The sequence below is a fragment of the Variovorax cryoconiti genome, assembly GCF_051216395.1.
GTDB lineage: Bacteria > Pseudomonadota > Gammaproteobacteria > Burkholderiales > Burkholderiaceae_C > Variovorax.
Map to the genome: position 1 here is coordinate 1 of NZ_JBPJZI010000002.1, position 55,818 is coordinate 55,818.

A 55,818-nucleotide genomic window follows, 5' to 3' on the forward strand; every position below is an offset into this window, starting at 1 on the left:
GCGCGCTCAGGCGTCGTGGGCAGCCGCACATCGACGGCGCGCTCCTGCTGCTCGCGCAGGGCGCGTTCGCGGTCCTGCTGGCGCAGTTCTTCGATGAAGGGCTGGGGGGCCGAGGGGTTGGCCTGCGCCCAGGCGCCAGTGGCTGCGCACAGCCCCATCGCGCCAACAATGCACGGGCGCAAAGCCCCGAATCGCCCAGGCACCCCTCCACGAACACCGCGCCCCGCAGCCTTCTTGATCGACATCGTCCGCCCTGTATCTACTTGTAAGGCGCGGATTCTGGTGGCGGGTCAGTGCCTCAAATGTCAATGAATGTGGAGTAAGCGTGAGGCGGGGAAATTCACCCTGGTTGTGTGATCGAAATCGCAGGTTTAGTGCGCGCGAAAAAAACGGACTAGAACTTCTCGTGCGGCAGCAGGTAGCGCCACTCTCCCGGCGCCAGCCCCGCGAGCGGCACGCGGCCGACGCGCAGGCGCTTCATCGCGAGGATGCTCAGATCGACGCTGTCGCACATCTGCGCGATCTGCCCCGGCCAGGCACCCTTCATCGCGAAGCGCAGGCCGGTCACGCCCTCGTTCTGGCGGTTGACGCTGACCTTGGCCGGCAGCATGGCGCGGCCGTCGACCACGGGCGACTGGTTCAGGCGGTGCAGCGCCTGCGGGCTCACCTCGCCGTGCACGTCGACCATCACCTCGTACTCCATCAACCCGGCGTCTTCGACCAGCTTGCGTTCGATGCGCGGGTCCTGCGTGAAGACGATGAGCCCGCTCGCACCCTTTTCCAGCGGCGTGAAGCAATGCTGGTTGGCAAAGTGCCGTTGCAGCGTGGGCCGCTGCGAGTCGTCGGCCTCGCTGCGCTGCCCTGGCACCAGCAGCTTCGGGATCGGCGCGTCGAAGGCCAGGCCGGCAGGCTTGTTCAGCAGGATCGTCACGACCTGCACCGGCTCGGGCCTGGCGCTCTTGTCGACCGTCACGGCCTGCTGTGGCAGGACGCGCGCCTGCGGCACCTCGACCACCGCGCCGTCGACGCGCACCGCGCCGTTCTCGATCAGCAGTTCGGCCTCGCGGCGCGAGCAGTTCATGTCGGCCGCGACGCGCTTGGCGAGGCGGATGCCCTCGTCCCGGGTCTGGAGGATGTTCATGCGAGGGATCTTTCACGGATGCGTGCGACATGCGCCGCCAGCGAGCGTGCGGCCATCGGCCACATGCGCTGCGGCACGTCGGCGTAGGCGATCGGCAGCCAGTCTTCGGGCGTGCCGTCGGGGTGTTCGCGCATGGCTTCGAGGATGCGTGCCTCGCGCCGGAAACGGTGCATCTTGAGCGCGGCGATGGCATCGCGCGCCGAGGCGATCACGTAGCCGTGCGCGGGCAGGATGAAGTCGACGCCGCCGACGCGGCAGATGTCGTCGAGCAGGTCGAGCGAGTCGAGGTAGGCGGTCATGTTGCCGTCCGGCGGGTCGACCACGGTGGTGCTGCCGTTGAGGATGTGGTCGCCCGAAAACAGCAGGCCGTCTTCCTGCAGCACCAGGCAGACGTGGTTGGCGGCATGGCCGGGCGTGTGCACCACGCGCAGCGTGTGGGTGGCCTCGGGCGTGGGCCCTTCGAGCATCAGGCGTTCACCGTCGACCAGGGCGCGGTCGGGCGTGAAGCGCGCGTTCGGCCTGGCGGTGGCGGCCGAGGGCAGGCCGAGGATCGGCGGGCGCGGCTCGCACAGCGCCTGCAGCGGCCGTGCGGCGGGCGAGTGGTCGGCGTGCGAATGGGTGCAGACGATCATGCGGATGTCGCCGGCCGTCGCGTCGTGCAACCGCCGGATGTGGCCGGGGTCCAGCGGGCCCGGGTCGATCACGATGTAGCCCGTGGTTTCGTCGCCGACGAGGTAGCTGTTGGTGCCGGGCCCGGTCATGGCGCCGGCGTTGGGGGCGGTCAGGCGGCGCAGGTTGCGCAGCAGGGCGACCGGCGCGTCGCTTCGCCAGTCGAGCGCATGCACGATCTGGCCGTCGGGGCAGACCAGGGCGAGCTCGCCGTAGGGCGGCTCGTGCTCCATATAGCGTGCCTCCTGGCCGTCGAGCAGGCCGGCGCGCGGGCAGCTGGTGAAGAGCGGCTGTTCTTCGTCGCAGTCCTCCAGGATCGCGTCGACCGAGGCGTAGGCGGCCAGGCGCTCGAGCGTGCGCACCGTCGGGAACATCATCCGGAAGCGCTGCGCCTTGTGGCGCTCCAGCGCCTCGGCGGGGCGCACCCAGACCGGCTCGAACTGCTCGGTCTCGTCGGCCACCGGCACCTGGCCGTCGGGCATGCGCGCCACCAGGAAGGGCACGTCGAAACGCTTGGGCAGGTCGCGGTCGGTCACCCAGTGCGCGAAGGTGAAGACCTGGTCCGTGGCCAGCAGCAGGCCACGCCTGGCGCACTGCGCGGCAAAGGGCGTCGTGCCGTCCGCCGTGCCGCGGTCCATGGCCGCCACGGCCGCGGCCTGCACCGGGCGCCCGTCGTCGGCGTGGTGGGCCAGCAGCACGCCCAGTTCCTCGAAGGTCTCGCGCAGCGCCGCGATGGCCTGCGTGAGCTGCACGTCGCTCTGGGTGACGCGGCGCTTGGCGATGGCGTGGGCCTGGGCGTCGCTGTCGTCGATGCGTCCGCCCGGGAACACGTAGGCACCCGCGCCGAAGCTGGCCTTGTCGGACCGGCGGGTCATCAGCAGCTCCGGCCCTGCCGGCGTGTCGCGCAGCAGGAGGAGAGTGGCGGCCGGTCGCACGGACGCAGGCGCGCGTTGCGGGTGGATGAGCTGGGTGGGGCGGACCATCCGACCATTATCGGCAGGCACGTGGGCCGCGTCGGCGCCGTGCTTAAGCAAAAACAAATCTTGCGCACCGATCATCGCGGCACACTGCACCGATGCATGCCACCTTGTCCTCTGCTGTCTGGAGACCGACGATGACCCCCGACACCGGCCCTGCGGCCGCTGCGTTCAGCCCGAGAAACGCCCGGTGAGAGGCGCCGCCCGACGCCACATCGAGCGCCATCGCACCTCGCGCATCGGCTGGCTGCGTGCCGCGGTGCTCGGTGCCAACGACGGCATCGTCTCCACCGCCAGCCTGATCGTCGGCGTGGCGGCGGCCCACGCCAGCCACGGCAGCATCGTCATGACCGGTGTGGCCGGCCTGGCCGCCGGTGCCATGTCGATGGCCGCCGGCGAGTACGTGTCGGTGCATTCGCAGGCCGACACCGAGAAGGCCGACCTGGCGCGCGAACGCACCGAGCTCGACGAAGACCTCGCGGCGGAGGTGCGCGAGCTGACGGCCATCTACGTGGGCCGCGGCCTGCCGTACCCCTTGGCCAGCCAGGTTGCGCAGGCGCTGATGGCGCACGACGCCCTCGGTGCCCATGCGCGCGACGAGCTGGGCATTTCGGAGGTCCTCAGTGCGCGACCCCTGCAGGCCGCGATGGCCTCGGCGGCCAGCTTCACGGTCGGTGCGGCGTTGCCGCTCGCCGTGGCCTGGCTCGTGGACGGGCCGCAGCTGGTCACCTGGGTCGCTGCGCTGTCGATCGTCTTCCTGGCCGCGCTCGGCGCGCTGGCCGCCCGCGTCGGCGGCGCGAAGGTCCTGCCATCGGCCTGGCGCGTCACGCTGTGGGGCGCGCTTGCGATGGGCGTCACGGCGGCCGCGGGCTCGCTGTTCTCCGGCGTCGCGTGAGCGGTCGTCCACAATGCGTCGAACGCGCGATCGAACCGCGCGGAGAGACCGGCCATGCGTTTGCTGATCGTTGAAGACGACGTCCTGCTGGGCGATGCGCTGGCCACGGGCCTGCGCCAGCGGGGGCACGCGGTCGACTGGTTCGGCGACGGTGCGAAGGCCGACGCGGCGCTCGCGGGCGCTGCGTTCGACGCCGTCGTGCTCGACCTCGGCCTGCCGCGCGGCGATGGCATGGTGTGGCTGCGGCGCTGGCGCGAACGCGGGCTCAAGCTGCCGTTGCTGATCCTCACCGCACGCGACGGCATCGAGCAGCGCATCGAAGGGCTGGACGCCGGCGCCGACGACTACCTGGTCAAGCCCATCACCATCGACGAACTCGCGGCGCGGCTGCGCGCCCTGGTCCGCCGATCGGCCGGCCAGGCGCAGGCCTCCTGGCAGCATGGCGCGCTGGAATACGACCCGGCTACCAAAGTGGTGCGATGGAAGGGGGCGCAGGTCGACCTCACCGGTCGCGAGCTGGCGCTGCTCGAAGCCCTGCTGACCCAGTCGCAGCGGGTGCTCTCGAAGGCGCACCTGCTCGAAAAGCTCTACGACTGGAGCGGTGCCGAGCCCGAGAGCAACGCGCTCGAAGTGCACATCCATCACCTGCGTCGCAAGATCGACCCGAACATCGTGCGCACCGTGCGTGGCGTGGGCTATGCGCTGGGCTCCGGCGAGGCGGCACCGTGAGCCTGCAGCGCCGGCTTCTGCTGTACCTGCTCATCTGCGCGCCACTGGTCTGGGGCGTGGCGCTGTACTTTTCCCTCAGCCGCGCGCGGATCGAGGTCAACGAGCTCTTCGATGCGGAGCTGATCCGGCTGGCGCGCCAGGTGCAGGCCACGCTCGGCCGCGGCCTGCCGGCCGAGGCGGCACCGCTGCCGCCCGCGCCACCCGTGCCGCACGAGGGCGCCGTCGAGACCGGCGATGCCGACGTGCGCGACCTGGCGGTGGCCGTGTGGGACCGCAGCGGTCAGCTGATGATTTCGGACCGCGAAGGCGTCCAGCTGCCCTACCGCCCCGAGCGCGGCGGCTTCGTCGACGAGCAGCTGGGCGGCCGCGCCTGGCGCGTGTACTACCTGCAGTCCTTCGACGGGCGCTGGCTGGTGGCTTCGGGCCAGCGCATCTACGAACGGGACGAACTGGTCTACGGCCTGACGGTCAGCCAGGTCGTGCCCTGGCTGCTGGTGCTGCCCATCCTGCTGGGGGTGATGGCCTGGGCCGTGCGCCGTGCGCTGTCGCCCATGGTCAAGCTGACGCGCCAATTGCAGCGCCGTCCGGCCGACGACCTGCAACCGCTGGCCGAGAGCCGCGCGCCCGCCGAGCTCAAACCCTTGATCGGCGCCATGAACGGGCTCTTCGCGCGCATCGAGCAGATGCTGGTGCGCGAGCGCCGCTTCACCGCCGATGCCGCGCACGAACTGCGCACGCCGCTGGCCGTGCTGCGCGCGCAGTGGGACGTGGTGCAGCGCGCCGGCAGCCCGGCCGAGCGCGCGGCGGCCGAGACCAAGCTCGGCATCGGCCTCGACCGGATGGACCGGCTGGTCACGCAGATGCTGGCGTTGTCGCGGGTCGAATCCGGCACCGTACCGGTCTTCGACGACGTGCGGTGGACGCCTGTCGTCGAGCAGGCCATGAGCGACTGCCTGGTCCTGGCCGAGCGCCGCGGCATCGAGCTGGCCTGCGACTGGCCGCCGGCCGGCCGGCACCCGATGCCGTTGCTGGGCGATGAGCACCTCCTGGCCGTGCTGCTGCGCAACCTGCTGGACAACGCGGTGCGCTATGCGCCGGCCGGCAGCGCCGTGACGCTGCGCATCGGGCAGGACTGCATCGAGGTCGAGAACGCGGGCGAGCCGCTGTCACCCGAGCAGATGGCCCGCCTGGGCGAGCGCTTCTACCGGCCCGACGGTCAGCAGGAGGTCGGCAGCGGCCTGGGCGTGTCGATCGTGCGCCGCATCGCGGAACTGCATGGGCTGGGGCTGGTGTTCGGGGCACGCCCCGACGGCACCGGGGTGCGGGTGCTGCTGCAATTCGACAGCGCACACCGCTGACACGCCCCTACCGGGCGGCCTTGGCCTTGTCGAGCAGCGCGCGGGCCTCTTCGCGGCGGCCGGTGTCGGCCACCTGGCGGCCGGGTCGCGGCGGCGCCTGCAGCGCGCGTTCCAGGTAGGCGATGGCTTCCTGCGCCTGCTTGGTCTCGACCAGGTATTCGCCGTAGAAGAAGTTCGGGTCGATGCCCTTGGGGTTGAGCGTGAGCGCCTTGGTCAGCAGCTCCTTCGCCTTGGCCTTGTCGCCGAAGCCGACCGGCCAGCCCGGCACCTTGTAATAGAGAACGCCCAGGCTGTTGTAGGCCGAGCCTTCGAGCACGCTGCCGTCGATGGCGATGGCGGATTCGTACAGCGCCTTGGCCTGCTTGACCAGGCCGAGCGCGCCGAGCCCGCCCTTCTCGCCGGCCCACGAGCTCACGACGATGCCCTCCCACACCAGCGGCTCGGCGCGGCCGGGGAAGGCCTCGCTGACCTGGTGCGCCTTGGCCGCGAGCGCCTCGAAGCCCTTCTCGCGTTCGGTCGCGGGGCTCTGGTAGCGGATCGCCTCCCAGTCGTGCTGCAACTCGCTGACCGCCTCGGTGACGGTGGCGGCGCGGGCGGGCAGTGCGGGCAGCAGCGCCAGCGTGGCGAGGCTGGCGACGAGGCAGCCGGTCAGCCATCGGCGGGTGCGGGACGAGGCGGTTCGGAAATCGGTCATGGTGTCTTTCGGGTGGAGGTTCAGTGGGCGGCGCGCATCAGCGAATGGCTGTCGGCTTCGGCCGGGGTGTCGGTCGGCAGCGTGCAGTCCAGGTCCGCCGCTGGGGGCGTCGTCATGGGCGGCAGGTTCTCGCGATGCTTGCGGAACGATCCGTCGAGCAGCCCCGGTGCGATGCCGTTGAGGCGCACCGCGAGGCTTTCCGGAAAGCCGACGAAGCGCTCGGCCGCGCCGCTCTCGATCAGTTGCAGCAGCGCCTGCGCGGCGACCTCCGGCGCGTCCATGGCGGTGCCGGTGGCCTTGTTGTAGCCGTCGACGGCATCGCTGTTGAAGGCCGTGCGCGTGCTGCGCGGGCCGAGGTACTGCACGCCGACCGGGCCGTCGCCCAGCTCGCGTCGCAAGGACTCCGCGAAGCCGCGCAGGCCGAACTTGCTGGCGCTGTAGACGCTGAAGCCCGGCAGGCCGAGGCGGCCCAGCACCGAGCCGACGAAGACGACGCGCGCCTCGGGGCGCGTGCGCAGGTGCGGCAGCAGCGCCTGGGTCAGCAGCATCGGCGCGAACAGGTTGAGGTGCAGCACCTGCGCCATCTCGGTCGCGCCGAAGGCCTCGATGCGGCCGAAGGCGGGCACGCCGGCGTTGTGGACGAGCACGTTGCAGCCCCAGCCGGCCGCGACATCGCTGATGCCGCCGAGGCTCGAGGTGCGCATGAGGTCGGCGGCATACCACTCGATGCTGGGCGGCGTCGTGCCGGTGCGCGCCAGCGCCCGCGCCTGGGCGGCCAGCCGCGCCGGCGAGCGGCCGAGCAGCATGACGGAAGCCCCCGCGCCGACCAGCGCGGACGCAGCCGCCTGGCCGATCCCACCGGTGGCGCCGGTCAGCAGCACCCGTGCGTCCTTCGCCTTCATGCCGCAACCGCCTGGGCTGGTGTCGAGGCCGACGCAGGCACGGGCATCGGCAGGCTGCGGAACACGTCGCCGTAGAGCCGGTAGAACGCCCGTGCCGCATGCACGATGTCGGCCTGGTCCGCCGGGGACTCGACCCGGTCCATCAGCAGCTCGAAATGCGCCGTGTGCTCCAAATCGAGCGTGCCGTGCGAACGCAGGTAGCTGAAGGCCGCATCGGGCAGGCCGAGCGGCTGCTGGATCTGGTCGGCGGCCATCAGCGCCAGCGAGACGCTGGTGCCCTCCAGCACATGCACCATGCCGAAGAAGCCGAGCGGGTTGCGCCGCGCGATGGTGTCGTAGGCATAGGCCACCATCACCTCGGTCGCGTGGCCGGGCGGGCCGTCGCGCACGGCGTCGGCATCGGCGCCGCACGCGCGGATGTCGTCGAGGATCCACAGGTCGTGGCCCTCTTCTTCTTCGATGTATTCGTCCAGCGGGCCGCGCAGCCACTGGTTGGCGGGCGGCAGTGCGGCCTGGCAGGCGTGCAGCAGCGGCACCGTGTGGCGCACGTGGTGGGAGGCCTCGCGCAGGAAGGCGACGTAGCTGGGCAGCGAAACCTCGCCGCGCAGGCAGCCCTGGATGATGGGCGTGCCCAGCAGGCCCATGCGGGCGTCGGCGGTCTCTGCGACCAGGCGTGCGTAGAAAGTCATGAAGGCTCCAGGTTCAAAGGGTGGGGCGCGGTGCCGTCTCGAGGGCGTCCGCGTGCAGTTGAAGGATGGCCACGCGCTGCGGGCGGCCGTTGGCAGTGGCCAGCCCGGACGCGGCACTGAAGTCGGCCCGGCCGCGCACCCAGCGCTCGATGCGGGCGTAGTCGGGCAGGGTGTCGTTGGCCGCATCGACCGCGGCCTGCAGGGCGGCGTCGGGCAGGTCGGGCCGCGTCGGCCACAGGACTGCGCTCAGGGACGGTTCGCCATCGCCGAACACGACCGCCTGCGCGATGGCGTGCTCGCCGCGCAGGGCGGTCTCGACCCACTCGGGCGACACGTTGCGACCGAAGGCGGTGATGAGCACATGCTTCTTGCGGCCCTGGATGTGCAGGAAGCCGTCGGCGTCGATCGTGCCCAGGTCGCCGGTGGGCCACCAGGCCGGTGGCGCCTCCGTGCTGCCGAGGTAGCCGTTGAAGAGGCTGCCGGCGACTTCCACTTCACCGTCCGCGGCGATGCGCAGCCGTGCATGCGGCAGCGCGCGCCCGGCACTGCCGGCACGCGCCGCCCCGGGCAGGTTCAGCGTCTGCACCGAGGCGCCCTCGGACAGCCCGTAGCCCTCGTGTGCCGGAATGCCGACGGCTTGCGCCGCCTGCAGCAGCTTGGCGCCCACGGCCGCACCGCCGACCGCCACCATGCGCAGCGATGCAGGCGCGCGTTGGCCGCTCTGCATCAGGTGGCCGACCCAGGCGCGCAGCATCTGCGGCAGCAGGATGAGGCTGTGCGGCTGCTGGGCCGTCACCACGTCCTGGAAGCGTGTGGCATCGAAACTCGACGACCCGCGCAGGCCCAGTTGGCCGAGCGGCAGCACCACGCAGGTGGCGCCGCGCATCAGCGGCGCCATCAGACCCGCGATGTTCTCCAGCAGCACCGCGAAGGGCAGGGCACACAGGTGGCGCCGGATGTCGAGCGAGGCCATGGCCGCGACCAGCCCCTGGGCCACCTGATGCATCGCTTCGCCCGACAGGCACACGCCCTTCGGGGCGCCGGTGGTGCCTGAGGTGAAAGTGATCTTGGCGGTGCCCGCGGGCATCGGCACGGGGGTGCCGGGCAGACGCAGCAACGCCAGGGGCTGCGCCGCGACGGTGATGTCCACCGTCGGCGCGCCGGCCCAGCGGGCGGCCAGCGCGGGCAGGGTCAGCAGCGTGTCGACGCCCGCGGCCTGCAGGGCATGGCCGATCTGCTCGGGCGTGAAGAACACCGGCAGCGGCACGTGCACGATGCCGGCCGCAGCGGCTGCGAGGTCTGCCACGACCCAGGCGGCACCGTTGTCCATCAGCGTCGCCAGCACCCGCGTGCGCTGGGCCACGAGCCGATCGCGCAGCGCACCGATCTCGGCCTGCAGCGCGTCACGCTGCCAGGTGCGCTCGCCGTCGTCCAGCGCCGCGTCGGCGCCCAGGGGCAGCGCCGTCATCGCGTGCCCTTGGCCGCGCCGGCCCGGCGCGCCATGTGGTGCAGGGCCTGGCCGAGGTGGCCCGCCAGCACGACGGGCCGGTGGTCGTAGTAGCTGCCCCAATGCGCCGCCTCCGCGCCGAGGGCGGCCGGGTCTGCGGTGCCCAGCGCCAGCGGCGTGACGCCGATGCGCACGAAGAGCTGGCGCAGCTCGGTCGTGAGGGTGCTCACCACCCACTGGAAGCCTTGTGCGGCCAGGTGCGGACCGAGCAGTGCGATCAGGCGTCGCCCCTCGCCGGCGCGCGACGCGGCCAGGTGTCCGACCTCCACCACGCTGCGGCGCGCTGGCTGCGTCGCAGCCTGAGTCGCCAGCAGCGTCTCGATCGGTGATGACAGGTAGCGCTCGAGGAACAGCGGCGCATCGGCGGCGCAGCGATAGCCGGCGGCCGCGACGATCTCGCCGTGGTCCTGCAGGCTCACCAGCACCGGCGCGAACTGCTGCACCTGGGCGCCGTAGCGCTGCGCGAAGATGCCGAGAACGAAAGCTTCGACCTCGGCGCGCCGCAGGTCGTCGCGCCCGTGCACGACGAGGGCGGGCCGCTCCGACGCGACGCCGGCCGGTGGCGACGGATCGCCATCGTGGGGGGACACAGCCATGAACATTCACTCTCCTTCGGGTCCCGTGCCGAAGGTGGCTCAGGTAGATGAAGCGGATGCTCGCGCCTGCCGATTAAGCGGACATTAAGCGGCGGTGCGTGCCGTGACGTGCCCATGGCGCCGTGGCAAGATGGCTGCTTCATCGCCACACGCCCGCCGCATGCTGATCAATTGCGTTGTCTACGAGAACGGCACCAAGCTGGCCGACATTCCGGTCGGCCGCATCAACGAGTACATCGCCCTGCCCAACTGCTTCGTCTGGGTGGCGCTGCACGACCCGACGCCCGAGGAGATGGACGAGGTGCAGCAGGCCTTCGACCTGCATCCGCTGGCCGTGGAAGACGCGCAGAACGGCCACCAGCGCCCGAAGGTCGAGGAGTACGGCGATTCGCTCTTCGTGGTGATGCACCTGATCGATGCCGACACGGCCGAAGCGCGCCACAGCATGGAAGTGGGCGAGGTCGACGTGTTCGTCGGCCGTAACTACGTGGTGTCGGTGCGCAACCGCAGCACGCACGGTTTCGTCGAAGTGCGGGAGCGCTGCCAGCGTGAGCCCGAGCTGCTGAAGAACGGCTCCGGCTTCGTGCTGTATGCCTTGATGGACGCGGTCGTCGACCGCTACTTTCCCGCCATCGACGCCTTCGACGTCGAGCTCGAAGCCATCGAGGAACGCATCTTCACCCTGGGCGGCGCGCGCGAGAACATCCAGCGGCTCTACGGACTGAAGCAACGGCTGACGGTGTTGAAGCACGCCGTGGCACCGCTGCTGGAGGGCACCAACCGGCTGCACGGCGGGCGGGTGCCGCAGGTCTGCATGGGCACGCAGGAGTATTTCCGCGACGTGCTCGACCACTTGAGCCGCATCAACGGCACCATCGACTCGATGCGCGACACCATCGGCACCGCCATCCAGGCCAACCTGTCGATGGTGACCATCAGCGACGGCGAGGTCACCAAGCGGCTGGCGGCCTGGGCCGCGATCTTCGCGGTGTGCACCGCCTTCGTCGGCGTCTGGGGCATGAACTTCGAGCACATGCCCGAACTGAAGTGGCGCTACGGCTATGCGATGGCGCTGGGGCTCATCGCGTGCGTGTGCGGCTACCTCTACTACCGCTTCCGGAAGGCCGGCTGGGTCTGACCCTGGCCGGCGGCGTTCTCAACGACCCCAGCGCAGCACCAGCGGGTCGAGCCGCCGGGCGACGTCGAGCAGTCCGCGGCGCACCTCGGGATGCATCGCCGGCCACGGGTGGCGCGGCGCGTCGCAGGCGATCACGCCGCCTTCCTTCATCAGCGCCTTGGCCGCCAGGAAGCCGGCCTGCCGGTTCTCGTGGTTGATCAGCGGCAGCCAGCGCTGGTAGAGCGTGAAGGCAAGGTCGGCATCGCCCGTACGGTGCGCCTCGATGATCGGGCGGATGCCATCGGCGAAGCCGCCGCCGGTCATGGCGCCAGTGGCGCCGGCGTCCAGGTCGGCCAGCAGGGTGATGGCTTCCTCGCCGTCCCACGGGCCTTCGATCGCTTCGCCACCCAGGCGGATGAGTTCGCGCAGCTTGCTCGCGGCGCCGGGCGTCTCGATCTTGAAGTAGCTGACCTGCTTGATCTCGGTAGCCATCTTCGCGAGGAAGGGCGCCGACAGCACGGTGCCGCTGGCGGGCGCGTCCTGCACCATGATCGGAATCGACACCGCGTCCGACAGCTGCGCATAGAACTCGAAGGTCTTTGCTTCGGGCACGCGGAAGGTGGCGCCGTGGTAGGGCGGCATCACCATCAGCATGGCGGCGCCCATGTCCTGCGCGCGGCGGCTGCGCTCGATGCACACGGTGGTACTGAAGTGGGTGGTGGTGACGATCACCGGCACGCGGCCGGCGATGTGTTCGAGGGCGGTGCGCGTGAGCACTTCGCGCTCGTCGTCGGACAGCAGGAACTGCTCGGAGAAGTTCGCCAGGATGCAGAGGCCGTCGACGCCGGAGTCGATCATGAAGTCGAGGCAGCGCTTCTGACTGGCCAGATCGAGCGCGCCCGATTCGGTGAAGGTGGTGGGCGCGACCGGGAAGATGCCGCGGTAGCGTGGGTTCGAGAGCGTGTGGTTCATGGCGTGGCTCAATGCGAATGACGGGGGACTTCGGCGCCGCGGCAGCCGACCAGAAAATCGAAGTCGCAGCCGTCGTCGGCCTGCAGGACATGATCGACGTACAGGCGCTGGTAGCCACCGGCCATGCCCTGGGGCTGTGCGACCAGCGACTGCAGACGCTCGGCGAGTTCCTCGTCGCTGATGTCCAGGTGCAGGCGGCCGCCCGCGCAGTCCAGCTCGATGAAGTCGCCATCGCGTACCGCGGCCAGCGGGCCACCATCGGCCGCTTCGGGCGCCACGTGCAGCACGACGGTGCCGTAGGCGGTGCCGCTCATGCGCGCGTCGGAGATGCGCACCATGTCCTTGATGCCGCGCCGCAGCAGCTTCGGCGGCAGGCCCATGTTGCCGACCTCGGCCATGCCGGGGTAGCCCTTGGGGCCGCAGTTCTTCAGCACCATCACGCAGCTCGCGTCGATGTCGAGGTCTTCGTCGACGATGCGGGCCTTGTAGTGCTCCAAGTTCTCGAACACCACCGCGCGCCCGCGGTGCTGCAGCAGCGCGGGTGAGGCCGCCGAGGGCTTGAGCACCGCGCCGCGCGGTGACAGGTTGCCGCGCAGGATGCAGATGCCGCCGTCGGCGATCAGCGGGTTGTCCAGCGGGCGGATCACCTCGTCGTTGTAGCTCGGCGCCTCGCGCACGTTGTCCCACAGCGAGCGGCCGTTGACGGTGAGCGCGCCGGGGTGCGGCAGCAGGTCGTGCTCGCCCAGGCGGCGCAGCACCGCGGGCAGACCGCCGGCGTCATAGAACTCTTCCATCAGGAAGCGGCCCGAGGGCTGCAGGTCGACCAGCGTCGGCGTGCCGCGGCCGATGCGCGTCCAGTCTTCCAGTTCGAGGTCGACGCCGATGCGCCCGGCGATCGCCTTCAGGTGGATCACCGCGTTGGTCGAGCCGCCGATGGCCGCGTTCACGCGGATCGCGTTCTCGAAAGCCTCGCGCGTGAGGATCTTCGACAGCGTGAGGCCTTCCCTGGCCATCTCGACCGCGCGCATGCCCGACATCTGCGCGAGCACATAGCGCCGCGCATCGACCGCGGGAATGGCCGCGTTGTGCGGCAGAGAAGTGCCCAGCGCCTCGGCCATGCAGGCCATGGTGGACGCGGTGCCCATCGTGTTGCAGGTGCCGGCCGAGCGCGACATGCCGGCCTCGGCGGCAAAGAACTGGTGCTCGTTGATCTCGCCGGCCTTGAGCGACTCGTGCAACTGCCACACGGCCGTGCCCGAGCCGATGTTCTTGCCGTCGAGCTTGCCATTGAGCATCGGCCCGCCGGTCACCACGATGGCCGGGATGTCGCAGCTCGCCGCGCCCATCAGCAGGGCCGGCGTGGTCTTGTCGCAGCCGGTGAGCAGCACCACCGCGTCGATCGGGTTGCCACGGATGGCCTCTTCCACGTCCATGCTCGCGAGGTTGCGCGTGAGCATCGCGGTCGGGCGCAGGTTCGACTCGCCGTTGGAGAACACCGGGAACTCGACCGGGAAGCCGCCGGCTTCGGAGATGCCGCGCTTCACGTGCTCGGCGATCTTGCGGAAGTGCGCATTGCAGGGCGTGAGTTCCGACCAGGTGTTGCAGATGCCGACGATCGGCCGGCCGTCGAACTCGTGGTCGGGGATGCCCTGGTTCTTCATCCAGCTTCGGTACATGAAGCCGTTCTTGTCGGCGGTGCCGAACCATGCGGTCGAGCGCAGTTTTTTCTTGGGGGTGTCCGACATGCTGGGGGTGTCCTGTGGCGCGAGAGGTAGGAGGGGGTCAGCGCAGCGGGGCGCGCGAGGTGAAGAAGCGTTGCAGCAGGCAGAAGACGAAGAGCAGCGCACCGACCACGATGCGCGTCCACCACGAACTCAGCGAGCCGTCGAAGGAGATCAGCGTCTGGATGATCCCGAGCATCAGCGCGCCGAACAGCGTGCCGGCCACGTAGCCCACGCCGCCGGTGAGCAGCGTGCCGCCGATGACGACCGCGGCGATCGCGTCGAGTTCCAGCCCGACCGCATGCAGGCCGTAGCCCGACAGCATGTAGAAGGTGAAGATCACGCCGGCCAACGCCGAGCAGAAGCCCGACAGCGTGTACACGCCGATGAGCGTGCGGCGCACCGGCAGGCCCATCAGCATCGCCGAATGCTCGCTGCCGCCCACCGCATACACCGCGCGGCCGAAGGCGGTGCAGTGCGCGATGAAGACGGCTGCCAGCACCACCACGATGGCGATCACCGCGCTGATCGACAGCGACGCGTCGCCCCAGACCGGAATGCGGATCTGCGACACCTGTGTGTAGAAATCATTGGTGATGCTGATCGAGTCGATGCTGATCAGGTAGCAGAGGCCCCGCGCCAGGAACATGCCGGCCAGCGTCACGATGAAAGGCTGCAGTCGGAAGCGTTCGATGAGAAAGCCCATGAAGGCGCCGAACACCGTGCCCATCGCCAGCACCAGCGGGATCACCGCCAGCGGGCTCCAGCCGTGCCGCTCGACCAGCGCGGCCGACACCATGGTGGTGAGCGCGATCACCGCGCCCACCGACAGGTCGATGCCGCCCGAGAGGATCACGAAGGTCATGCCGACCGCCACCACGATCAGGAAGGCGTTGTCGATCAGCAGGTTGAGGAAGACCTGCGCCGAGAAGAAGCTGTCGTAGGCGAAGGAGCCGAAGCTCGCCATCAGCACGAACAGCGAGATGGTCGCGGTCAGCGGCAGGTATTTCGGGTTGAGCTTCCTGCCCCCTCTCCCGATCGCGGGGGAGGGTTGGGGTGAGGGCGTCGACTCGATCACCGCGCTCATCGACGCGCCTCACCCAACGCCGGGCGCAGCGCCCAGCCGCGCACCGTGGTCCGAAATTCAGGCGACTGCAGCAGCATCACGATGAACACCACCACCGCCTTCACCACCAGGTTGATCTCCGGCGGCACGCCGAGCGAATAGATCGCGTACGTCAGCGTCTGGATGATGAGCGCCCCGATCGCGCTGCCCACCAGGCTGAAGCGCCCGCCGGTGAGCGCCGTGCCACCCAGCGTGACCGCCAGGATGGCGTCGAGCTCCAGCAGCTGCCCCGCGTTGTTGCCGTCGGCGCTCTTCACGTTGGAGCTGATCAACAGGCCCGCGATGCCGGCGCACAGGCCGCAGAAGGCGTAGGCACCGACCAGCAGCCGGCGCGACTGCACGCCGGCGACGCGCGCGGCCGTGGGGTTGATGCCCACCGCCTGGATGAAGAGGCCGAGCGCGGTGCGGGTGATCGCGAGGTAGAGCAGCGCGAACACCGCTGCCGCCACGAAGACCGAGAAGGGCAGGCCCAGCAGGTAGCCGCCGCCGAGGAAGAAGTAGGGCTTGTAGTAGATCGTGATGATCTGGCCGTTGGTGATGAGCTGCGCGATGCCGCGCCCAGCCACCATCAGGATCAGCGTCGCGATGATCGGCTGCATGCCCACGCGCGCCACGAGCAGGCCGTTCCACAGCCCGCAGACCAGCGCCATTGCCAGCGCTGCGCCGATGGCCAGTGGCAGCGGGAAGCGGCTGACGTTACCACCCATCGCGCCGCCGATCATCCACGCTGCGGTGGCTGCCGAGATGGCGACCACCGCGCCGACCGAGATGTCGATGCCGCGTGTCGCGATCACCAGCGTCATGCCGAGGGACACGAGCACCAGCGGAGCCGCGCGGTTGAGGATGTCGATCAGGCTGCCGTAGAGATGGCTGTCGCGCCATTCGAGGTGCAGGAAGCTTGGGTTGAACGCGGTGTTGAGCGCGAGCAGGAGCAGCAGCGTGATGAGGGGCCAGGCGAGGCGGTGGCGCAGTGCCTTGGCCATGGGGTTCTCGGCGCTGTTGTTGGGTTGAGTCATGTTGGGTTGCTCGCGGACACGTTGTGCGGCGTGCGCAGGCCACCGGGTACTCCCCTCCCGCGAATGTCCCCCGCCTTCGGCTCCTCCTTTATTTCGCTGCGGGGAGCACCCGATACCCTGCGCACGTGGACGCGACGGAGGCGTGCTGCTGCCGCCATCGACCAACCACGGCGCGTCCGGATCGCGTCGATGGTGTGCTCTGCGCAGCGAAATCAAGGAGGAGGCCGCAGGCCGGGGGACATTCGCGGAGCAGAGTACGCCGTCGGCGTGATCCCGCCCCGAACAAGGCACGTCGCACACAACGCATCGCAGTGAAAGAAAAGCGTTCGTCATGCCGCCGCAATCATTTCGTACACCTCATCCTCGGTCGACCCGCCCGGCAGCTCACCGACCTTCTTCCGGTCGCGCAGCACCACGATGCGATGCGCCACGCGCACCACCTCACTCATTTCCGACGAGATGAAGATCACCGCCATGCCGGCCTCGGCCAGCTTCAGAATCTGCTCCATGATTTCCTGCTTGGCCGCCACGTCGATGCCGCGCGTGGGCTCGTCGAGGATCAACAGGCGCGGCTCGGTGGCGAGCCAGCGCGCGATCATGGCCTTCTGCTGGTTGCCGCCGGAGAGCAGACCGATCGGCGTTTCGATGCTCGCGGTCTTGATGCCCAGCACGGCGACGAAGCGTTCGGCCAAGGCCGTCTGTTCGGCATGCGACAGGAACTTCGTGGTGCCCATGCGCGCCTGCAACGCCAGCGCGATGTTCTCGCGCACGGACAGCTCGGCCACGATGCCGTCGGTCTTGCGTTCTTCCGGGCACAGCGCCAGGCCGTGGCGGATCGCGTCTGCGGGGTTGGCGAAGCTCACCACCTGGCCGTCGATGCGGATCACGCCGCGGTCGGGCGTCTCCATGCCGAAGAGCAGGCGCGCGAGTTCGGTGCGGCCTGCGCCCAGCAGCCCGGCCAGACCGACGATCTCGCCGGCGCGCACGCGCAGGTCGAGTGGTTGCAGCTGCGTGGCCTGCGCCAGGCCTTCGGTCTGCAGCAGCGCGGCGGCGGTGTCGTCGAACGATGGCAGCACGTCTGGGCGCGCCGATTGGGCCGCGAGTTCGCGCCCCAGCATGGCGGCGATCAGCGCCTGCGGGCCCAGATCGGCCGCGCGCCATTCGCCGACCCAGTGGCCGTTGCGCAGCACCGTGATGCGGTCCGACACGGCGTACACCTGGTTCATGAAGTGGGTGACGAAGACGATCGCCAGGCCCTCGTCGCGCAACCGGCGCAGCACGTGGAAGAGTTTGTTCACCTCTTCGTCGTCGAGGCTCGATGTGGGCTCGTCGAGGATCAGCACCTTCGACGACACGCCGAGCGCGCGCGCGATGGCCACCATCTGCTGCACCGCCACCGGGTACCTCGCGAGCAGCCGCGTCACGTCGATGTCGAGTCCGATGCGGGCCAGCAGCGCGCGGGCATGCTCGTTCACCGTGCGCCAGTCGATGCGAAAGCCCTGCGCGATGCCGCAGCGCGGGTAGCGCCCCGCGAAGATGTTCTCGGCCACCGACAGGTTGGGACAGAGGTTAACCTCCTGGTAGACGGTGCTGATGCCCAGCTGCTGCGCCTCCAGCGGCGAGCCGGGCCGGATGAGTTCGCCGGCCAGGCGCATCTCGCCACCGTTGGAGGCCAGCACGCCCGTCAGCACCTTGATCAGCGTCGATTTGCCGGCGCCGTTCTGGCCCATGAGCGCATGGATCTCGCCCGGGTAGAGGCGCAGTTGCACATCTTCCAGCACCGGGATGCCGGCGAAGGACTTGCCGATGCCGGCGAGTTCCAGCACGGGCGCGGTGGCGCTGGGGGTGCTCATCACTTGTTCTTGTTGTAGACGTCGATGAACACCGCGGCCAGCAGCACCAGGCCTTTGATGACCTGCTGGTAGTCGATGCCGATCCCGAGGATCGACATGCCGTTGTTCATCACGCCCATGATGAAGGCGCCGATGACCGCGCCCATGACCTTGCCCACGCCACCCGAAGCCGAGGCGCCGCCGATGAAGCAGGCCGCGATCACGTCCAGCTCGAAGCCCAGGCCAGCCTTGGGCGTGGCGGTGTTGAGCCGCGCCGCGAACACCAGCCCGGCCAGTGCCGCCAGCGCGCCCATGTTCACGAAGGTGAGGAAGGCCAGCCGCTGCGTCTTGATGCCCGACAGCCGCGCCGCCTTCTCGTTGCCGCCGAGTGCGTAGATGCGCCGGCCGAGCGTGGTGCGGTTCGTCACGAAGTCGTAGACCACGATCAGCACCGCCATCACCACCAGCACGTTCGGCAGGCCTTTGTACGACGCGAGCAGCCAGCTGAAGAACAGGATGACCAGTGCGAAGAACACGTTCTTCACTAGGAAGAAGGCGTAGGGTTCCTGCTCCATGCCGTGCGCCGCCAGCTTGGCGCGGCCGCGCAGCTTGAAGAACACCAGGGCCGCGGCCGCCAGCGCGCCGACGATCAGCGACGTGGTGCGCAGGGTGTCACCGCCGAGCGGGTCGGGAATGAAGCCCGAACTGAGTTTCTGGAAGGTCTCGGGAAACGGCCCGAGCGACTGGCCCTGCAGCAGCGCGAGCGTCAGGCCCTTGAAGACCAGCATGCCCGCGAGCGTGACGATGAACGACGGTATCTTGCCGTAGGCCACGAACCAGCCCTGTGCCGCGCCGATGATTGCGCCCGCCAGGATGCTCACGATGGCGGTCGGCACGTAGCCCCAGTCGTACTGCACCATCAGCACTGCCGCGAGCGCACCGATGAAGCCGCAGACCGAGCCGACCGACAGGTCGATGTGGCCCGCCACGATCACCAGCAGCATGCCCAGCGCCATGATCACCACGTAGCTGTTCTGCAGCACCAGATTGGTCAGGTTGAGCGGCCGCAGCAGCGTGCCGTCGGTCAGCACCTGGAACAGCACCATGATCGCGACCAGCGAGATCAGCATGCCGTATTCGCGCAGGTTGTTCTTGAGGAAACCCGCGTGCAGCTTGCCGCTGGCGGCAGGTGTCAATGGGACGGCGGGCTGTGCCGCTTCGGTGTCACCGGGGGACATGGGCAGCGCTCCCTGAATTCACGATCGCGCGCATGATGCGCTCCTGCGAGGCCTCGGCCACCGGGTATTCGGCGACGAAGCGGCCTTCGTTCATCACATAGATCCGGTCGCACATGCCGAGCAGCTCGGGCAGTTCCGACGAGATCATCAGGATGCCTTTGCCCTCCTGGGCGAGCTGGTCGATGATGGTGTAGATCTCGTACTTGGCGCCGACGTCGATGCCGCGCGTCGGCTCGTCGAGGATCAGCAGCTCCGGCTTGGCGAACAGCCATTTGCTGAGCACCACCTTCTGCTGGTTGCCGCCCGACAGGTTCACCACCAGCTGGTCGGTGCCGGCACAGCGGATGCGCAGTGCCTGGCGGTAGTCGCCCGCCACTTTCCATTCGCGGCCCTCGTCGATGACGGCGCCGGTCGACACCGCTTCCAGGTTCGCCAGCGTGATGTTCTTGCGGATGTCTTCCTCGAGCACCAGGCCGTAGCCCTTGCGGTCTTCGGTCACGTAGGCGATGCCGTGGTCGATGGCCTTGCGCACCGTGCTCACGTCCACCGGCTGGCCGTTCATGCGCACCGTGCCGCGGATGCGCTGGCCCCAGGAGCGGCCGAAAACGCTCATCGCGAACTCGGTGCGGCCGGCGCCCATCAGGCCGGCGATGCCGACGATCTCGCCGCGCCGCACGTTCAGCGCGATGCCCTTGATCATCTCGCGCTCGGCATGCACCGCGTGGTGCACGTACCAGTCGCTGACCTCGAACACCGTCTCGCCGATGCGCGGCGTGCGCTGCGGGTAGCGGTGTTCCATGTCGCGCCCGACCATGCCGCGGATGATCCGGTCTTCGCTGATCGGCGCGGCGCGGCAGTCCATGGTCTCGACCGTGGTGCCGTCGCGCAGCACCGTGATCGCGTCGGCCACCTTGGCGATCTCGCCCAGCTTGTGCGAGATGAGGATCGACGCGATGCCCTGGCGCTTGAGCTCGAGCAGCAGCATGAGCAGTGCATCGCTGTCGCGTTCGTTCAGGCTCGCGGTCGGCTCGTCGAGGATCAAGAGCCTCACGTCCTTCGACAGCGCCTTGGCGATCTCCACCAGCTGCTGCTTGCCCACGCCCAGGTCGGTGACCAGGGTGGTGGGTGACTCGGCCAGGCCGACCTTGGCCAGCAGCGCGCGCGTCTTTGCATGCGCGGCGAACCAGTCGATCACGCCGCCGCGCGCGATCTCGTTGCCCATGAAGATGTTCTCGGTGATCGAGAGCAGGGGCACCAGCGCGAGTTCCTGGTGGATGATGATGATGCCGAGCTTCTCGCTGTCGGCGATGCCGCGAAAGCGGCGCGGCTCACCGTCGAAGTGGATCTCGCCCTCGTAGCTGTCGCAGGGGTAGACGCCGCTGAGCACCTTCATCAGCGTCGACTTGCCGGCACCGTTCTCGCCCACCACCGCATGGATCTCGCCGGCGCGCACCGCCAGTTCGACCTGGCTCAGCGCCTTCACGCCGGGGAAGGTCTTGGTGATGCCCCGCATCTCCAGCAGGGTGTCGCCAGCCACGCTCACTTGAGCTGGCTTTCCTTGTAGTAGCCGCTGTCGACCAGCACCGGCTTCCAGTTCGTGATGTCCACGCTGACCGGCTTGAGCAGGTACGCAGGCACCACCTTCACGCCGTTGTTGTAGGTCTTGGTGTCGTTCACCTCGGGTGGCTTGCCGGCCATCATCGCGTCGACCATCGCGACCGTGACCTTGGCCAGCTCGCGCGTGTCCTTGAAGACGGTCGAGGTCTGTTCCTTCTTCAGGATCGATTTGACCGACTGCACTTCCGCGTCTTGCCCCGTCACCACCGGCATCGGCAGCTTCGGCGTGCCGTAGCCCACGCCCTTGAGGGACGAGATGATGCCGATCGAGATGCCGTCGTAGGGCGAGAGCACCGCGTCGACCTTGTCCTTCGCGTAGTAGGCCGACAGCAGGTTGTCCATGCGGGCCTGCGCCACCGCGCCGTCCCAGCGCAGCGTCGAGACCTTGTCCATGCCCAGCTGCTTGCTGCGCACCACCAGCTTGCCGCTGTCGATGTAGGGCTTCAGGACCGACATCGTGCCGTTGTAGAAGAAGAAGGCGTTGTTGTCGTCCGGCGAGCCGCCGAAGATTTCAATGTTGAACGGGCCCTTGCCCGCCTTCAGGTCGAGCGCGCGCTCGATGTAGGCGGCCTGCAGCACGCCGACCTGGAAGTTGTCGAAGGTCGCGTAGTAGTCGACGTTCTTCGAGCCCTTGATCAGCCGGTCGTACGCGATCACTTTCACGCCCTTGTCGGCGGCCTTCTGCAGCACGTCGGACAGCGTGGTGCCGTCGATGGCCGCGATCACCAGCACCTTCGAGCCCTTGGTCACCATGTTCTCGATCTGCGCGAGCTGGTTGGGGATGTCGTCGTCGGCGTACTGCAGGTCGGTCTTGTAGCCCTTCTCCTGGAAGTACTTGACCATGTTGGCGCCGTCGGCGATCCAGCGGGCCGACGATTTGGTCGGCATCGAGATGGCGATCGGGCCCTTGTCCTGGGCCTGCACCAGCGAGGTGGCGCCGAGCGCGCCCGTGACGGCGATGGCCAGCAGCGTCTTGAGGAAGTTGCGTTTCATGGGGCGATTCCTCAGTACTTGCGGTTCGGAAGTTCCTTGGCGGCGACTTCCATCGGGAAGATGCCCTCCACGGTGACGATGCGCTTGGGCAGCGGCTTGCCGGCCTTGATGTCCTTCACGGCGCTCATCAGCTGCGGGCCGAGCAGCGGGCTGCATTCGACCGACACGTTCAGCTTGCCGGCGATCATGGCTTCGAAGGCGCCCTTGACACCGTCGATCGAGATGATGGTGATGTCCTTCGCGGGCTTCAGGCCGGCTTCCTCGATGGCCTGGATGGCGCCGATCGCCATGTCGTCGTTGTGCGCGAAGAGCACGTTGATCTTCTTGCCCTCGGCCTTGAGGAAGGCTTCCATCACTTCCTTGCCCTTGGCGCGGGTGAAGTCGCCGGTCTGCGAGCGGATGATCTTGAACTTGGGGTCTGCCTTGACGATTTCCTCAAAGCCCTTCTTCCGGTCGATGGCCGGGGCCGAGCCCACGGTGCCTTGCAGCTCGACGATGTTCACGTCGGTCTTCGTGTCCTTCATCTTGTCGACCAGCCAGCGGCCGGCCTTGCGGCCTTCCTCGACGAAGTCCGAGCCCATGAAGGTCACATAGAGCGTGTCGTCCTTGGTGTTGACCGCGCGGTCGGTCAGCACCACCGGGATGTTCGCGGCCTTGGCCTCGCGCAGCACCGTCTCCCAGCCGGACTCGACCACCGGCGAGAAGGCGATGACGTCGACCTTCTGCGCGATGTACGAGCGGATCGCCTTGATCTGGTTCTCCTGCTTTTGCTGCGCGTCCGAGAACTTGAGCTCGATGCCCGCGTCCTTGGCCGCGGACTTGATCGACTCGGTGTTGGCGGTGCGCCATTCGCTCTCGGCGCCGACCTGGGCGAAGCCCAGCACGAGCTTCTTCTGGGCCAGCACGCTGGCAGGCAGCAGGCCCGCCACGGCGGCGGCGGCCAGGGCGGAGGTGAGGTTGCGTCGGTTCATCGTCATGTCTGTCTCCTGTTGTTGTCGTCAGAGTCGGCGGCCAGTCTAAAAATCATTCGGGTATCGATCCAATCATTTTTTAGACAAAATGCATATCGATCGAAGGATTCTGGAAAACCCCATGACGACACCCCACTGGTTCATTCGCGCCCGTCTCAAGACGCGCCAGCTGCTGCTGCTCGTGACGCTGGCCGAGGAAGGCAACATTCATCGCGCCGCGCAAGTGCTGAACATGACGCAGCCGGCCGCGTCCAAGCTGCTGAAGGATCTGGAGGACGTGCTCGAGGTACCGCTCTTCGAGCGGCTGCCGCGCGGCATGCGGCCGACCTGGTACGGCGAAACGATGATTCGGCATGCGCGCGTGGCACTGGGCAGCCTCAACCAGGCGCACGACGAACTGCAGGCGCTGAAGGCCGGCAGCTACGGGCAGGTAAACGTGGGGGCGATCACATCGCCGGCCCTTGCCCTGTTGCCGCCCGCGGTGGCCTTGGTCAAGCGGGAGCAGCCCAACCTCCGCATCTCGCTCGAGATCGAGACCAGCCCGGTGCTGCTGGAGCGGCTGGAGCAGGGCAAGCTCGACATCCTGGTCGCCCGGCTCTCGGAAGAGCACAACAAGTCGCAGCTGCACTACCAGCCGCTCACCGAAGAACTGGTCTGCGCCGTGGTGCGCCCGGGCCATCCGATGCTGGGCACCGCGGGCCTCGCGTTGCGCGACGTGGTCGACGCCGGCTGGATCGTGCCGCCGGCCGGCAGCGTGCTGCGGCATCGCTTCGAGCTCATGTTCCAGGAAGACGGGCTGGCACCACCGATCAACACGGTGGAGACCGCCGCGTTGCTGTTCATCACGCGCATGCTGCAGCAGAGCGACATGCTGGCGGTGCTCGCGGCCGACGTGGCGCGCTACTACGCGGCGCACGGCATCGTGGCGCTGCTGCCGCTGGAGATGCCCTGCCACATGGACAACTTCGGCATCGTCACCCGCACCGACCGGCTGCTCTCGCCGGCCGCGAAGGTCATGGTGCGGGCACTGCAGGCGGCGAGCCTGCCGGTCTACAACCGCAAGCTCGCGTTGGCGGATTGAGCTCCCATGGCGCTGCGCCACCGCGCGGATGAAACCGGCACGGACAAGGCCAGGGCACCCGCGGAACTGGCTTCGCCAGGCCGCCGGGTGCGCCCCCTCGAGGGGGAGGCGGCGACACGCAGTGCGCCGCATCGGGGGTGGGCCATCACACCCAGCCGGCGTCGACGGTGAATTCCTGCGCGGTGCACATCGCCGCGTCGTCGGACGCGAGGAACAGCACCATGCGGGCGATGTCCTCGGGCATCAGCTTGTCGGGCAGGCACTGGTTGCGCTTGAGCGCCTGCTCGCCCTCGTCGTCCAGCCACAGCTGGACCTGCCGCTCGGTCATGACCCAGCCGGGCGACACCGTGTTGATGCGGATGCGGTCGCGCCCGAGGTCGACCGCCAGCCCGCGGGTCAGGCCGTTGACCGACGACTTGGCGATCGCGTAGCAGGGGTAGCCCGAGCCCTTGCCGCGCCAGCCGGTCGACCCCAGGTTGACGACCGAGCCGAAGCCCAGGCGCTGCATGCCCGGCACCACCGACTGGATCGCGAACAGGGCAGGCCGCTCGTTGATCGCCATGCGGTCGTCGTAGTAGTCCGGCGTGACCGAGGCCAGCGAATGGCGGTCGTCGCTCGCCACGTTGTTGACCAGCACCGCGAAGTCGCCCAGCGCGGCGGCTGCATCGGCGATGGCGCCCTGCAGCGACGCGATGTCGCGCACGTCGCAGCGGCGCCACCACGGCGCGGTGTGGCCGGCGGCGGCGATCTGCTCGGCCAGCGTGCGGCTGGCGTCTTCGGCGATGTCGACGAAGGCCACGCGCGCGCCCTGCGCCGCGAAGGCCGACACCATCGCGGCACCGATGCCGCTGCCGCCGCCGGTGATGAAGACCGCGCGGTCGCGCAGGCTGGGGAAGACGGCGGTTTTCTGCAAGGCGGGGGCGGATGCGTTCATGGGTTGTCTCCAATCTGATGTATTGCAATTTGCATATCTATGAATATGCGTATTGGTGTTTTCCTATATCAATATGCCCTGATACGATCCGCCGCGTCAAGGACCCGGAGCGGTCCGCCTGCCGAACCGGAGACATCCATGACCTCGCCTGCACTCCCGCTTCAAACACCGCGACCCCTCGGCGAGCCACGCTGTCTCTGGCCGGCGCAGGCCACCCTGGGGGAGGGCGCGCTGTGGTCGCCCCGCGAGCGCGCGCTCTACTGGGTCGACATCCTCGAACGCACGCTGCACTGCTGGCAGGCCGGCGACGGCATGCGCCGAAGCTGGCATTTCGACGAAGAGATCTCCGCGGTGGCCGAGCGCGCGAACGCCCCGGGCCTCTTGGTCGCGCTGCGCCGCGGCTTCGCCTTCTTCGACCCGGCCAAGCCGGAGCGGGCGCCAGCGTACCTGCACCAGCCCGAGCCGTCGTTGCCGGGCAACCGCTTCAACGACGGCAAGTGCGATGCGCTGGGTCGCTTCTGGGGCGGCACGATGGACTTCGCCTGCGAGGCGCCGACTGGCGCGCTCTACCGCTTCGACCCCGACGGCCGGTGCACCCGCCATGCGCACGGCTTCGCCGTCACCAACGGGCCGACCTGGTCGGCCGATGGCCGCACGCTGTACTTCAACGACACGGTGCAGGGCCGCGTGCTGGCCTACGACTTCGATGCGGATGCCGGCACGCTGGCCCGCGAGCGCGAATGGCTGCGCTTCGCGCCCGGCGACGGCGTGCCCGACGGCATGACGACCGATGCCGCCGGCCGGCTGTGGATCGCGCATTGGGGCGGCGCCTGCGTGAGCTGCCACGACCCGGTGAGCGCGGCGGAGTTGTGCCGCATCGTGCTGCCGACCTCGCACATCACCAACTGCGCCTTCGGCGGCGACGACTTCTGCACCCTGTTCATCACCAGCGCCTGCAGCGGCCTGAGTGATGCGCAGCGCGCGGCCGAGCCGCTGGCGGGGGGCCTGTTCTCGGTGCGCATCGACAGCCCGGGCTTGCCGGCACCGATGTTCGGCGGCTGAAGCCGATCGCTGCGCGTCAGCGCAGCAGGCCGAAACGGTGCAGCGTGCGGCTGGTGAAGCGCTCGCCCGGGCGCAGCACCGTCAACGGAAAGTCCGGCTGGTTGGGCGAATCGGGAAAGTGCTGTGTCTCGAGGCACAGCCCGTCGCCCTGGCGCACCACCGCGCCGGCCCGGCCCACGAGCGTGCCGTCGAGGAAGTTGCCCGAATAGAACTGCACGCCGGGCTCGGTGGTGAAGACCTCCATCACGCGCCCCGACCCGGCATGCTCGAGCCGCGCCGCCAGCGCCATGCCGGTGGCGGACCGGTCGAGCACCCAGTTGTGGTCGTAGCCACGTGCCCGCACCAGCTGTTCGTGCGGGCTGCGGATGCGTTCGCCGATGCGCGTCGGCATGCGGAAGTCGAAGGGCGTGCCGGCCACGTCCGCGAGGCCAGTAGGAATGAGCGTGGCGTCGACCGGCGTGTAGCGGCTGGCCGGCAGCGTCAGCACATGGTCGAGCACCGAGCCGCTGCCCGCGAGGTTGAAGTAGTCGTGGTGGCTGAGGTTCAGCACCGTGGGCCGGTCGGTCTCGGCGCTGTAGTCGATGCGCCAGCCCTGCTCGGCGTCGAGCGTGTAGCGCAGCTCCACGGTCAGACGGCCCGGGTAGCCTTCTTCGCCGTCGGGGCTGACGCGGCGCAGCGCGATGGCGACTTCGCCCGGCACTCTGGTGTCGACCGGCGCGATGTCCCACCAGCGTGCGCCGAAGCCGTGCAGGCCGCCGTGCAGCGAATTCGGACCATCGTTCACCAGCAGCTGGAAGGCCTCGCTATCGAGCGTGAAGCGGCCCGCCGCGATGCGGTTGGCGTAGCGGCCGACGATGGTGCCGAAGTGCGGGTTGCGCGCGACGTAGTCGTCCAGCGTGGGCAGGCCCAGCACGACGCTGCCGCTGTCGCCGTTGCGGTCGGGCACTTCCAGCGCGGTCACGATGCCGCCGAAGTTGATGGCGCTCAGGCGCAGGCCGCGGCCGTTGTCCAGCGTGTATTGGGTGACCGTCCTGCCGTCGGCCAACTGGCCGAACGGTGCTTCGGTGAGGGAAGGGGTCGACATGCTTGCAGGGCGCGCGGTCAGTAGTACTGAGGTATGGGACCGACCTGCGGTGTGGTGTCCGGCAGTTCCACCATCACCTTGTCGGCGTAGCACCAGCCCCAGCCTTCGGGCGGGTCGTAGCCTTCGATGATCGGGTGGCCGGTGTCCTTGTAGTGCGCCCGCGCGTGGCGGTTGGGCGAGTCGTCGCAGCAGCCGACGTGGCCGCAGCTGCGGCACAGGCGCAGATGCAGCCAGGTGCTGCCGGACTGGAGGCATTCCTCGCAGCCGCGCGCGCTGGGCGTGACGTGGTGGATGGTGTCGGTGTGGGTGCAGTGCTTGCTCATGGCGTGGTCTTTTTTCAGCTGTGGAATGTACGGCGCCAGTGGCCGGGCGGCGCGCCTTCGGCCCGCGAGAACACGCGGGTGAAATGGCTCTGGTCGGCGAAGCCGCAGGCCGTGGCGACCTCGGCCAGGGGCAGGTCCGACGCGCGCAGCAGGTCGCGGGCGCGTGCCAGGCGCTGCGCCTGCAGCCAGTCGTGCGGCGTGTGGCCGGTGGCGAGGCGGAAGGCGCGCGTGAAGTGGCTGCGCGACAGCTGGCAGGCGTCGGCGACGTCGGCGATGGAAATGCGGCCGTCGAGGTGGCTGCGCAGCATCTCCTTGGCGCGGGCTTCGTGCATCGGCGCCAGGGCCTGGGCGGCGCGCGCCGCCGCCGGTGCCGTGCCGCCGTAGCGGTCGTTCAGGTGGATGCCGATGGCCAGGCAGAGCTGGTCGACGAAGAGCTGGCTGACCTCGCCCGGCCGCGTGAGCGCCGGCGTGAGCGCGCCCACCAGGTGCGCCAGCACCAGATCGTCGGCACCGGCCGTGGCCGTCAGGCCGTCGATCCGCGACCGGCCGCAGGCCTGCGCCAGCGCGGCATGCGACATCTCCAGCAGCAGGAAGTCGAAGGGGCTCTGCATGTCGGCGCGGTAGTCGTCGCCGAAGTTGCGCACGTACACGGCGTTCTGGCCGAAGCCGCAGGCGTCGGTGCGGCGGCCGTGGAGGATGCGCCGCCGGTGCCCGGCCGATTGCGAGACGCCGACCAGGAAGCCGCGGTTGCTGGCGGGCGTGGCGACATGGCCGAGCCGCGCGTCGTCGGAGCGCTTGCGGTAGAAGCGGATGCCCGAGCCGGCGAACTCCAGGCTGTCGCTCAGCTGGGCCGACTGGCAGCCCAGCGTGTCGTGTGCCGTCGCGATGGCACCGGGCCCCGAGGGTGATTTCATAGCGTTCATCCGTGATGTCCTTGCAGGGGTGGGGCGATTCAAACACCGCGGCGTGACGATCGCGCAAACGGAAAAAAGGCCGCGCCTTTGTTCAAGCCAGCAGCGCCCGGCCCCCGTAGCCTTCGCACTGCTTTCTCGATGCCCCGCCAGCCGCGCGCTCTGCGGCCGCCGCGGGGTGTGCCGACTTATGGCACGACCCGATCCGCCTGTCATCACCCCTTTGGAAGGACCTCACCATGCCCATCACCGCTACCCCCACGCCCGGCGCCAAGCTGCTCACCCCGAAGGACCACACGCTGGTCATGATCGACTTCCAGTCGCAGATGGCTTTCGCCACGCACTCGATCGACGCCGTCACGCTGCGCAACAACGCTTCGCTGGTCGCCCATGCAGCCGCCGGCTTCGGCGTGTCGACCATCCTCACGACCGTGGCCGAGAAGAGCTTCTCCGGCCCGATGTTCGACGAGATCAAGGCCGCCTTCCCCGGCCAGGCCATGCTCGACCGCACCTCGATGAACACCTGGGAAGACGCCGCCGTGATCAAGAAGATCAACGAGATCGGCAAGACGCGCATCGTGCTGTCGGGCCTGTGGACCGGCGTGTGCATCGTCGGCCCGGCCCTGTCGGCCATCGAGCAGGGCTTCGAGGTGTACGTGATCGCCGACGCCTGCGGCGACGTGTCGACCGAAGCGCACGAGCGCGCCATCCAGCGCATGGTGCAGGCCGGTGCGCAGCCCATGACCTCGGTGCAATACATGCTCGAGCTGCAGCGCGACTGGGCCCGCACCGACACCTACGACATGACCACCGGCATCGCGAAGAAGTACGCGGGTGCCTACGGCCTGGGCATCACCTACGCCAAGACCATGTTCAACGCGCACGAAGGCTGAGCGGAGCGCGTGATGAAGCCGTACATCGTTTCTCTCGCACTGGGTGTGCTGGTCGGCGTCATCTACGCGCTCTTCAGCGTGCGCTCGCCGGCGCCGCCGATCATCGCGCTGGTCGGGCTGCTCGGCATCCTGGCCGGCGAGCAGTTGCCGCCGCTGGTCAAGCGCCTGTTCGACAGCACGCCGACCGCCAGCTCCTGGCTGGACCACCAGGTCAAGCCGCACATGTTCGGCGAGCTGCCGCAGTGCGCCAAGCCGGCCGACGTGGCCGCTACCGACAGCGCCGACGGCACCGCGACCCGCGGCCGCACGTCTTGATCCAAGGAACCCGACATGGTCGACGCCCAACCCCCCGAACTCATCCTGCACCACGGCCGCTTCACCACGCTGGACCGTGCCAACCCCACGGCCACGGCCGTGGCCATCCGCGGCGGACGCTTCACCCACGTGGGGCGTGACGCCGACATCCTGCCGATGGCCCGCGACCTCACCCGCGTGATCGACCTGCAGGGCCGCGCCGTGCTGCCCGGCCTCATCGACAACCACCTGCACATCATCCGCGGCGGGCTCAACTTCAACCTCGAACTGCGCTGGGACGGCGTGCGCAGCCTGGCCGACGCCATGGCCATGCTCCAGCGCCAGGTCGCGATCACGCCGGCACCGCAGTGGGTGCGCGTGGTGGGCGGCTTCACCGAACACCAGTTCATCGAGAAGCGTCTGCCGACCATCGCCGAGCTCAATGCCGTGGCGCCCGACACGCCCGTCTTCCTGCTGCACCTGTACGACCGGGCGCTGCTCAACGGCGCCGCACTGCGCGCCGTGGGCTACACCAGAGACACGCCCGCGCCGCCCGGTGGCGAGATCGTGCGCGACGCTGCCGGCAACCCCAGTGGCCTGCTGCTGGCCAAGCCCAACGCGAGCATCCTGTACGCGACGCTGGCCAAGGGGCCCAAGCTGCCCTTCGAATACCAGATCAACTCCACGCGCCACTTCATGCGCGAGCTGAACCGCCTGGGCGTGACCGGCGCCATCGACGCGGGCGGCGGCTTCCAGAACTTCCCCGAGGACTACCAGGTGATCCAGCAGCTGGCCGACGCCGGCCAGCTGACCATCCGCCTGGCCTACAACCTGTTCACGCAGAAGCCCAAGCAGGAGAAGGAAGACTTCCTGAACTGGACCGCCACGTCCAAGTACAAGCAGGGCGACGACTACTTCCGCCACAACGGCGCGGGCGAGATGCTGGTGTTCTCCGCCGCCGACTTCGAGGACTTCCGCCAGCCGCGGCCCGACATGGCGCCCGAGATGGAAGACGACCTGGAAGAGGTCGTGCGCGTGCTGGTGCAGAACAAGTGGCCGTGGCGCATGCACGCCACCTATGACGAGACCATCGAGCGCGCGCTCGACGTCTTCGAGAAGGTGAACCGCGACACGCCGCTGGCCGGCCTGAACTGGTTCTTCGACCACTGCGAGACCATCTCGGAGAAGTCCATCGACCGCATCGCGGCGCTGGGCGGCGGCATCGCGGTGCAGCACCGCATGGCCTACCAGGGCGAGTACTTCGTCGAGCGCTACGGCGCCGCGGCGGCCGAGGCGACGCCCCCGGTCAAGCGCATGCTGGAGAAGGGCGTGAAGGTGTCTGCGGGCACCGACGCCACGCGCGTCGCGTCGTACAACCCGTGGGTCTCGCTGTCGTGGCTGGTCACCGGCAAGACCGTCGGCGGGCTGCAGCTGACACCGCAGCGCAACTGCCTCGATCGCGACGCAGCCCTGCGCATGTGGACCGAGAACGTCACCTGGTTCTCCAACGAGATCGGCAAGAAGGGCCGCATCGAGGCCGGCCAGCTGGCCGACCTGGTGGTGCCCGACCGCGACTTCTTCGCCTGCCCCGAGTCCGAGATCGCCGACACCACCGCACTGCTGACCATGGTCGGCGGCAAGGTGGTCTACGCGGCCGGCCCGCTGCAGTCGCACGACGAGGGCGCGCCACCGCCGGCCATGCCCGACTGGTCGCCGGTGCGCAGCTTCGGCGGTTACGGGGGATGGGGCGACAAGGAGGGCAAGCCGATGCAGGCTGCGATGCGCCGCATGGCCGCCGATTGCGCCTGCGCCAACGACTGCAACGTGCACGGGCATCAGCATGCGACGGCGTGGAGCAGCCAGCTGCCCATCGCCGATCTCAAGAGCTTCTGGGGCGCCTTGGGCTGCGCCTGCTGGGCCGTCTGAGGATGACCACGCTGCGAAAGCTCTTCACCACGCGGGCCATCCACTGGCTCGCGCTGCTCTTCCTCTGCGCCGCCTACCTGCAGGGCGGCTTCAACAAGGCGACCGACTTCCCGTCGGCCATCGCCGAGATGAACCACTTCGGCATCGCGCCCGCCGGGCCAATGGCCGTGGCGGTCCTGGTGTTCGAGTTCGGCGCGGCGCTGATGATCCTCACCGGCTTCTACCGCTGGCTGGGCGCGCTGGGCCTCGCGGGCTTCACGCTGATGGCGACCTTTGTCGCCAACCGCTTCTGGGAAATGGCGATGCCCGAGCGCTTCATGGTGGCCAATTCCTTCTTCGAACACTGGGGTCTGGTCGGCGGCTTCCTGCTGGTCGCCTGGCACGACCTGCGGGCACGTGATGAGCACTGAGAAAAACAAATCCCAGGGCAGCTTCGCGCCGCTGCGCCAGCCCATCTTCGCCGTGCTGTGGGCCGCCACGGTGCTGGGCAACGTCGGCAGTTTCATGCGCGACGTGGCCAGTTCGTGGATGGTGACCGAGCTGTCGGCCAGCCCGACCGCGGTGGCGCTGATCCAGACCGCCGCCACGCTGCCGATCTTCCTGCTCGCGATTCCTGCGGGCGTGCTGTCGGACATCCTCGACCGGCGACGCTTCCTGATCTTCATCCAGATCATGCTGGCCTGCGTCAGCGGCACGCTGCTGGTGCTGTCGCGCACCAACGCGCTGACGGTCGAGTACCTGGTCGCCCTGACCTTCGTCGGCGGCATCGGTGCGGCGTTGATGGGGCCGACCTGGCAGTCCATCGTGCCGGAGCTGGTGCCGCGGTCCGACCTGAAGAACGCGGTCGCGCTCAACTCGCTGGGCATCAACATCGCCCGCGCGATCGGCCCGGCCGCCGGCGGCCTGCTGCTGGCGAGCTTCGGCGCGTCCTTCGCCTACGGTGCCGACGTGCTGAGCTATGTGTTCGTCATCGCCGCGCTGCTGTGGTGGAAGCGCCCGGCCGCGGTCGACACCGGCCTGTCGGAGCAGTTCTTCGGCGCCTTCCGCGCCGGCCTGCGCTATGCCCGTGCCAGCCGCGAGCTGCACGTGGTGCTGCTGCGCGCCGCGGTGTTCTTCCTGTTCGCCAGTTCGGTGTGGGCGCTGCTGCCGCTGGTGACGCGCCAGATGCTCGGCGGCACCGCCGGCTTTTACGGCGTGATGCTCGGTGCGGTGGGTGCGGGCGCGATCCTCGGTGCGGTCTTGCTGCCCAGGATCCGCGAGAAGCTCGATGCCGACGGTTTGGTGCTGGCGGCCTCGCTCATCTCGGCGGTCGTGATGTGCGCGTTGGCCTTCGCCCCGCCAAAGGGGGTCGCGGTGCTGCTCATGCTGCTGCTGGGCGTGGGCTGGATCATCGCGCTGACCACCCTCAACGGCGTGGCGCAGGCGGTGCTGCCGAACTGGGTGCGTGGCCGCGGCCTGGCGATCTACCTGACCGTCTTCAACGGCGCGATGGCGGGCGGCAGTCTCGGCTGGGGCTTGATCGCGCAGGAGCTCGGCGTGCCCACGACGCTGCTCATCGGCGCCGCGGGGCTGGCGGTGGTGGCCTTCGTCTTCCACCGCGTCAGGCTGCCGACCGGCGAGGCCGACCTGCAGGCGTCGAACCATTGGCCCGAGCCGTTGCTCAGCGCACCGGTGGCGCACGACCGCGGGCCGGTCATGGTGCAGATCGAATACCGCATCCGCCCCGCAGACCAGCCGGCCTTCCTGCAGGCGCTCGAGAAGCTGTCGCTGGAACGTCGCCGCGACGGCGCCTATGCCTGGGGCATCACCGAGCACACCAACGACCGCGAGTGCCTGATGGAGTGGTTCCTGGTCGAGTCCTGGGCCGAGCATCTGCGCCAGCACCAGCGCGTGTCGAACGCCGATGCCGACCTGCAGAACGAGGCCATCCGCTTCCACATCGGGCCGGGCCAGCCGGTGGTGCACCACTTCCTCGCGCTGGACATGAAGCATGCGCGTGCGGCGGCCAAGGGTGCGCCGGCGGCGGAGGAGCCGTCATGAGCGAGGCCTCGACCCTGGCGCCAGCGAGCGCACACCAGGCCGCGCCCGAGCAGCCCTTGCTGGCGCGCCTGTCGGTCGCGATGTTCGGCATGGTGATGGGCATCGGCGGTCTGGCCAACGCCTGGGCGCTGGCGCACCGCGTCTTCGGTGCGCCGTTGATCGTGAGTGAACTGCTGCTGGGCGTGGCCGTGCTGCTCTTCGGCGTGCTGGCCGTGACGCACTTGCTGAAGCTGGGCTTCCACCTGCCGGCGGTGCGGGAGGAATTCGCGCACCCGGTGCGCTCCAGCTTCTTCCCCACCATTTCGGTGGCCGCCGTGGTGCTGTCGATCGGCCTGCGCCCCTATGCGCACGGCTGGGCCGAAGGGCTGTGGTGGTTCGGTGCGGTGCTGCACTTCGTGCTGGCCGTCACGCTCATCCGGCGCTGGATCCTGCATGCGCAGGACGAAGGCGTGATGACCCCGGCCTGGTTCATCCCGGTGGTGGGCAACATCCTGATTCCCATCGGTGGCGTGCCGCTGGGCCATGTCGAGATCAGCTGGTTCTTCTTCTCGGTCGGCCTCATCCTGTGGCTCGCCTTCTTCACCATCGTGCTGCACCGCGTGCTGTTCGTGCCCGTCATGAGCCAGCGCAGCATGCCCACGCTGTTCATCCTGCTGGCGCCGCCGTCCATCGGCCTGTCGTCGTACCTGGCCTTCACCGGCGGGCACGCGGGTGCGATGGGCGACATCTTCTATTGCCTGGCGCTCTTCATCGCCATCCTGCTGGCCACGCTGATCCACCATGCGGCGCATGGCGCGTTCTTCATGAGCTGGTGGGCCATGACCTTCCCGGCCGACGGCTGGGCCGGTGCCACGCTGGCCTACTACGAGGCGCGGCCGAGTCACTACTCGGCGGCCATCGCGTTGTGCGCGCTGACGGTCGCCACGGGCGTGGTCGTGTGGATCGGCGTGCGCACGGCCCTGCACATGGCGAGCGGCGCGGCGTTCCACGAGGACTGAGTTTTCACAGGCCCAGCAGCGTCCGCCCTTCAGGCGACAACAGATCCTGCGTCTCGACGTGCTTGCGCATGTACGCCGCGAACACCGGGCACTTCGGAAGGACCGCCAGCCCGCGTTCGCGCGCCGAGGCCAACCCCGCCAGCACCAGTTCCCTGGCAAGGCCGCGGCCCTGCAGTTCTTCCGGCACCAGCGTGTGGAGGAAGGTGATCACCCCTGGCGCCAGGTCGTAGATGGCGACGGCGCGGTGGCCGTCGATCGTGATCTCGAAGCGGTTCTGCGCGGGGTTGTCCGTCACGCGGGCGGTGGGGTCTGGCATTGTCGTGCGCCTTGCTTACATCGATGGCCGTTCGTGCGGCCGCAGGTCGAACACCAGCACCTCGGCCTGCTCGCCCTTGGCGAAGCGCAGCTGCCGTTCATCGCGGATCCGCACGCCATCGCCTTCGCCCAGCTTCTCGCCGTTGACTTCGACGCTGCCGCGCGCCACGTGCACGTAAGCGTAGCGGTCAGGGCCGACGTCGAGGGTCGTGCGCTCGCCGCCGTCGAAGAGGCCGGCGTACATCCGCATGTCCTGGTGCACGCCGAGCGAACCATGGGTGCCTTCGGGCGAGGCGATGAGGCGCAGCTTGCCGCGCTTTTCGGCGTCGCTGAAATGCACCTGCTGGTAGCGCGGCGCGGCGCCCTTCACCGACGGGACGATCCAGATCTGCAGGAAGTGCACGCCGTCGGTCTTCGAGTGGTTGAACTCGCTGTGGCGCACGCCGGTGCCGGCGCTCATCATCTGCACGTCGCCCGGCCGGATGACCGAGCCGGTGCCCATCGAATCCTGGTGGGCCAGCGCGCCGTCGAGCACGTACGAAAAGATCTCCATGTCGCGGTGCGGGTGGGTGCCGAAACCCTGTGCCGGGTCGACCCGGTCGTCGTTGATCACCAGCAGGTCCGAGAAGCCCTGCTGCTTGGGGTCGTGGTAATGGCCGAAGGAGAAGGTGTGGCGGGAGCGGAGCCAGCCGTGGTTGGCGACGCCGCGCTGGTCGGCCTTGCGAAGTTCGAGCATGATGCGGTCCTTGTCTTTGATCTGTCGATGAAATTCACGATTCGTTCGGCACCTGGCTGCGATAGATCGCAAGTAGTTCAGGTGGAGAAGTTCGTGGTGCGAGGAAAGTATCGAGCGCGACGCCCCGTCGCATGCTGAAACGTTTAGGGACGACCGATCGATGATTTCGATGATTAATTTGGAGGCATTTCGATGCTGAAGCTCACCCTGGAGGCGATCGAGCTGGTCGACGCCATCGCGCGCCACGGCTCTTTCGCGGCGGCGTCGGAGCGGCTGCACAAGGTGCCCTCCACCATCTCGTACGCCATCGGCAAGCTCGAAGAGCAGCTCGGCCTGGCGCTCTTCGTGCGGCAGGGCCCGCGCGTCACGCTCACGCCGGCCGGGCAGGAGATGCTCAAGGAAGGGCGATGGCTCATCGCCGCGGCGAGCGAGCTCGAATCGCGCATGCGGCAGATCGCCACCGGCTTCGAGTCGGAGCTGCGGCTGGTGCACGACTCGCTCATTCCCACCAGTGCCTTCAACCACGACATCCGCGCGTTCGAAGACCTCAACTGCGGCACGCGGTTGCGCATCGGTTGCGACACCATGACCGGCACGTGGGAAGCATTGCGCGACGGCCGTGCCGACCTCATCGTCGCCGCCAGCGACGGGCCGGCCGGCGGCGGCTACAAGGCGGTGGCCGTGGGCAGCCTGTCCTTCGTCTTCTGCGTGGCACCCACGCATCCGCTGGCCATGCTGCGCCGCCCGCTCACGCGGGCCGACCTGCTGCAGCACACGGCGGTGGTGGTGGGCGACGGCGCGCGGGCCCTGTCCGACCGCACCATCGGCCTGCTGCCGGGCCAGCGCCGGCTCACGGTGCCGTCGATGGCCGCCAAGATCGCCTGCCAGATCGACGGCCTGGGCCACGGCTTCCTGCCACGCGACTGCGTGCGCGAGCCGCTGGCGCGCGGCACGCTGGTCGAACTGGCTTGTGAAGAATCACGGCCGGAAGAAACCTTCTGGCTGGCCTGGAAGCCCACGGCCATGGGCGAGGCGCTCAAGTGGTGGCGGGCCCGGCTTCAGCGCGAACTGGTGCCGGCGATCCTGCCTCACTGAGGCTCGAGCGCCCAGGCTCAGAAGCGCCAGCGCAGATCGGCCTTCACGCTGTGGCTGTGCACGCCGTCGCCGCGCTGCCCCGCATACGCAAGGCCCAGCGTGAGGAAGCGCTGCAGTTGCACGTCGACGCCGGCTTCGGCCACAAGCATGTTGCGTGCGACCGGAACGCCGGACACCGGGAAGGCGCTGCCGCCGTCGAAGGCCAGCGAAGCCTGCGACGTCACATCGCCGTAGGCGCGCTGCCAGCCCAGCATGCCGCGCGCGGTCATCTGGAAGGGGCCGAGTCCGAAGCGCTGGCCAGCACGCAGGCCGAGGGTCGAGAAGGTGGTGCCGGTGGTGTCGCTGCGGCCCTGCAGTGCCGCAAAACCGCCGCGTTCGTCGAAGCTGTCGGTATGCAGGCGCACGTGGGCCAGGCCGGCGAAAGGCTCGAGCTCGACGCTGCCGGCCTTCAGTTGCCAGCCCAGTTCGCCGTAGGCCTGCGCAGTGTCGGCGTGGTAGTCGGCGCGTGCGCTGTCGGTGAAGCCGCTGAATGCGATGTTGCGCCGCGTGTCGATGTCGTGGCGCGTGTAGCTGATACCCGTGCGCAGAGCGAGGTCGCCCCATCGGCGGCCACCATAGGCGCCGACATGGTAGCTGTCGATCGAGGCGTGCGAGTCGCGTTCCGGGACGTCGGTCTTGTCGTGACCGGCGCCGCCCATCACGCCCACGCGCCAATCGCCTACGCGACGGTCGGCACCGACGAGCACGCCGCTCGCGCTGCGGTCGGCGCGAGCGGCATTGCCGTCGCCAGCGGCGCGCCCATGCCCGTCGTAGGCGCGCGCCCAGACGCCATTGCCTGCCGCGTCCTGGCTGGCGCGCAGATCGTTCGCAGCCAGAGTGGAGTCGCCGTCCTGCTGCAGCCGCGCCAGGGTCGCGTCGCGCACGAAGCGGCTGTCCTCGATCAGGCCTGATCGCACGGTCGCATGGACTTCGCCGGACAACCGATCGAACGCGGTGCGCGCCGTCGCGGCGTCGGCCTGCAGCACTGCGTCGTAGACGCTCCCTGCGCCCAGTTGCTCGATGGCTTGCCCGGTGCTGCCCTGGTTGGCGGAGGTGCCGACCTGCAGGAACGTCACGTCGTTGCGTGCGAGGGTGAGCGTGACCTTCTGCGCGTCGTAGGCCAGCGATGGCGTGAGGAAGGCGAGGCTTGATGTGAGCGTGCCGAACGTGCCCAGCACGCCGCCCGCCGCGCTCAGGATCGTGTAGCGGGTGACCGTATTCCAGCTGCCGTTGGCCGCGAGCACCTTGACCGTGGCGCCGCCCAGCGTGGCGGTGCCCGTCACGTCGATGCGGTCGCCGTTGCCGGCGGCATCGACTTCGACCTCGTAGGCCGAGCCGGCCTGGAACACCAGGTTTCCGGCGACGCGCAGCGTGCCGATCGAATTGCCCGGCGCCGCCGTGGCGCCGGCCGCCAGCGTGGTGCTGCCCACCGTGCCGGTTCCTTTCAGGATGCCTCCGTTGCCGATGAGCATGTGGCCGCCCAGCGTCCCATTGACCGAGAAGGCACCGCCATCGACCGCGAGGCTGCCCGTGAAGGCTGAGCCGTCACCGTCGTAGCGCACCAGGCCCAAGCCGGTCTTGCTCAGGCTGCCATCGCCCGATAGCGTGTTGGAGAACACGCCGTCCGAGGCCTCGTTGATCACCAGCGCGCCGTGGTTCTCGATCGCGCCGGTGCCGAAGCTGCGGATGCCGCCGACGAGCGTGCCGCCGCTCACCCGCGTGCCGCCCGAATACGTGTTGGTGCCGGTCAGCACCAGGGTGCCGGCGTCGGTTTTTTCCAGCTGCGCAGTGCCTGTGAGTGCGTTGGAAATCGTGGCGGTGTAGCCAGCCCCCGCCGAACTGCCGTCGCCCACGCGAATGGTGGCGCGGCTGCCGCTCAGCGCGATCGCATCGCCTTGCAGCCGGTAGCCGTTGCTCACGAACTGCATGCCGGTGACGCTGACCTGTCCTTGGGCCCCGCTCACGGTCACCGTGCCGGGCGTGCCCTGGAAGATCGCGAAGCCGGGTGTCGGTGACATGCTGGCGTTGACGCTGCCGTTGACGATGGTCCAGTTGGTCGACGTGGCGGTCCAGACCCCGTTGCCGCCATCGATCACGCCATTGTCGGCAGAGGCCGTGGCGTTGCCGTCCCAGAAGTTCAGGGTCTGGCCGCCGGTGTTCGCCAGATTGACCTTTCCGGCCGTCGCGGTTTGCAGGGTGAGGGAACTCCCCGACGGCGTGGTGCCGATCTCCAGCCCGTTGTCGATCAGCGCGCCGGTGTAGTCGATGAGCCGGTACACGCCTGCGCTGAGGCCGCCCAGGTCGTTCACATTCAGCGTACCGTCCAGCGTCAGGGCGCCGTTCACCTGGACGAGCTGCGCCCCGCCGGGGGCGCCCAGCGTTGCCTCGAAGGTCGAGCCGCTGTCGAGCGTGAGCGAACCCATGGTCAATGTCTGGCCGCTCGTTCCCTTCAGCGTGCCGCCCGCGGCCACCTCCACCGCGCCGCTGATGGTGCCGGTGCCGCCGATCGCGGCGCCTCGACCCACTTGGACGCTGCTCGTCGTCAGCGCATGATCCATGCGCAACATGCCTGCATCCATGGTCACCGTTGCGGCCGTCAGCGCCGCCGTCGTGGTCGCGGTGCCGCCGACCGCCAGCGTGAGCGCGCCGCTGGCGTTGATGGCGCCGAGCGCGAGGTTGCTGCTGTCTGCCACTTGCACCGTGGTGCCGGTCAAGGACAGAGTCCCCTGAAAGTCGTTGCCCGCGTTCGCGAGCGCGATGCCCGCGCCGGCGTTCAGCGACGCGTTACCGGCGACGGTCAGGGCGCCGGTCTGGGTGATCGCGCCGCCGTTGCTGGTCCCGCTCAACGCGCCGTCCACCGTTCCGCTGCCCAGATTCAAGGCGCCGCTGCTGATCACGGTGAGGTTGCGGGTGGCGAGGGTGCCCAAGGTCAGTGCGTTGGCATCGGTGATCGCGGTGCTGCCGCCGGTCAGGCTGACCACCTGGCCGAAATCGTTGCCGGCACCAGTCAAGGCGATGGCGCCGTTGCCGGCGTCGATGCTGCTCGTGTTGTTGACGGCGAGCACGCCGGCGCTTTGGACGATCGCGCTGTTGACGGCGCGCAACGTCAGCGCGCCGTCGGCGGTGACGTTGTGGGCCAGCGTGATGCCGTTGTCGCCGCGCAGGCTCACGTTGTTGCCAGACAAGGCTGCAGCCGTGGCCAGCGCGTTGCCGCTCTGCAGGGTCAGGTCGGCACTGCCGGTATCGATGGCGCTCGCAGGCAAGCTCAGCGTGCCGGCGGCGATCAAGGACAGCGCGCTGTTGCTGCCCAGGGTCAACGCGGCGACGTTCAGGTCGTTGCTGTCGACCAGGCGAATGCCGCTGCCGATCAGCGATACGGCGCCGCCGAAATCGTTGCCGGCCTGTTCCAGCGTGATCGAGCCGGCGCCGGCATTGAGGTTGCCGGTGCCTGTGACCGTGAGCGGATTGGTCGTGGACTGGCTGATCGCGCCACCGTTGCTGGTGGCGGACAGGGCGCCAGTCACCGTGCCGCGGCCCAGGTTCAGTGCGCCGCTGCTGATGGCGGTGAGAGAGCCGGTGGTCAGCGCGTCAAACGCCAGCGCGTTGGTGTCGGTGATCGCGGCGTTGCCGCTGAGCAGCGTGAGCGGTTGGCGGAAGTCGTTGCCGGCGGTGGTCAGCGTGATCGCCCCGGTGACGGCATTGAGGTAGCCGGTGGCGGTGACCGTGAGTGGGTTGCTTGCAGACTGGGTGATCGCGCCGCCGTTGCTGTACACGCTCAGCGCGCCAGTCACCGTGCCGTGGCCCAGGTTCACGTCCCCGGTGGCGACGGCGATGAGATTGCCGGTAGCCAGCGTGCCCAGGGTCAGCGCGTTGACGTCGACGATCGCGGCGGTGCGGCCAGTCAAGTTCACCGTTTGCCCGAAGTCGTTGCCGTTGGTGGTCAGGCTGACATTCCCCGTGCTGCCGGCATTGAAGTTGCTGATGCCGCTGACCGTGATCGGGTCCACCGCGGATTGGCGGATGTTGCTGCCGTTGCTGGTCGCATTCAGGGTGCCGGTCACGGTGCCGGTGCCCAGGTTCAATACGCCGTTGCTGATCAGGGTGAGATTGCCGGTGGCCAACGTGCTCAGGGTCAGTGCGTTGGCGTCAGTGATCGCGGTGTTGCCGCCGGTCAGGCTCATCGCCTGACCGAAGTCGTTGCCGGCGGTGGTCAGCGTGATCGCACCGGTGCCGGCATTGAGGGTGCTGGTGCCGGCGACCGTGAACGGGTTGCTCGCAGACTGGGTGATCGCGCCGTTGTTGCTGGTCGCGGACAGGGCGCCAGTCACCGTGCCGCTGCCCAGGTTCAAGGCACCTGTACTGGTCGCGGTGAGGTTGCCGGTGGCGAGCGTGCCCAAGGTCAGCGTGTTGGCGTCGGCGATCGCGGTGTTGCCGCCGGTCAGGCTCACAGCCCCAAGGAAGTCGTTGCCGCTGGTGGTCACCGTGATCGCGCCGGCACCGGCGTCGAGGTTGCTGGTGCCGCTGACCGCGAGCGGATTGCTCGCGGATTGGGTGATCGCGCCGCCGTTGCTGGTCGTGGAAAGCGTGCCGGTCACCGTGCCGCGGCCCAGGTTCAGCGCACCGCTGCTGCTGGCAGTGAGGTTGCCGGTGGCCAGCGTGCCCAGCGTGAGGGCGTTGCTGGCGACGATCTGCGTGTTCCCGCCGACCAGTGACACCGTGCTCCCGAAGACGTTGTTTGCGTTGTCGAGCGTGATCGCGTTCACCCCCGTGTCGATCGATGTCGTGCCTGCGACGTTCAGGCTACCGATCTGCGCCAGATTCCTGTTGTTGCGCACGACCAAGTTGCCCGACACGTCCATCGTGCCGATCGCCGCGATCTGGTTGGTGCCGGTAAAACTTGCGTTGCCGCCGATGCTGCCCTCCAGCACCCCGGCGACATAGCTGCCCGTCTGCTGGACGCTGCCATCGGTACTGAAAGAGATCGAGCCGTCTCGCACGTTGACCTGCCCGCTGTCGATGACGGCGGTCGCGCCGCTGGCGCCCGTGGCGATGAAGGCCACCGAGCCATCGCTGCCGGAACCCAAACCTGCAGCGGTGATGACGCCGCTGTTGCGGATGAGCTCGCTGAAGAGGCCCTGTGCTGCACGGGCCTGCAGGCTGATCCGGCCGCCGGGTGCCGACAGCACGCTGGTGTTCGTGACAGCGGTCGAGTTGAGGGCCAGCTGCAGCGCGCCGGTGACGGTGGCGTTGAATCCGCCGGATTCGTAGACGAGCGTGGCCCTGTCGGCGGCGACCAGTTGGATGTTGCCGTCCGTGGCAGTGATCGTTCCGTTGTTGACGACCGAGCCACCCAGCAGGATGACGGAGCCCGAGGCGGCGTTCAGGGTTCCGCTGTTGGCGACCAGGGCGACGGTGTTTCCTCCGGCATCCAGCGCATAGTTTCCAGCCATGAAGTCGGATGTCTGCATGCCCAGCGACGTGGCCAGCAGGCCGCCGACATTCACCGATGCGGTGCTGCCAAACACGATGGCCGAGGTGTTGCTCAGCAGAACCTGACCGTTTGCATTGAGGGTGCCGAAGATCTGCGTGGGATTACCGCTGGTGACCACGTTGAAACTTGCGCTGCTCGTGGTCGGCTGATTGAACGTCACGCGCGCGCCCGAGCCGATGTCGAAGGTCGACCAAGAGTTCGACATGCGCGACGAGGTCTGATCGATCGCCAATGTCGCGCCGGCAGGGCCGTTGATCGTCCCGGTGCCCCCGTTGATGCTTCCGCCGGTAGGCAGTTGGGAGGAGGAAACCTGCGCCAGCGCCGCCTGTGCCAAGGCGAACCCCCATGCCGCCACCAGCGTGCGAAGGGTGAGCCGCACGGCGTGCAGCGCCTTCGACGCCGGCTCCCTTTCCCTGGCCCCTGGCAGGTCGGAGCGAGCGGACTGGCAGGGTCCGCGCGCGATCTCGCTGACCACTTGCCACATGTTCGTGCGGCGATTGAAGACGATGCGGTAGATGCGGTTCATGGACGAGCCCAGAGCAGGAGACCATCACGCGCACGATCACGCTGAATCCCTGTGTTTTTTCGAGAGAGCGCTGGCTGATCGGAAACAACCATCAGCCAGGAAGAATGTTTCAAAGTGTATTTGAATGTATCTTCTGGTGCAACCTGGACCCCGCCGCACGGTAGGCCGCTAAACACCGGCTTCGAAAGATCGCGGGCTCAATGTCGCCGCAGTCGCCGCCAAGCCGCCGGCGAACTGCCCACCCATGCACCGAACACGCGCGTCAGGTGGCTCTGGTCCGCGAAGCCGCAGGCGATGGCGATCTCCGGCAGCGGGGCCGTGTCGTCGCGCAGCATCCTCTGCGCAGCCTCGATGCGCTGCGCCGTGCGCCAGGCGTGCGGCGTCTGGCCGGTGGTGGTCTTGAAGGCCTTGCCGAAGTGGCTGCGCGACAGGCCGCATGCCATGGCGATTTCGGTCAGCGACATATCGTGTGCCAGGTCGGCCCCTAGCAGTTCCCGGGCGCGGCGTTCCTGCCAGGGCGCCAGGCCCGCTGCCGCGCCCGCTCGTGGCGCCGAGCCGCCGTAGGCATGCGCGACGTGGGCATACAGGGCGAGCGCCATCTGGTCGAGGAACAGGGCGCTGGCCTCCGTCGGCTGCTGCAGCGAAGGCAGCAGGGCGGCCGCGAGGTGCGTGAGCACCGGGTCGGCGGTGCCCGGCGCGCACCGCAGCGCGCCGACCGCAGCCACGCCCGATTCCTGGGCGAAGTCGTCCAGCGCCGCCCGCGTGATGCGGAACAGCACCGAATGGAACGGGCTGCAGACGTAGGCCGACGGGCGTGTCGCGAGGTCGGCGATGTGCACCGTGCCGGCCTCCAGCAGCCCCAGGTGCGTCTCACCGCCCTGCTGGAAGAAGCGTCGGCTGCCGGCGCGCGAGAGTTCCACGCTGACGACGAAGGCGTCGTCGGCCGGCAGCGGCGGCAGCACGAAGAGATGCGGCTGCGCGTACTGCATGCGCGCCATGTCCAGCGCACGCGTGCCCGCGCGCGAAGCCTCCACCTCGTCGAGCCCGTACTGCCGCGCGAGCTGGCGGGCAAAGCGGTTGGGCGAGGCGGCGACGGCGGTCATGGGGCGGATCGGTGGCGGAGCGGCATCTTAGGCAGCCGGCCTCGACCCTCCTGGCGTCTGGGACAACGGTGCCCGATCAGTTCAGCACGTCGACCGGCGTGTTGAAGACGTAGCCCGCGCCGCGCTCGGTCTGGATGAAGCGCGGCGACGACGGGTCGCCCTCGATCTTGCGGCGCAGGCGCAGGATCTGCACGTCGATGGAGCGGTCGTACACCTCGGCGCCATGCAGGCGCGACAGCTCGAGCAGGCGGTCGCGCGACAGCACGCGCTGCGGGGCTTCGCACAGCGCCTGCAGCAGGTTGAATTCGCCGTTGCTCAGGTCGACGCGGCGGCCGTCGGGGGCGGTCAGCCGGCGGGCCAGCAGGTTCAGTTCCCAGCCGTCGAAGCGGTAGGCGCGGCGCTGCGTGTCCTGCGCGCCGGCCGCCGCGTCGCCGCGCTTCTGGTAACGCCGCAGCACGGCACGGATGCGGGCCAGCATCTCGCGGTTGCTGAAGGGCTTGGTCACGTAGTCGTCGGCGGCCATCTCCAGCCCCATCACCCGGTCGGCTTCCTCGAGGCGGCCGGTGAGGATGATCACCGGGATCTCGCCGCTGTCGCGCAGGCCGCGGGCCAGCTGCATGCCGTCTTCGCCGTTCAGGCGCAGGTCGAGCAGCACCAGGTCGATCACGTGGTCCTCCAGCGCCTGCTTCATCTGCGCGCCGGTGGCAGCGCCGCTCACGCGGAACTCGTTGTCGGTGAGGTAGGTGCTGACGAGATCGCGGATCGCGGCGTCGTCGTCGACGACCAGGATGTGAGGTCGGTTGGCCATATGGGCCGCGAGCGTAATGTAGATTCGTTGCGTGCAGCAACTGTCCCATATTTCATATGAAACACGGCCGTGCGGGCCGAAATCACCCCGGCATCGGGCCGTGCGCCAATGGCATCCGAAGAAGTGGCGGCTCCTTGCCGACCGCATGCCGCGGGTGCGTTCCATGTTGAAAGTTGTGCTGATCGAAGAAGACATCGCCATGCAGGCCCTGATCGCCGAGTGGCTGACCCAGGCGGGCTACGGCGTGGAGACGGCCAGGGGTGGCGCGGCCACGCCCCAGGCCGGTGTGGCGCTGGTCATCGCCGACCTGCCCAAGCTGCGCGACGGCGATGCGCCGCACGTGCGCGCGCTGCGGGCGAGCTACCCCGGTGCGCCCGTCATCGGCCTGTCGGCGCAGCTGGCGCGCAGCCTGCCGGGCGGCTCCGACCGGGCGAAGTCGCTCGGCGTGGCCGCGCTGCTGTCCAAGCCCTGCACGTCCAGCGAACTGCTGGCGGCGGTGGCCGCCGCTGTCCGGACCGCCCACTGACATGCGTTCCTCCGCCCACCTGCGCGAGCGCGTCATCGCCGGCGGCCTGCTGTTGATCGTCGCGTTCATCGGTTCGGCCGCGTACGACGGATGGCGGCTGCACCAGCAGGTGATGGCGGTCAACGAGCGCGAACTGGGCAACCTCGCGACCGCCCTGGCCGGCGAGGCCGACCGCAACCTGCAGTCGGTCGATGTGCTGCTGCGCGACACGGCCAGCTGGTACGAGAACTTTCCCTGGCGCGTCGAGCCCGAGGCCGTGGTGGCCGCGCTCAATTCACGCGCGGTCGGCGTGCCGCAGGTGAGCGTGTTGACCATCGTCGACGCGACCGGCATGCAGCGCTTCCGCTCGCGCCCGACGGGGGAACCGCTGGCCGACGTATCCGACCGCGCGTACTTCCTCAAGCAGCGCGACACCGACACGGCCGGCCTGGTCATCAACGAGCCGATCGTCACCCGCACCGAGCGCGAGCCGGCGGTGGTGATCTCGCGCCGCCTGAGCCGGCCCGACGGCGGCTTCGACGGCGTGGTGACGGCCATCGTCACCTTGCAAGCGCTGCAGAGCGCCTATTCGGCCATCCAGTTCGGCGAAGGCAGTTCGCTGGTGCTGGCGCAGGACGACGGCAGCGTGGTGGTGCAGCAGCCGGCCGACGCACCGCGCACCCGTTTCCCCGAACTGTCGGCGCTCAAGGGCGGCGCGCTGATCGACCGCGCCACCAGTTCGGTCGATGGCCGTCCCAAGCTCATCGCCGTCGTCGGCGTGGGCAGCCTGCCGCTGGTGTTGGCGATCACGCGCGACGAGGACGAGGCCCTGCGCCCCTGGTATGACGAGATGTGGAGCGCCGGCATCCGCACCGGCGTGGTGTGCCTGCTGGTCGGCCTGACCATCGTGGCGCTGCTGCGCCAGTTGCGCCGCGACGCCGAGGCCGAGCGCGAGCGCCGTCGCCTCGAGGCGCGGCTGCAGCAGACGCAGCGGCTCGAAGCGCTGGGCACGCTGGCCGGCGGCATCGCGCACGACTTCAACAACATCCTCGGCGCCATCCTCGGCTTCGGCGAACTGGCCCAGCAGCAGGCCGAGCCCGGCAGCGCGCTGCGGCGCCACATCGACCGCGTGCTGCAGGGCGGCGCGCGGGCGCGGCTGCTGGTGCGCCGCATCCTCGACTTCAGCCGCAGCGGCGTCGCCGACCGCGCACCGGTGCATGTGCAGACGCTGATGGAAGAGATCGTCGCGATGCTCGCGTCCACCCTGCCGGCCGGCGTCGACCTGCAGGCGCAGCTGGACGCCGGCGACGCGGCCGTGCTGGGCGACGCCACGCAGCTCTACCAGGTGGCGATGAACATCTGCACCAATGCGGTCCAGGCGATCGAGGGCGCGGGCACGGTGTCGATCCGGCTGCGGCGCGTCGACGTGCGCGCGCCGCGCGTGTTGCTGCACACCGAACTGGCGGTCGGCCCGCACGTCTGCCTGGAGGTGCGCGACACCGGCGTGGGCATCCCGCCCGACGCGCTGCAGCGCATCTTCGAGCCCTTCTTCACCACCAAGAAGCAGGGCGAGGGCACCGGGCTCGGGCTGGCGGTGGTGCATGGCATCGTGGCCGACCTCGGCGGCGCCATCGACGTCGCCTCGGTCCCTGGCGAAGGCACACAGGTGTCGGTCTGGCTGCCGGTGTGCGGTGAGTGCGCACCGGCCACGGTGCCCGACGCCGGCGGATGGCCGGCCGGGCAGGGCGAGGTCGTGATGGTGGTGGACGACGAGCACGCCCTGGTCGAGCTGGCGGAGGAAACGCTGGCCGGCCTGGGCTACGAGCCGGTCGGCTTCGATTCCGCCGAACGTGCCCTGCAGGCCTTCGAGGCCGACCCCGGGCGCTTCGACGCCCTGCTCAGCGACGAGATGCTGCCCGGCATGCCGGGCACCGAACTCGCACGCCTGCTGCGCGCCCGGCGACCGGCGTTGCCGGTGCTGCTCATGAGCGGCAAGGTGAACCAGGCCATGCTCGAGCGGGCCCAGGCCGCGGGCGTGCACGCGGTGCTGCACAAGCCGCTCGCGCTGCGCGAACTGGCCACGCGGCTGGCCGAGGCACTGCGCGGCCGCAGCGACGATGGCGGCGGCCGCTACAGCTGAAATCTGCGCAGCGCGCGCGTGAAACCGGGCGGCAACCGCGCCGCCGGAGCATCGGGTCTTCGCGGCCTCGGCCGTTCATCCCCGGAGCATTTCGCATGAGCACCCTCACCACCCAAGACGGCACCCAGATCTACTACAAGGACTGGGGCAGCGGCCAACCCGTCGTGTTCTCGCATGGCTGGCCGCTGTCGGCCGACGCGTGGGACGCGCAGATGGTCTTCCTGGCCGAGCGCGGCTTCCGCGTGATCGCCCATGACCGCCGCGGCCATGGCCGCTCGAGCCAGCCGTGGAACGGCAACGACATGGACACCTACGCCGACGACCTCGCCGCGCTGTTCGAGAAGCTCGACCTGCGCGATGCCGTGATGGTCGGGCATTCGACGGGTGGCGGCGAAGTCGCGCGCTACATCGGCCGTCACGGCACGCAGCGCGTGGCCAAGGTCGTGTTGCTGAGCGCCGTGCCGCCGCTGATGCTCAAGACCGCGAGCAACCCGGGCGGCCTGCCGATCGAGGTGTTCGACGGCATCCGCGCCGGCGTCGCTGCCGACCGATCGCAGTTCTTCCAGGACCTCACCACGCCCTTCTACGGCGCCAACCGTGAGGGCTCGAAGGTCACGCAGGGCATGCGCGATTCGTTCTGGCTGCAGGGCATGGCCGGCTCGCACAAGGGCCTGCTCGACTGCATCAAGCAGTTCTCCGAAACCGACTTCACCGCCGACCTCAGGAAGATCGACGTGCCCACGCTGGTGGTGCACGGCGACGCCGACCAGATCGTGCCGATCGGCGCCGCCGGCCTGCTGTCGGCCAAGCTGGTGAAGGGCGCGACGCTGAAGGTCTACGCTGGCGCGCCGCACGGCATCGCCACCACGCACGCGGACAAGTTCAACGCGGACCTGCTGGCGTTCATCCAGGGTTGAAGCGCCGAGCCAGGGCCGATCGGGCGGACAATCAGAGGCTTCTTCCGAAGCACACCGATGACCCTGGACGCCCCCTCCTTCCTCTCCCCGGCATGCCCTTGCCGGGCGATGCACCCATGAGCGCCGGACGCGATCGCCGACTGCGCGTGGAGGCCGACAAGCTCGAGGCCTTCTGCCTGCTCGTTCGCGCCGCTTCCGCGGCACCGGACCAGGCGGCCTTCGCCGACGTGAGCCGTGCGGCGGCGACCGCGCTGCGTGCCAGGTTCGGCAGCGGATCGATCACCTCGGCCTTCGCGTGGCTGAGCGGCCCGGCCGCGCAGGACGCACTGGCGAGCGTGCGGGCCGGTGATGTCGACCTGCAGGGCGCCTTGTCCCTGGTCGAGCTGGAGCAGGCCGTCGCGTTGGCGAAAGAGGCCCAGACACTGCAGCGCTGAGGCCGGCGGCCGCTGCCACGGGCGTCACGGCTGGCTGCCGCTCATCCCGGTGCGGAGCCGCCTTCCATCTCGCGGATCCAGCGCCACAGCGTCGAGCGGCTCACGCCCAGCTGCTGCGCCGCCTTCTGCCGATTGCCGCCTTGCGTGGCGAGCACCTCGTGCAGGTTCGACTTCGACGCCGCGCGCGGCACATCGGGTGCGGTCGCGTGTTCGGCGAACAGCTCGGGGCACTCGTGCCGCAGTTCGTCGTAGCGGATGTCCTCGAGCCGGTCGAACTGCGACAGGAACACGGCGATGCGCTCGACCAGGTTCTCGAGCTCGCGCACGTTGCCTGGCCAGCCGTACGCCGTCAGCCGCGGCATCAGCGGTGCCAGGGCGCGTCGGGCATCGATCGTGACCGCGAGCCGCTGCAGACAGCGCTCGACCAGCCCCTGCGCGAGCAACGCCACGTCTTCGCGCCGCTCGCGCAGGGGCGGCAGCGCCAGGCGCAGCGTGTTGAGGCGGTAGTACAGGTCCTGGCGGAAGCGGCGCTCGCCGATCATCTCGTGCAGCGGCTGGTGGGTGGCGGCGATCACGCGCACGTCGACCGGAATCGGCGCCGTGGCCCCCAGCCGCGTGATCTCGCGCTCCTGCAGCACGCGCAGCAGCCGCGTCTGCAGGTGTAGCGGCATGTCGCCGATCTCGTCGAGAAACAGGGTGCCGGTGTGCGCCGTCTCGAACAGGCCGCGCTTGCCGCCACGGCGCGAGCCGGTGAAGGCGCCTTCCTCGTAGCCGAACAGTTCGCTCTCGAGCAGCGCCTCGGGGAAGGCCGCGCAGTTGACCGCGACGAAGGGCCGGCCGGCACGGCCGCTCTCGTTGTGGATCGACTGCGCGAACAGTTCCTTGCCCACGCCGCTCTCGCCGGCGATCAGCACGGTGAGGTCGTTGCGCGCGAAGCGCTGCGCCGTCTGCACCGCGCGCACGAAGGCCGGGCTGTGCCCGATCAGGTGGGCGAAGCGGTGGCGCGCAGCGCTCTGGCGGCGGCCGTGCTGCATGCGCAGGCTGGTGTCGGCCTCCTGGATCGCGCGGGCGTCGTACAGCGTGAGCGCGGCGCCGACGATCTCGCCGTGCTCGCGAATGGGCGTGCGGTTGACCACCCAGTCGCGCTGCGCGAAGCGCTGCACCCGCGCGCGTTCCTCCAGGCCGTGGTCCAGCGTGGGCTGCAGCGACAGCTCGGGCTGCAGGACCTCGAGCGAGCGGCCCAGCAAGCGGGCCGGCGCGTGGCCGAGCAACTGCTGCATCGGCGGGTTGACCGCGATGATGCGGTTGTCGCGGTCGACCGCCAGCACCGCCTCCTGCAGGTTGTGCAACACGCCGTTGAGCTGCTCGTAGCGGCCCGCCTCGAGCCGCGCGACCCGCGCCAGTTCGATCGCGTCCTCGAAGCCTTTCCGGATGCTGGTGAGCGAATACGCCAGCAGCCCGTGCAGCCCCGCCTGTTGCGCCAGTTCGACCACCAGGCTCGACCCGACGATGACGTCGAAACCTTCGCGCCGCAGGAGCTCGAAGCGCTGGCGTGCGTCGTCGGGCGTCTGGTAGGCGTACTGGCTGACCTCGATGTTGAGCAGGTCCTTCACCTCGTCGAGTTCGGGAATGGTCTGGCCGTACATGACGACCCCCACGCGCTTGGACACGCGCCGGGCCTTGATGAGCGCCTGCATCAGGTCGAAACCACCGAGCTGGATGGTCGCGACCGGCGCTTGCAGGCCGGCCCGCAGGATGCTGGCGTTGGAACCGGCGCTGACGAAGGCGTCGACCAGGCCGCGGTCGATGCGGTCGCGCGCCGTCGCCAGCGCGTCGCCGAAGGTGCCGTCGACCACCTCGATCTCGGCGCGGCCGACGTATTCGGCGACCACCGGCAGCGCGAATTCGCGGATCTGCCGGTAGCTCATGAAGCACAGGCGCGGCAGGCCGCGGCGTGCAGGCGGGGCGGTCTTGAAAGGGGTGTTCAGGCGTTCCATCGTGTGTGTCATTGCAACACAAACGATGTCTCGTCGATGTTTCATGGCATCCGGGAAACTACCCAGACGCCGAAGCGAAAGGCTTTTGAATCAATCACTTGCGGATGCCCTGACAGGTTGGCACATGCCGTGCAACACCGTGTTCTTTCAGGAGACACACGACTTGGCACTCGAACACATCACGGTGCTCGACCTGACGCACATGCTGTCGGGTCCCTACGGCACCATGCTGCTCGCCGACCTCGGCGCGCGCACCATCAAGGTCGAGCCGCCCGGCAGCGGCGAAGGCACCCGCCGCCTGCTCGAAAAAGATCCGGACTACGCCCGCGACGGCATGGGCGCGTACTACCTCACGCTCAACCGCAACAAGGAAAGCGTCTGCGTCGACCTGAAGAGCGCCGAAGGCAAGGCGGTCTTTCTCGACCTGGTGCGCCAGGCCGACGTGGTGTTCGACAACTTCAGCGTCGGCGTCACGCAGCGCCTGGGCATCGACTACGCATCGCTCGCGCAGGTCAACCCGCGCATCGTGACCTGCTCGGTCACCGGCTTCGGCCAGACCGGCCCCGAGACGCAGCGCCCGGCCTTCGACCAGGTGGTGCAGGCGATGGGCGGCGGCATGTCGATCACCGGCACGCCCGAGAGCGGCCCGACGCGCAGCGGCATCCCGATCGGCGACCTCGGCGGCGGCATGTTCGGCGCGATGGGCGTGCTGGCCGCGCTGGTGGAGCGCGACCGCACCGGGCGCGGCCAGCATGTCGACATCTCGATGCTCGACGCGCAGATCTCGCTGCTCAACTACATGGCGACCATGCACCTGATGTCGGGCCACGTGCCCGCAGGCATCGGCAACGGCCACTTCGTGCACGTGCCCTACAACAGCTATCCGACGGCCGACGGCCACATCATCATCGCCTGCATCGGCGACCCGTTCTTCGAACGCTTCGTCGAGTTCATCGACCTGCCCGCGCTGCGCGATCCCACGTACCGGCAGCAGCCGGTGCGCTTCGCGATCAAGGCCGAGATCGACGCGCTGATCGGTGACGAACTCAAGAAGCAGCCGACCGCGCACTGGCTCGAACGCCTGCGCGCGGCGCGCATCCCGTGCGGCCCGGTCAACAACTTCGCCCAGGCGCTGAGCGACACGCAGGTGGTGGCGCGCGACATGGTGGTCGAGGTGCCGCTGAAGACCGGCGAAACGGTGCGCATGCCCGGCAACCCCATCAAGTTGTCGGCGGCAACCGCCATGACCTACACCTGCCCGCCGGCGCTGGGCGAGCACACGCGGCACGTCTTCGGCGACCTGGTGGGCTATTCGGACGAGAAGCTCGAAGCGCTGCGCCTGGCCGGCATCATCGCCTGAGGCCCGACGCGATGGAACCGATCCATATCACCGACGTCGCGCCGCGCGACGGCCTGCAGAACCAGCCGGTGCACCTCGATGCACCAGCCAAGCTGCGGCTGGCGCAGCTGCTGGCGAAGGCCGGCGTGCGCAGCATCGAGGCCACCAGCTTCGTGTCGCCCAAGGCGGTGCCGCAGATGGCCGATGCGGCCGAGCTGCTGCCGCTGATCCGCCACGCGTTGCCCGACCTGCGCACCTCCGTGCTGGTGCCCAACCACAAGGGCCTGGAGCGCGCGCACGCGGCCGGGGCCACCGAAGTCGCGGTGGTGCTCTCGGCCACCGAGACGATGAACCGCAAGAACATCAACATGGGCCTGGACCAGGCCACCGAGGTCAGCGAGCAGACGCTGGCCGAGGCGCATCGGTTGGGGCTGCGCACCCGCGCCTACGTGGCTGTGGCCTTCGATTGCCCCTTCGAGGGCGAGACGCCGCTCGACGCGGTGCTGCGCCTGGCGCACCGCATGCAGCGCGCGGGCGCGGGTGAGATCGTCATCGCCGACACCATCGGCTCAGCGTCGCCGGGCATGGTGAAGCAGCGCATGGGCGCGCTGGCCGAAGCGATCGCGCTCGACCAGCTGGCCATCCACCTGCACGACACGCGCGGCATGGCAGTGGCCAACGCGTGGGCGGCGCTCGACGTCGGCATCCGCCGCTTCGACGCCAGCGTGGGTGGCATCGGCGGCTGCCCGTTCGCGCCCGGCGCGGCGGGCAACGTCGCCACCGAAGACCTGGTGCTGATGGCCGAACGCAGCGGCTTCGCCACCGGCATCTCGCTCGATGGCCTGCTCGACACGATCGACTTCGCGCAAGTGCAGTTGCAACGTCCGCTGGGCGGGCGCGCGATCACCTGGTTGCGACGGCAGCGCGACAAGAAAAATTCCTGAATACAACGATTCCCCGGAGACAAACATGACAACGACATTCAACGCCCCTTCGTCCATCGCTCACCCCAACCGCCGTACTGCGCTCGCGGCACTCGCCTCGCTGGCCGCCACCGGCGCCTGGGCGCAGGCACCCGCCGGCAAGTTCCCCTCGAAGGCGGTCACGCTCGTGGTCCCGTATTCGGCCGGTGGCGGCACCGACATCGTCGGCCGCCTGATGGCGCAGCGGCTGTCCGACCTGTGGGGCCAGTCGGTGGTGGTGGACAACCGCACCGGCGCCAACGGCGTGATCGGCTCCAACTTCGTCTCGCGCGCGCCGGCCGATGGCCACACGCTGCTGCTGGTGGTCGGCTCGCACGCCGTGAACCCGGTGCTGATGAAGAGCCTGCCCTACGACACCGACAAGGCCTTCACGCCCATCACCAACATCGCGAACTCGCCCTCCGTGCTGGTGGTGCAGGCGGTCGGTCCCTACAAGACGCTGCGTGACGTGCTCGACGCGGCCCGCAAGGAACCGCTGGGCGTCGGCTATTCCGAAGGCCAGACCCGGCTGACCGGCGAGATGATCCGCCAGGCCGGCAAGCTGCAGACCACCGGCGTGCCCTACAAGGGCGGCGCGCCGATCATGGTCGACATCATCGGCGGCCACCTGCCGATGGGCGTGACCAGTGTGCTGACCGCGTTGCCGCACGTGCGCTCGGGCGCGCTGCGCGTGGTGGGCGTGGCCGACACCAAGCGCATGGCGCTGTTCCCCGATGCGATGACCTTCAAGGAGGCCGGCCTGGACGGCGTCGAGTCGCTCAGCTGGTACGGGCTGTTCGGCCCGGCCGGCCTCCCGGCCCCCATCGTCACGCAGATCAACGACGACCTGAAGAAGGTCGCTGCCGACCCGGCCGTGAAGAAGCAGATGGAAGAGCAGGGCGCGCACGTCACGCTGACGCCGCCGGCCGAGTTCCGCAGCTTCCTCGCAGCGGAGACCAAGAAGTGGACGCTGGTCGCGCAGCGCGGCGGCATCACCGCCGAATAACGACCATGGCGAACCCCATCCTCCGCGAGAAGCTCGCGCGCCGCGAGTTCATCGTCATCCCCGGCCTGCAGGACATGATCGCTGCGGCCATGGCCGAGAAGGTCGGTTTCGACATCGTCTATGGCTCGGGCTTCTGGCTCACGGCCTCGGCCCTCGGGCTGCCCGACGCGGGCATCGCGACCTACACGCAGATGGTCGACCGCATGGCGACGCTGGTGCGCAGCAGCAGCGCGGCCGTCATCGCCGATGCGGACACGGGCTACGGCGGCCTGCTGAACGTGCACCACACGGTCCGGGGCTACGAGGCCGCTGGCGTGACCGCCATCCAGATCGAGGACCAGGAATTTCCGAAGAAGTGCGGCCACACGCCCTTCAAGCGCTGCGTGCCGGTGCAGGACATGGTCGACAAGATCCGCGTCGCCGCAGAGGCGCGTGAGGACAAGCAGAACTTTCTCATCATCGCGCGCACCGATGCGCGTGCCGAGCTCGGCGTGGACGAGGCAATGCGGCGGCTCGAGGCCTGCGCGCGGGCCGGCGCCGACATCCTGTTCTTCGAGGCACCGCAGAGCGAGGACGAGATGCGCCGCGCCTGCGCGGCCTTCGACCTTCCGATGATGGCCAACATGTCCGATGGCGGAAAGACGCCGATCCTGCCGGCCAAGACGCTGGCGGAGATCGGCTATGCGCTGGCCATCTACCCGTCAATGACCAGCCTGATCGCCGCCGCAGCCATGGAGCGCGCGCTGAAGCACCTGAAGGCCGAAGGCACGAGCCAGGCACCCGGTGCCGAGCTGTTCGACTTCAACGAGTTCTGCCGGCGCATCGGCTTCGAGGAAGTCTGGGAATTCGAGAAGCGCTGGGCGCGCTGAGACACAGACGAAGGAGGCCGGTCGCGCGGCAGGCGGCCGGTCGTTTCGGGTAGCCCTGCAAGAACGGAGACGACATGACGGCAAGATTGAGATGGGCGATGCTCGGCATCGCGGTTGCGGCGCTGGCCGGCTGCTCGACAGGCGCACTGCAGGTGGCCGACGTCGGCAGCTACCACGTGGGGGGGCGTGCGGTGACGCTCACCGGCCTGCCCGAGAAGGAGCTGGTCTTCACGCCCGGTGCGCCACCGCTGAAGTTCGACCCCAACGGCGACTTCGAGGTCGAGAGCCTCTACGCGCGCTACACCCGGCTCGCGAACCCGAAGGGCCGCTATCCGCTCTTGTTGTGGCACGGCGGCGGCCTCTCCGGCGTGACCTGGGAAACCAAGCCTGACGGCCAGCCTGGGTGGGAGAGCTACTTCCTGCGTGCCGGCTACGACGTGTACGTGAGCGATGCGGTCGAGCGCGGGCGGGCGTCGTGGGCACGCTACCCCGAGATCTTCAAGAGCGAGCCCTTCTTCCGGCCAAAGAAGGAAGGCTGGGAGCTGTTCCGCATCGGCGAGACCGGCTCATACAACACCGACCCGGCGCTGCGCCGTGCGTTGCCGGGCACGCAATTCCCGGTGACGAGCTTCGACCAGTTCGCCAGGCAGTCGATCCCGCGCTGGAGCACCAACGACGTGGCCACGCAGGCAGCGTACGACGCGTATGTGCAGAAGGCCTGCCCCTGCGTCATCGTGGTCCACAGCCAGGGCGACAACTTCGCCTTCAACGCGGCGCTGAAGTACCCCGACAAGGTGAAGGCCATCGTCGCCGTCGAGACCTCGGGCTCGCCCAACCCCGAGACCACCGACTTCAGCCGCCTCAAGGGCGTGCCCATGCTGTGGGTGTGGGGCGACAACCTCGACCGCTATCCCTTTTGGGCCCGCATCACGGCGCAGCAGGAGAACTTCCGGACGCGGCTCGTGGCGGCGGGCGGCATCGGCGACCGCCTGCTGCTGCCGGAGCTCGGCTGGCGCGGCAACTCGCACATGCTGATGATGGATCGGAACTCCGACCAGATCGCCGAGCAGGTGGACCGATGGCTCGTCCGGCAAGGCCTGAAACGCTGAACCGCACGGCACGCAACAACAACGGAGACACGACATGAACATGAAGCAACACAAGCTCGTCCGCCTGCTCACGGCAGCCGCACTCACCGTGGGAGCGTTCGCCGCACCCGCGGTGGCGCAG

49 protein-coding genes (1 of these 49 only partly in view) are annotated in these 55,818 nt (G+C 69.0%); 23 read left to right on the top strand and 26 right to left on the bottom strand.

What is annotated here, in order from left to right:
• Positions 1-394: 394 nt before the first annotated feature.
• Entirely contained in the window at positions 395-1,141 is a 747-nt protein-coding gene (locus tag ACSFA2_RS04805; RefSeq protein WP_435454177.1) for an RNA pseudouridine synthase, read from the bottom strand.
• Complete coding sequence (locus ACSFA2_RS04810; RefSeq protein WP_435454178.1) at positions 1,138-2,793, bottom strand: MBL fold metallo-hydrolase; 1,656 nt, start codon at positions 2,791-2,793, stop codon at positions 1,138-1,140. The genes ACSFA2_RS04805 and ACSFA2_RS04810 overlap by 4 nt, the downstream gene beginning before the upstream one ends.
• Before the next feature lie 184 nt (positions 2,794-2,977).
• Here ACSFA2_RS04810 and ACSFA2_RS04815 point away from each other — a divergent pair, with 184 nt between their 5' ends.
• The 3 genes from ACSFA2_RS04815 to ACSFA2_RS04825 are packed head-to-tail and all read left to right on the top strand — an operon-like array spanning position 2,978 to position 5,769.
• On the top strand, positions 2,978-3,682 hold the full coding sequence (locus ACSFA2_RS04815) for a VIT1/CCC1 transporter family protein (RefSeq protein ID WP_435454179.1): 705 nt from the start codon (positions 2,978-2,980) through the stop codon (positions 3,680-3,682).
• 54 nt (positions 3,683-3,736) lie between these two features.
• Entirely contained in the window at positions 3,737-4,411 is a 675-nt protein-coding gene (locus tag ACSFA2_RS04820; protein WP_435454180.1) for a response regulator, read from the top strand.
• Positions 4,408-5,769, top strand: a complete 1,362-nt coding sequence (locus ACSFA2_RS04825; protein WP_435454181.1) for an ATP-binding protein — start codon at positions 4,408-4,410, stop codon at positions 5,767-5,769. Before ACSFA2_RS04820 ends, ACSFA2_RS04825 begins: the two co-directional genes overlap by 4 nt.
• A gap of 7 nt (positions 5,770-5,776) precedes the next feature.
• On the opposite strand, the gene ACSFA2_RS04830 is transcribed toward ACSFA2_RS04825, so the two are convergent.
• Genes ACSFA2_RS04830 through ACSFA2_RS04850 form a run of 5 tightly spaced genes read right to left on the bottom strand, consistent with a single transcriptional unit; the run spans position 5,777 to position 10,157 of the window.
• Positions 5,777-6,463: a tetratricopeptide repeat protein gene (locus ACSFA2_RS04830; protein WP_435454182.1), complete on the bottom strand. Its 687-nt coding sequence runs from the start codon at positions 6,461-6,463 to the stop codon at positions 5,777-5,779.
• 20 nt (positions 6,464-6,483) lie between these two features.
• Positions 6,484-7,365, bottom strand: a complete 882-nt coding sequence (locus tag ACSFA2_RS04835; RefSeq protein ID WP_435454183.1) for an SDR family oxidoreductase — start codon at positions 7,363-7,365, stop codon at positions 6,484-6,486.
• A complete protein-coding gene (locus ACSFA2_RS04840) occupies positions 7,362-8,054 on the bottom strand; it encodes an iron-containing redox enzyme family protein (protein ID WP_435454184.1) in 693 nt (230 codons plus the stop codon). The genes ACSFA2_RS04835 and ACSFA2_RS04840 overlap by 4 nt, the downstream gene beginning before the upstream one ends.
• Positions 8,055-8,067: 13 nt before the next feature.
• On the bottom strand, positions 8,068-9,522 hold the full coding sequence (locus tag ACSFA2_RS04845; RefSeq protein ID WP_435454185.1) for an AMP-binding protein: 1,455 nt from the start codon (positions 9,520-9,522) through the stop codon (positions 8,068-8,070).
• A complete protein-coding gene (locus ACSFA2_RS04850) occupies positions 9,519-10,157 on the bottom strand; it encodes a thermostable hemolysin (RefSeq protein WP_435454186.1) in 639 nt (212 codons plus the stop codon). The genes ACSFA2_RS04845 and ACSFA2_RS04850 overlap by 4 nt, the downstream gene beginning before the upstream one ends.
• A gap of 160 nt (positions 10,158-10,317) precedes the next feature.
• Here ACSFA2_RS04850 and corA point away from each other — a divergent pair, with 160 nt between their 5' ends.
• A complete protein-coding gene (corA, locus tag ACSFA2_RS04855) occupies positions 10,318-11,295 on the top strand; it encodes a magnesium/cobalt transporter CorA (protein ID WP_435454187.1) in 978 nt (325 codons plus the stop codon).
• A gap of 18 nt (positions 11,296-11,313) precedes the next feature.
• On the opposite strand, the gene ACSFA2_RS04860 is transcribed toward corA, so the two are convergent.
• From ACSFA2_RS04860 to ACSFA2_RS04900, 9 genes are all read right to left on the bottom strand, one after another.
• Complete coding sequence (locus ACSFA2_RS04860; protein ID WP_435454188.1) at positions 11,314-12,246, bottom strand: dihydrodipicolinate synthase family protein; 933 nt, start codon at positions 12,244-12,246, stop codon at positions 11,314-11,316.
• Positions 12,247-12,254: 8 nt separating this feature from the next.
• Positions 12,255-13,991, bottom strand: coding sequence for an IlvD/Edd family dehydratase (locus ACSFA2_RS04865; protein WP_435454189.1), 1,737 nt, complete (start codon positions 13,989-13,991; stop codon positions 12,255-12,257).
• A gap of 37 nt (positions 13,992-14,028) precedes the next feature.
• Complete coding sequence (gene yjfF, locus ACSFA2_RS04870; protein ID WP_435454190.1) at positions 14,029-15,054, bottom strand: galactofuranose ABC transporter, permease protein YjfF; 1,026 nt, start codon at positions 15,052-15,054, stop codon at positions 14,029-14,031.
• On the bottom strand, positions 15,051-16,109 hold the full coding sequence (locus ACSFA2_RS04875; RefSeq protein ID WP_435454191.1) for an ABC transporter permease: 1,059 nt from the start codon (positions 16,107-16,109) through the stop codon (positions 15,051-15,053). Before ACSFA2_RS04875 ends, yjfF begins: the two co-directional genes overlap by 4 nt.
• Positions 16,110-16,438: 329 nt before the next feature.
• Positions 16,439-17,962, bottom strand: a complete 1,524-nt coding sequence (locus tag ACSFA2_RS04880) for a sugar ABC transporter ATP-binding protein (RefSeq protein WP_435454192.1) — start codon at positions 17,960-17,962, stop codon at positions 16,439-16,441.
• Complete coding sequence (mmsB, locus tag ACSFA2_RS04885; RefSeq protein ID WP_435454193.1) at positions 17,962-19,179, bottom strand: multiple monosaccharide ABC transporter permease; 1,218 nt, start codon at positions 19,177-19,179, stop codon at positions 17,962-17,964. The genes ACSFA2_RS04880 and mmsB overlap by 1 nt, the downstream gene beginning before the upstream one ends.
• Positions 19,166-20,692, bottom strand: coding sequence for a multiple monosaccharide ABC transporter ATP-binding protein (mmsA, locus tag ACSFA2_RS04890; RefSeq protein ID WP_435454988.1), 1,527 nt, complete (start codon positions 20,690-20,692; stop codon positions 19,166-19,168). The genes mmsB and mmsA overlap by 14 nt, the downstream gene beginning before the upstream one ends.
• Positions 20,693-20,718: 26 nt before the next feature.
• Positions 20,719-21,789: a multiple monosaccharide ABC transporter substrate-binding protein gene (chvE, locus tag ACSFA2_RS04895; protein ID WP_435454194.1), complete on the bottom strand. Its 1,071-nt coding sequence runs from the start codon at positions 21,787-21,789 to the stop codon at positions 20,719-20,721.
• Between the two features lie 11 nt (positions 21,790-21,800).
• Entirely contained in the window at positions 21,801-22,766 is a 966-nt protein-coding gene (locus ACSFA2_RS04900; RefSeq protein WP_435454195.1) for an ABC transporter substrate-binding protein, read from the bottom strand.
• Positions 22,767-22,881: 115 nt separating this feature from the next.
• Between ACSFA2_RS04900 and ACSFA2_RS04905 the strand changes: the two genes are divergently transcribed.
• Positions 22,882-23,841 carry a LysR family transcriptional regulator gene (locus ACSFA2_RS04905; RefSeq protein ID WP_435454196.1) on the top strand — a complete coding sequence of 320 codons (960 nt, stop codon included), beginning with the start codon at positions 22,882-22,884 and terminating at the stop codon, positions 23,839-23,841.
• Between the two features lie 145 nt (positions 23,842-23,986).
• On the opposite strand, the gene ACSFA2_RS04910 is transcribed toward ACSFA2_RS04905, so the two are convergent.
• The gene (locus ACSFA2_RS04910; protein WP_435454197.1) at positions 23,987-24,775 is read right to left on the bottom strand and encodes an SDR family NAD(P)-dependent oxidoreductase; all 789 of its coding nucleotides are present in this window, start codon (positions 24,773-24,775) and stop codon (positions 23,987-23,989) included.
• A gap of 138 nt (positions 24,776-24,913) precedes the next feature.
• Between ACSFA2_RS04910 and ACSFA2_RS04915 the strand changes: the two genes are divergently transcribed.
• Entirely contained in the window at positions 24,914-25,837 is a 924-nt protein-coding gene (locus ACSFA2_RS04915) for an SMP-30/gluconolactonase/LRE family protein (RefSeq protein WP_435454198.1), read from the top strand.
• 16 nt (positions 25,838-25,853) lie between these two features.
• Here ACSFA2_RS04915 and ACSFA2_RS04920 read toward each other — a convergent pair whose 3' ends face one another.
• Genes ACSFA2_RS04920 through ACSFA2_RS04930 form a run of 3 tightly spaced genes read right to left on the bottom strand, consistent with a single transcriptional unit; the run spans position 25,854 to position 28,158 of the window.
• Positions 25,854-26,921 carry an aldose epimerase family protein gene (locus tag ACSFA2_RS04920; protein ID WP_435454199.1) on the bottom strand — a complete coding sequence of 356 codons (1,068 nt, stop codon included), beginning with the start codon at positions 26,919-26,921 and terminating at the stop codon, positions 25,854-25,856.
• A gap of 17 nt (positions 26,922-26,938) precedes the next feature.
• Positions 26,939-27,244 (bottom strand): UBP-type zinc finger domain-containing protein, encoded by a 306-nt coding sequence (locus tag ACSFA2_RS04925; protein WP_435454200.1) that lies wholly within the window; start codon positions 27,242-27,244, stop codon positions 26,939-26,941.
• A 14-nt stretch (positions 27,245-27,258) separates the two neighbouring features.
• Complete coding sequence (locus ACSFA2_RS04930; RefSeq protein WP_435454201.1) at positions 27,259-28,158, bottom strand: helix-turn-helix domain-containing protein; 900 nt, start codon at positions 28,156-28,158, stop codon at positions 27,259-27,261.
• Positions 28,159-28,394: 236 nt separating this feature from the next.
• Here ACSFA2_RS04930 and ACSFA2_RS04935 point away from each other — a divergent pair, with 236 nt between their 5' ends.
• From ACSFA2_RS04935 to ACSFA2_RS04960, 6 genes are read left to right on the top strand one after another with little or no spacing between them, the layout of a single operon-like run.
• Positions 28,395-29,048, top strand: a complete 654-nt coding sequence (locus ACSFA2_RS04935; RefSeq protein ID WP_435454202.1) for a hydrolase — start codon at positions 28,395-28,397, stop codon at positions 29,046-29,048.
• Between the two features lie 12 nt (positions 29,049-29,060).
• Positions 29,061-29,363: a XapX domain-containing protein gene (locus tag ACSFA2_RS04940; protein ID WP_435454203.1), complete on the top strand. Its 303-nt coding sequence runs from the start codon at positions 29,061-29,063 to the stop codon at positions 29,361-29,363.
• Positions 29,364-29,378: 15 nt separating this feature from the next.
• A complete protein-coding gene (locus ACSFA2_RS04945; RefSeq protein WP_435454204.1) occupies positions 29,379-31,268 on the top strand; it encodes an amidohydrolase in 1,890 nt (629 codons plus the stop codon).
• 2 nt (positions 31,269-31,270) lie between these two features.
• Positions 31,271-31,678, top strand: a complete 408-nt coding sequence (locus ACSFA2_RS04950; protein ID WP_435454205.1) for a DoxX family protein — start codon at positions 31,271-31,273, stop codon at positions 31,676-31,678.
• Entirely contained in the window at positions 31,668-33,308 is a 1,641-nt protein-coding gene (locus ACSFA2_RS04955) for an MFS transporter (RefSeq protein ID WP_435454206.1), read from the top strand. Before ACSFA2_RS04950 ends, ACSFA2_RS04955 begins: the two co-directional genes overlap by 11 nt.
• Positions 33,305-34,306, top strand: coding sequence for an SLAC1 anion channel family protein (locus ACSFA2_RS04960; RefSeq protein ID WP_435454207.1), 1,002 nt, complete (start codon positions 33,305-33,307; stop codon positions 34,304-34,306). Before ACSFA2_RS04955 ends, ACSFA2_RS04960 begins: the two co-directional genes overlap by 4 nt.
• 4 nt (positions 34,307-34,310) lie before the next feature.
• Here the strand turns inward: ACSFA2_RS04960 and ACSFA2_RS04965 are convergent, their stop codons facing one another.
• Positions 34,311-34,622 (bottom strand): GNAT family N-acetyltransferase, encoded by a 312-nt coding sequence (locus tag ACSFA2_RS04965; protein WP_435454208.1) that lies wholly within the window; start codon positions 34,620-34,622, stop codon positions 34,311-34,313.
• Between the two features lie 15 nt (positions 34,623-34,637).
• Positions 34,638-35,357, bottom strand: a complete 720-nt coding sequence (locus tag ACSFA2_RS04970) for a pirin family protein (RefSeq protein WP_435454209.1) — start codon at positions 35,355-35,357, stop codon at positions 34,638-34,640.
• Positions 35,358-35,549: 192 nt separating this feature from the next.
• On the opposite strand from ACSFA2_RS04970, the gene ACSFA2_RS04975 reads away from it, so the two are divergent.
• Positions 35,550-36,452 carry a LysR family transcriptional regulator gene (locus tag ACSFA2_RS04975; protein WP_435454210.1) on the top strand — a complete coding sequence of 301 codons (903 nt, stop codon included), beginning with the start codon at positions 35,550-35,552 and terminating at the stop codon, positions 36,450-36,452.
• Between the two features lie 17 nt (positions 36,453-36,469).
• Here ACSFA2_RS04975 and ACSFA2_RS04980 read toward each other — a convergent pair whose 3' ends face one another.
• From ACSFA2_RS04980 to ACSFA2_RS04990, 3 genes are all read right to left on the bottom strand, one after another.
• On the bottom strand, positions 36,470-42,508 hold the full coding sequence (locus tag ACSFA2_RS04980) for an autotransporter domain-containing protein (RefSeq protein WP_435454211.1): 6,039 nt from the start codon (positions 42,506-42,508) through the stop codon (positions 36,470-36,472).
• 197 nt (positions 42,509-42,705) lie between these two features.
• Positions 42,706-43,611, bottom strand: coding sequence for a helix-turn-helix transcriptional regulator (locus tag ACSFA2_RS04985; protein WP_435454212.1), 906 nt, complete (start codon positions 43,609-43,611; stop codon positions 42,706-42,708).
• A gap of 76 nt (positions 43,612-43,687) precedes the next feature.
• The gene (locus tag ACSFA2_RS04990; protein WP_435454213.1) at positions 43,688-44,419 is read right to left on the bottom strand and encodes a response regulator; all 732 of its coding nucleotides are present in this window, start codon (positions 44,417-44,419) and stop codon (positions 43,688-43,690) included.
• Positions 44,420-44,582: 163 nt separating this feature from the next.
• On the opposite strand from ACSFA2_RS04990, the gene ACSFA2_RS04995 reads away from it, so the two are divergent.
• From ACSFA2_RS04995 to ACSFA2_RS05010, 4 genes are all read left to right on the top strand, one after another.
• The gene (locus tag ACSFA2_RS04995; protein ID WP_435454214.1) at positions 44,583-44,945 is read left to right on the top strand and encodes a hypothetical protein; all 363 of its coding nucleotides are present in this window, start codon (positions 44,583-44,585) and stop codon (positions 44,943-44,945) included.
• Position 44,946: 1 nt separating this feature from the next.
• Complete coding sequence (locus ACSFA2_RS05000; protein WP_435454215.1) at positions 44,947-47,064, top strand: ATP-binding protein; 2,118 nt, start codon at positions 44,947-44,949, stop codon at positions 47,062-47,064.
• Positions 47,065-47,159: 95 nt separating this feature from the next.
• Positions 47,160-47,981, top strand: a complete 822-nt coding sequence (locus tag ACSFA2_RS05005; RefSeq protein WP_435454216.1) for an alpha/beta fold hydrolase — start codon at positions 47,160-47,162, stop codon at positions 47,979-47,981.
• Positions 47,982-48,097: 116 nt separating this feature from the next.
• On the top strand, positions 48,098-48,415 hold the full coding sequence (locus ACSFA2_RS05010; protein ID WP_435454217.1) for a hypothetical protein: 318 nt from the start codon (positions 48,098-48,100) through the stop codon (positions 48,413-48,415).
• Positions 48,416-48,456: 41 nt separating this feature from the next.
• Here ACSFA2_RS05010 and prpR read toward each other — a convergent pair whose 3' ends face one another.
• On the bottom strand, positions 48,457-50,412 hold the full coding sequence (gene prpR, locus ACSFA2_RS05015; protein ID WP_435454218.1) for a propionate catabolism operon regulatory protein PrpR: 1,956 nt from the start codon (positions 50,410-50,412) through the stop codon (positions 48,457-48,459).
• Positions 50,413-50,575: 163 nt separating this feature from the next.
• Between prpR and ACSFA2_RS05020 the strand changes: the two genes are divergently transcribed.
• The 6 genes from ACSFA2_RS05020 to ACSFA2_RS05045 form a co-directional block, all read left to right on the top strand.
• On the top strand, positions 50,576-51,772 hold the full coding sequence (locus ACSFA2_RS05020; protein WP_435454219.1) for a CaiB/BaiF CoA transferase family protein: 1,197 nt from the start codon (positions 50,576-50,578) through the stop codon (positions 51,770-51,772).
• Positions 51,773-51,783: 11 nt separating this feature from the next.
• Positions 51,784-52,695, top strand: a complete 912-nt coding sequence (locus ACSFA2_RS05025; protein WP_435454220.1) for a hydroxymethylglutaryl-CoA lyase — start codon at positions 51,784-51,786, stop codon at positions 52,693-52,695.
• A gap of 25 nt (positions 52,696-52,720) precedes the next feature.
• Positions 52,721-53,719: a tripartite tricarboxylate transporter substrate binding protein gene (locus ACSFA2_RS05030; RefSeq protein WP_435454221.1), complete on the top strand. Its 999-nt coding sequence runs from the start codon at positions 52,721-52,723 to the stop codon at positions 53,717-53,719.
• Between the two features lie 5 nt (positions 53,720-53,724).
• Positions 53,725-54,588, top strand: coding sequence for an isocitrate lyase/PEP mutase family protein (locus tag ACSFA2_RS05035; RefSeq protein WP_435454222.1), 864 nt, complete (start codon positions 53,725-53,727; stop codon positions 54,586-54,588).
• Between the two features lie 74 nt (positions 54,589-54,662).
• Complete coding sequence (locus ACSFA2_RS05040) at positions 54,663-55,697, top strand: alpha/beta hydrolase (protein WP_435454223.1); 1,035 nt, start codon at positions 54,663-54,665, stop codon at positions 55,695-55,697.
• 40 nt (positions 55,698-55,737) lie between these two features.
• Positions 55,738-55,818, top strand: the 5' portion of a protein-coding gene (locus tag ACSFA2_RS05045) for a Bug family tripartite tricarboxylate transporter substrate binding protein (RefSeq protein WP_435454989.1). It continues 900 nt past the right edge of the window; the window shows 81 of its 981 coding nt (coding positions 1-81); the start codon lies at positions 55,738-55,740; its stop codon lies beyond the right edge, outside the window.

Bases quoted from the DNA above. Each gene is read 5' to 3' on its own strand.
- ACSFA2_RS04955 (WP_435454206.1), top strand. From the start codon at position 31,668: ATGAGCACTGAGAAAAACAAATCCCAGGGCAGCTTCGCGCCGCTGCGC.
- prpR (WP_435454218.1), bottom strand. From the start codon at position 50,412: ATGGAACGCCTGAACACCCCTTTCAAGACCGCCCCGCCTGCACGCCGC.
- chvE (WP_435454194.1), bottom strand. From the start codon at position 21,789: ATGAAACGCAACTTCCTCAAGACGCTGCTGGCCATCGCCGTCACGGGC.
- ACSFA2_RS04970 (WP_435454209.1), bottom strand. From the start codon at position 35,357: ATGCTCGAACTTCGCAAGGCCGACCAGCGCGGCGTCGCCAACCACGGC.
- ACSFA2_RS05010 (WP_435454217.1), top strand. From the start codon at position 48,098: ATGAGCGCCGGACGCGATCGCCGACTGCGCGTGGAGGCCGACAAGCTC.
- ACSFA2_RS04880 (WP_435454192.1), bottom strand. From the start codon at position 17,962: ATGAGCACCCCCAGCGCCACCGCGCCCGTGCTGGAACTCGCCGGCATC.
- ACSFA2_RS04915 (WP_435454198.1), top strand. From the start codon at position 24,914: ATGACCTCGCCTGCACTCCCGCTTCAAACACCGCGACCCCTCGGCGAG.
- ACSFA2_RS04965 (WP_435454208.1), bottom strand. From the start codon at position 34,622: ATGCCAGACCCCACCGCCCGCGTGACGGACAACCCCGCGCAGAACCGC.
- ACSFA2_RS04830 (WP_435454182.1), bottom strand. From the start codon at position 6,463: ATGACCGATTTCCGAACCGCCTCGTCCCGCACCCGCCGATGGCTGACC.
- ACSFA2_RS04930 (WP_435454201.1), bottom strand. From the start codon at position 28,158: ATGAAATCACCCTCGGGGCCCGGTGCCATCGCGACGGCACACGACACG.
- mmsB (WP_435454193.1), bottom strand. From the start codon at position 19,179: ATGTCCCCCGGTGACACCGAAGCGGCACAGCCCGCCGTCCCATTGACA.
- ACSFA2_RS04945 (WP_435454204.1), top strand. From the start codon at position 29,379: ATGGTCGACGCCCAACCCCCCGAACTCATCCTGCACCACGGCCGCTTC.
- ACSFA2_RS05000 (WP_435454215.1), top strand. From the start codon at position 44,947: ATGCGTTCCTCCGCCCACCTGCGCGAGCGCGTCATCGCCGGCGGCCTG.
- ACSFA2_RS04940 (WP_435454203.1), top strand. From the start codon at position 29,061: ATGAAGCCGTACATCGTTTCTCTCGCACTGGGTGTGCTGGTCGGCGTC.
- ACSFA2_RS04905 (WP_435454196.1), top strand. From the start codon at position 22,882: ATGACGACACCCCACTGGTTCATTCGCGCCCGTCTCAAGACGCGCCAG.
- ACSFA2_RS04960 (WP_435454207.1), top strand. From the start codon at position 33,305: ATGAGCGAGGCCTCGACCCTGGCGCCAGCGAGCGCACACCAGGCCGCG.
- corA (WP_435454187.1), top strand. From the start codon at position 10,318: ATGCTGATCAATTGCGTTGTCTACGAGAACGGCACCAAGCTGGCCGAC.
- ACSFA2_RS04980 (WP_435454211.1), bottom strand. From the start codon at position 42,508: ATGAACCGCATCTACCGCATCGTCTTCAATCGCCGCACGAACATGTGG.
- ACSFA2_RS04925 (WP_435454200.1), bottom strand. From the start codon at position 27,244: ATGAGCAAGCACTGCACCCACACCGACACCATCCACCACGTCACGCCC.
- ACSFA2_RS04950 (WP_435454205.1), top strand. From the start codon at position 31,271: ATGACCACGCTGCGAAAGCTCTTCACCACGCGGGCCATCCACTGGCTC.
- ACSFA2_RS04935 (WP_435454202.1), top strand. From the start codon at position 28,395: ATGCCCATCACCGCTACCCCCACGCCCGGCGCCAAGCTGCTCACCCCG.
- ACSFA2_RS05040 (WP_435454223.1), top strand. From the start codon at position 54,663: ATGACGGCAAGATTGAGATGGGCGATGCTCGGCATCGCGGTTGCGGCG.
- yjfF (WP_435454190.1), bottom strand. From the start codon at position 15,054: ATGAGCGCGGTGATCGAGTCGACGCCCTCACCCCAACCCTCCCCCGCG.
- ACSFA2_RS04845 (WP_435454185.1), bottom strand. From the start codon at position 9,522: ATGACGGCGCTGCCCCTGGGCGCCGACGCGGCGCTGGACGACGGCGAG.
- ACSFA2_RS04820 (WP_435454180.1), top strand. From the start codon at position 3,737: ATGCGTTTGCTGATCGTTGAAGACGACGTCCTGCTGGGCGATGCGCTG.
- ACSFA2_RS04805 (WP_435454177.1), bottom strand. From the start codon at position 1,141: ATGAACATCCTCCAGACCCGGGACGAGGGCATCCGCCTCGCCAAGCGC.
- ACSFA2_RS05025 (WP_435454220.1), top strand. From the start codon at position 51,784: ATGGAACCGATCCATATCACCGACGTCGCGCCGCGCGACGGCCTGCAG.
- ACSFA2_RS04975 (WP_435454210.1), top strand. From the start codon at position 35,550: ATGCTGAAGCTCACCCTGGAGGCGATCGAGCTGGTCGACGCCATCGCG.
- ACSFA2_RS05035 (WP_435454222.1), top strand. From the start codon at position 53,725: ATGGCGAACCCCATCCTCCGCGAGAAGCTCGCGCGCCGCGAGTTCATC.
- ACSFA2_RS04835 (WP_435454183.1), bottom strand. From the start codon at position 7,365: ATGAAGGCGAAGGACGCACGGGTGCTGCTGACCGGCGCCACCGGTGGG.
- ACSFA2_RS04875 (WP_435454191.1), bottom strand. From the start codon at position 16,109: ATGACTCAACCCAACAACAGCGCCGAGAACCCCATGGCCAAGGCACTG.
- ACSFA2_RS04985 (WP_435454212.1), bottom strand. From the start codon at position 43,611: ATGACCGCCGTCGCCGCCTCGCCCAACCGCTTTGCCCGCCAGCTCGCG.
- ACSFA2_RS04840 (WP_435454184.1), bottom strand. From the start codon at position 8,054: ATGACTTTCTACGCACGCCTGGTCGCAGAGACCGCCGACGCCCGCATG.
- mmsA (WP_435454988.1), bottom strand. From the start codon at position 20,692: ATGCGGGGCATCACCAAGACCTTCCCCGGCGTGAAGGCGCTGAGCCAG.
- ACSFA2_RS05030 (WP_435454221.1), top strand. From the start codon at position 52,721: ATGACAACGACATTCAACGCCCCTTCGTCCATCGCTCACCCCAACCGC.
- ACSFA2_RS04860 (WP_435454188.1), bottom strand. From the start codon at position 12,246: ATGAACCACACGCTCTCGAACCCACGCTACCGCGGCATCTTCCCGGTC.
- ACSFA2_RS04920 (WP_435454199.1), bottom strand. From the start codon at position 26,921: ATGTCGACCCCTTCCCTCACCGAAGCACCGTTCGGCCAGTTGGCCGAC.
- ACSFA2_RS04995 (WP_435454214.1), top strand. From the start codon at position 44,583: ATGTTGAAAGTTGTGCTGATCGAAGAAGACATCGCCATGCAGGCCCTG.
- ACSFA2_RS04850 (WP_435454186.1), bottom strand. From the start codon at position 10,157: ATGGCTGTGTCCCCCCACGATGGCGATCCGTCGCCACCGGCCGGCGTC.
- ACSFA2_RS04900 (WP_435454195.1), bottom strand. From the start codon at position 22,766: ATGACGATGAACCGACGCAACCTCACCTCCGCCCTGGCCGCCGCCGCC.
- ACSFA2_RS04810 (WP_435454178.1), bottom strand. From the start codon at position 2,793: ATGGTCCGCCCCACCCAGCTCATCCACCCGCAACGCGCGCCTGCGTCC.
- ACSFA2_RS05005 (WP_435454216.1), top strand. From the start codon at position 47,160: ATGAGCACCCTCACCACCCAAGACGGCACCCAGATCTACTACAAGGAC.
- ACSFA2_RS04865 (WP_435454189.1), bottom strand. From the start codon at position 13,991: ATGTCGGACACCCCCAAGAAAAAACTGCGCTCGACCGCATGGTTCGGC.
- ACSFA2_RS04990 (WP_435454213.1), bottom strand. From the start codon at position 44,419: ATGGCCAACCGACCTCACATCCTGGTCGTCGACGACGACGCCGCGATC.
- ACSFA2_RS04910 (WP_435454197.1), bottom strand. From the start codon at position 24,775: ATGAACGCATCCGCCCCCGCCTTGCAGAAAACCGCCGTCTTCCCCAGC.